The 57,671-nt window shown below is 55.5% G+C and carries 45 protein-coding genes (2 of these 45 cut by a window edge); 20 read left to right on the top strand and 25 right to left on the bottom strand.

All coding sequences use genetic code 11. The features are described from left to right. From ACZ5EH_RS21455 to ACZ5EH_RS21420, 8 genes are all read right to left on the bottom strand, one after another. Nucleotides 1–1,236, bottom strand: the 5' portion of a protein-coding gene (locus ACZ5EH_RS21455) for a GNAT family N-acetyltransferase (protein WP_464275898.1). It extends 309 nt beyond the left edge of the window; the window shows 1,236 of its 1,545 coding nt (coding positions 1–1,236); its start codon is at nucleotides 1,234–1,236; its stop codon lies beyond the left edge, outside the window. Nucleotides 1,237–1,374: 138 nt separating this feature from the next. After that, a complete protein-coding gene (locus tag ACZ5EH_RS21450; protein ID WP_464275897.1) occupies nucleotides 1,375–2,058 on the bottom strand; it encodes an HAD family hydrolase in 684 nt (227 codons plus the stop codon). Between the two features lie 130 nt (nucleotides 2,059–2,188). Further along, complete coding sequence (locus ACZ5EH_RS21445; protein WP_464275896.1) at nucleotides 2,189–2,746, bottom strand: amidohydrolase family protein; 558 nt, start codon at nucleotides 2,744–2,746, stop codon at nucleotides 2,189–2,191. Next, the gene (locus ACZ5EH_RS21440; protein WP_464275895.1) at nucleotides 2,719–3,390 is read right to left on the bottom strand and encodes an amidohydrolase family protein; all 672 of its coding nucleotides are present in this window, start codon (nucleotides 3,388–3,390) and stop codon (nucleotides 2,719–2,721) included. Before ACZ5EH_RS21440 ends, ACZ5EH_RS21445 begins: the two co-directional genes overlap by 28 nt. 145 nt (nucleotides 3,391–3,535) lie before the next feature. Next, nucleotides 3,536–4,024: a metallophosphoesterase family protein gene (locus ACZ5EH_RS21435; RefSeq protein WP_464275894.1), complete on the bottom strand. Its 489-nt coding sequence runs from the start codon at nucleotides 4,022–4,024 to the stop codon at nucleotides 3,536–3,538. Nucleotides 4,025–4,026: 2 nt separating this feature from the next. Continuing rightward, nucleotides 4,027–4,650, bottom strand: coding sequence for an HD domain-containing protein (locus ACZ5EH_RS21430; protein ID WP_464275893.1), 624 nt, complete (start codon nucleotides 4,648–4,650; stop codon nucleotides 4,027–4,029). Nucleotides 4,651–4,675: 25 nt separating this feature from the next. After that, the gene (gene argJ, locus ACZ5EH_RS21425; protein WP_464275892.1) at nucleotides 4,676–5,863 is read right to left on the bottom strand and encodes a bifunctional glutamate N-acetyltransferase/amino-acid acetyltransferase ArgJ; all 1,188 of its coding nucleotides are present in this window, start codon (nucleotides 5,861–5,863) and stop codon (nucleotides 4,676–4,678) included. 200 nt (nucleotides 5,864–6,063) lie between these two features. Next, a complete protein-coding gene (locus ACZ5EH_RS21420) occupies nucleotides 6,064–8,535 on the bottom strand; it encodes a SpoIIE family protein phosphatase (RefSeq protein WP_464275891.1) in 2,472 nt (823 codons plus the stop codon). A 418-nt stretch (nucleotides 8,536–8,953) separates the two neighbouring features. Here ACZ5EH_RS21420 and typA point away from each other — a divergent pair, with 418 nt between their 5' ends. After that, nucleotides 8,954–10,786, top strand: coding sequence for a translational GTPase TypA (gene typA, locus ACZ5EH_RS21415; RefSeq protein ID WP_464275890.1), 1,833 nt, complete (start codon nucleotides 8,954–8,956; stop codon nucleotides 10,784–10,786). 125 nt (nucleotides 10,787–10,911) lie between these two features. Here the strand turns inward: typA and pgm are convergent, their stop codons facing one another. Together pgm and ACZ5EH_RS21405 are read right to left on the bottom strand one after the other, a co-directional pair. Then, complete coding sequence (gene pgm, locus ACZ5EH_RS21410; RefSeq protein WP_464275889.1) at nucleotides 10,912–12,570, bottom strand: phosphoglucomutase (alpha-D-glucose-1,6-bisphosphate-dependent); 1,659 nt, start codon at nucleotides 12,568–12,570, stop codon at nucleotides 10,912–10,914. A 46-nt stretch (nucleotides 12,571–12,616) separates the two neighbouring features. Next, nucleotides 12,617–13,018 (bottom strand): J domain-containing protein, encoded by a 402-nt coding sequence (locus ACZ5EH_RS21405; protein ID WP_464275888.1) that lies wholly within the window; start codon nucleotides 13,016–13,018, stop codon nucleotides 12,617–12,619. Between the two features lie 169 nt (nucleotides 13,019–13,187). Here ACZ5EH_RS21405 and ACZ5EH_RS21400 point away from each other — a divergent pair, with 169 nt between their 5' ends. Together ACZ5EH_RS21400 and ACZ5EH_RS21395 are read left to right on the top strand one after the other, a co-directional pair. Continuing rightward, complete coding sequence (locus ACZ5EH_RS21400) at nucleotides 13,188–13,832, top strand: tetratricopeptide repeat protein (protein WP_464275887.1); 645 nt, start codon at nucleotides 13,188–13,190, stop codon at nucleotides 13,830–13,832. A gap of 162 nt (nucleotides 13,833–13,994) precedes the next feature. Further along, nucleotides 13,995–15,008 carry a DUF933 domain-containing protein gene (locus ACZ5EH_RS21395; RefSeq protein WP_464275886.1) on the top strand — a complete coding sequence of 338 codons (1,014 nt, stop codon included), beginning with the start codon at nucleotides 13,995–13,997 and terminating at the stop codon, nucleotides 15,006–15,008. A gap of 134 nt (nucleotides 15,009–15,142) precedes the next feature. Here the strand turns inward: ACZ5EH_RS21395 and ACZ5EH_RS21390 are convergent, their stop codons facing one another. Together ACZ5EH_RS21390 and ACZ5EH_RS21385 are read right to left on the bottom strand one after the other, a co-directional pair. Next, on the bottom strand, nucleotides 15,143–16,480 hold the full coding sequence (locus ACZ5EH_RS21390) for a DUF2079 domain-containing protein (RefSeq protein WP_464275885.1): 1,338 nt from the start codon (nucleotides 16,478–16,480) through the stop codon (nucleotides 15,143–15,145). Between the two features lie 150 nt (nucleotides 16,481–16,630). After that, nucleotides 16,631–18,022 (bottom strand): DUF2079 domain-containing protein, encoded by a 1,392-nt coding sequence (locus ACZ5EH_RS21385; RefSeq protein ID WP_464275884.1) that lies wholly within the window; start codon nucleotides 18,020–18,022, stop codon nucleotides 16,631–16,633. Between the two features lie 233 nt (nucleotides 18,023–18,255). Here ACZ5EH_RS21385 and ACZ5EH_RS21380 point away from each other — a divergent pair, with 233 nt between their 5' ends. From ACZ5EH_RS21380 to ACZ5EH_RS21355, 6 genes are all read left to right on the top strand, one after another. Beyond that, nucleotides 18,256–18,801: a hypothetical protein gene (locus ACZ5EH_RS21380; RefSeq protein ID WP_464275883.1), complete on the top strand. Its 546-nt coding sequence runs from the start codon at nucleotides 18,256–18,258 to the stop codon at nucleotides 18,799–18,801. 155 nt (nucleotides 18,802–18,956) lie between these two features. Further along, entirely contained in the window at nucleotides 18,957–19,433 is a 477-nt protein-coding gene (locus ACZ5EH_RS21375) for a Fe-S-containing protein (protein WP_464275882.1), read from the top strand. Between the two features lie 58 nt (nucleotides 19,434–19,491). Continuing rightward, nucleotides 19,492–20,640 (top strand): ABC transporter permease, encoded by a 1,149-nt coding sequence (locus ACZ5EH_RS21370; protein ID WP_464275881.1) that lies wholly within the window; start codon nucleotides 19,492–19,494, stop codon nucleotides 20,638–20,640. Nucleotides 20,641–20,762: 122 nt separating this feature from the next. Next, nucleotides 20,763–21,455, top strand: a complete 693-nt coding sequence (locus ACZ5EH_RS21365) for an ABC transporter ATP-binding protein (protein ID WP_464275880.1) — start codon at nucleotides 20,763–20,765, stop codon at nucleotides 21,453–21,455. A gap of 346 nt (nucleotides 21,456–21,801) precedes the next feature. Next, nucleotides 21,802–22,596 (top strand): SDR family NAD(P)-dependent oxidoreductase, encoded by a 795-nt coding sequence (locus ACZ5EH_RS21360; RefSeq protein WP_464275879.1) that lies wholly within the window; start codon nucleotides 21,802–21,804, stop codon nucleotides 22,594–22,596. 101 nt (nucleotides 22,597–22,697) lie between these two features. Then, nucleotides 22,698–24,155: an IS1182 family transposase gene (locus tag ACZ5EH_RS21355; protein ID WP_464274772.1), complete on the top strand. Its 1,458-nt coding sequence runs from the start codon at nucleotides 22,698–22,700 to the stop codon at nucleotides 24,153–24,155. 117 nt (nucleotides 24,156–24,272) lie between these two features. Here ACZ5EH_RS21355 and ACZ5EH_RS21350 read toward each other — a convergent pair whose 3' ends face one another. Further along, the gene (locus ACZ5EH_RS21350) at nucleotides 24,273–26,981 is read right to left on the bottom strand and encodes a M16 family metallopeptidase (protein WP_464275878.1); all 2,709 of its coding nucleotides are present in this window, start codon (nucleotides 26,979–26,981) and stop codon (nucleotides 24,273–24,275) included. A gap of 402 nt (nucleotides 26,982–27,383) precedes the next feature. Here ACZ5EH_RS21350 and ACZ5EH_RS21345 point away from each other — a divergent pair, with 402 nt between their 5' ends. The 4 genes from ACZ5EH_RS21345 (at nucleotide 27,384) to ACZ5EH_RS21330 (ending at nucleotide 33,166) form a co-directional block, all read left to right on the top strand. Next, the gene (locus ACZ5EH_RS21345) at nucleotides 27,384–28,529 is read left to right on the top strand and encodes a PP2C family protein-serine/threonine phosphatase (protein WP_464275877.1); all 1,146 of its coding nucleotides are present in this window, start codon (nucleotides 27,384–27,386) and stop codon (nucleotides 28,527–28,529) included. Further along, a complete protein-coding gene (locus ACZ5EH_RS21340) occupies nucleotides 28,526–29,254 on the top strand; it encodes an ATP-binding protein (RefSeq protein WP_464275876.1) in 729 nt (242 codons plus the stop codon). Before ACZ5EH_RS21345 ends, ACZ5EH_RS21340 begins: the two co-directional genes overlap by 4 nt. A gap of 121 nt (nucleotides 29,255–29,375) precedes the next feature. After that, on the top strand, nucleotides 29,376–30,821 hold the full coding sequence (locus ACZ5EH_RS21335; protein WP_464275875.1) for an STAS domain-containing protein: 1,446 nt from the start codon (nucleotides 29,376–29,378) through the stop codon (nucleotides 30,819–30,821). Nucleotides 30,822–30,853: 32 nt separating this feature from the next. Further along, nucleotides 30,854–33,166, top strand: a complete 2,313-nt coding sequence (locus tag ACZ5EH_RS21330; protein WP_464275874.1) for a chemotaxis protein CheA — start codon at nucleotides 30,854–30,856, stop codon at nucleotides 33,164–33,166. A 101-nt stretch (nucleotides 33,167–33,267) separates the two neighbouring features. On the opposite strand, the gene ACZ5EH_RS21325 is transcribed toward ACZ5EH_RS21330, so the two are convergent. The 6 genes from ACZ5EH_RS21325 to ACZ5EH_RS21300 form a co-directional block, all read right to left on the bottom strand. Next, nucleotides 33,268–35,586, bottom strand: coding sequence for a methyl-accepting chemotaxis protein (locus ACZ5EH_RS21325; protein WP_464275873.1), 2,319 nt, complete (start codon nucleotides 35,584–35,586; stop codon nucleotides 33,268–33,270). Nucleotides 35,587–35,887: 301 nt separating this feature from the next. Next, a complete protein-coding gene (locus ACZ5EH_RS21320) occupies nucleotides 35,888–38,566 on the bottom strand; it encodes a TIGR03960 family B12-binding radical SAM protein (RefSeq protein WP_464275872.1) in 2,679 nt (892 codons plus the stop codon). Between the two features lie 96 nt (nucleotides 38,567–38,662). After that, nucleotides 38,663–39,019, bottom strand: a complete 357-nt coding sequence (locus tag ACZ5EH_RS21315) for a hypothetical protein (protein ID WP_464275871.1) — start codon at nucleotides 39,017–39,019, stop codon at nucleotides 38,663–38,665. Nucleotides 39,020–39,190: 171 nt separating this feature from the next. Next, nucleotides 39,191–40,405, bottom strand: coding sequence for an MFS transporter (locus ACZ5EH_RS21310; protein WP_464275870.1), 1,215 nt, complete (start codon nucleotides 40,403–40,405; stop codon nucleotides 39,191–39,193). Between the two features lie 30 nt (nucleotides 40,406–40,435). Beyond that, nucleotides 40,436–41,644: an AI-2E family transporter gene (locus ACZ5EH_RS21305; RefSeq protein ID WP_464275869.1), complete on the bottom strand. Its 1,209-nt coding sequence runs from the start codon at nucleotides 41,642–41,644 to the stop codon at nucleotides 40,436–40,438. A 2-nt stretch (nucleotides 41,645–41,646) separates the two neighbouring features. After that, entirely contained in the window at nucleotides 41,647–42,069 is a 423-nt protein-coding gene (locus ACZ5EH_RS21300) for an acyl-CoA thioesterase (RefSeq protein ID WP_464275868.1), read from the bottom strand. Between the two features lie 140 nt (nucleotides 42,070–42,209). Here ACZ5EH_RS21300 and ACZ5EH_RS21295 point away from each other — a divergent pair, with 140 nt between their 5' ends. After that, the gene (locus ACZ5EH_RS21295) at nucleotides 42,210–43,235 is read left to right on the top strand and encodes a substrate-binding domain-containing protein (RefSeq protein WP_464275867.1); all 1,026 of its coding nucleotides are present in this window, start codon (nucleotides 42,210–42,212) and stop codon (nucleotides 43,233–43,235) included. 112 nt (nucleotides 43,236–43,347) lie between these two features. Here the strand turns inward: ACZ5EH_RS21295 and ACZ5EH_RS21290 are convergent, their stop codons facing one another. After that, nucleotides 43,348–44,154: a Rossmann-like domain-containing protein gene (locus ACZ5EH_RS21290; protein WP_464275866.1), complete on the bottom strand. Its 807-nt coding sequence runs from the start codon at nucleotides 44,152–44,154 to the stop codon at nucleotides 43,348–43,350. 251 nt (nucleotides 44,155–44,405) lie between these two features. Between ACZ5EH_RS21290 and dksA the strand changes: the two genes are divergently transcribed. The 5 genes from dksA (at nucleotide 44,406) to ybeY (ending at nucleotide 50,724) form a co-directional block, all read left to right on the top strand. Then, nucleotides 44,406–44,768: an RNA polymerase-binding protein DksA gene (gene dksA / locus ACZ5EH_RS21285; RefSeq protein WP_464275865.1), complete on the top strand. Its 363-nt coding sequence runs from the start codon at nucleotides 44,406–44,408 to the stop codon at nucleotides 44,766–44,768. Between the two features lie 92 nt (nucleotides 44,769–44,860). Further along, nucleotides 44,861–46,438, top strand: coding sequence for an NFACT RNA binding domain-containing protein (locus tag ACZ5EH_RS21280; RefSeq protein WP_464275864.1), 1,578 nt, complete (start codon nucleotides 44,861–44,863; stop codon nucleotides 46,436–46,438). A gap of 266 nt (nucleotides 46,439–46,704) precedes the next feature. Beyond that, nucleotides 46,705–47,715 carry a PhoH family protein gene (locus ACZ5EH_RS21275; RefSeq protein ID WP_464275863.1) on the top strand — a complete coding sequence of 337 codons (1,011 nt, stop codon included), beginning with the start codon at nucleotides 46,705–46,707 and terminating at the stop codon, nucleotides 47,713–47,715. Next, a complete protein-coding gene (locus tag ACZ5EH_RS21270; RefSeq protein ID WP_464275862.1) occupies nucleotides 47,690–50,179 on the top strand; it encodes an HD family phosphohydrolase in 2,490 nt (829 codons plus the stop codon). The genes ACZ5EH_RS21275 and ACZ5EH_RS21270 overlap by 26 nt, the downstream gene beginning before the upstream one ends. Then, nucleotides 50,176–50,724, top strand: coding sequence for an rRNA maturation RNase YbeY (gene ybeY / locus ACZ5EH_RS21265; RefSeq protein WP_464275861.1), 549 nt, complete (start codon nucleotides 50,176–50,178; stop codon nucleotides 50,722–50,724). The genes ACZ5EH_RS21270 and ybeY overlap by 4 nt, the downstream gene beginning before the upstream one ends. A gap of 1,843 nt (nucleotides 50,725–52,567) precedes the next feature. On the opposite strand, the gene ACZ5EH_RS21260 is transcribed toward ybeY, so the two are convergent. The 4 genes from ACZ5EH_RS21260 to ACZ5EH_RS21245 all read right to left on the bottom strand — a co-directional run bounded on the left by ACZ5EH_RS21260 (nucleotide 52,568) and on the right by ACZ5EH_RS21245 (nucleotide 56,821). Further along, a complete protein-coding gene (locus tag ACZ5EH_RS21260; RefSeq protein ID WP_464275860.1) occupies nucleotides 52,568–53,293 on the bottom strand; it encodes a phosphoribosylanthranilate isomerase in 726 nt (241 codons plus the stop codon). After that, nucleotides 53,290–54,891 carry an ATP-binding cassette domain-containing protein gene (locus ACZ5EH_RS21255; protein WP_464275859.1) on the bottom strand — a complete coding sequence of 534 codons (1,602 nt, stop codon included), beginning with the start codon at nucleotides 54,889–54,891 and terminating at the stop codon, nucleotides 53,290–53,292. Before ACZ5EH_RS21255 ends, ACZ5EH_RS21260 begins: the two co-directional genes overlap by 4 nt. A 101-nt stretch (nucleotides 54,892–54,992) precedes the next feature. Beyond that, the gene (locus ACZ5EH_RS21250; RefSeq protein WP_464275858.1) at nucleotides 54,993–55,478 is read right to left on the bottom strand and encodes a hypothetical protein; all 486 of its coding nucleotides are present in this window, start codon (nucleotides 55,476–55,478) and stop codon (nucleotides 54,993–54,995) included. Between the two features lie 185 nt (nucleotides 55,479–55,663). Further along, on the bottom strand, nucleotides 55,664–56,821 hold the full coding sequence (locus ACZ5EH_RS21245; RefSeq protein ID WP_464275857.1) for a pyridoxal phosphate-dependent aminotransferase: 1,158 nt from the start codon (nucleotides 56,819–56,821) through the stop codon (nucleotides 55,664–55,666). Nucleotides 56,822–56,904: 83 nt separating this feature from the next. Between ACZ5EH_RS21245 and ACZ5EH_RS21240 the strand changes: the two genes are divergently transcribed. Further along, entirely contained in the window at nucleotides 56,905–57,150 is a 246-nt protein-coding gene (locus ACZ5EH_RS21240; protein WP_464275856.1) for a hypothetical protein, read from the top strand. Between the two features lie 51 nt (nucleotides 57,151–57,201). Here the strand turns inward: ACZ5EH_RS21240 and ACZ5EH_RS21235 are convergent, their stop codons facing one another. Next, nucleotides 57,202–57,671: the 3' portion of an HD domain-containing protein gene (locus ACZ5EH_RS21235; RefSeq protein WP_464275855.1), read on the bottom strand. Its footprint extends 325 nt past the window's final position; 470 of the gene's 795 nt are visible here — the last part of the coding sequence; the start codon falls outside the window, past its right edge — the gene reads right to left on this strand; it ends in the stop codon at nucleotides 57,202–57,204.

The following is a 57,671-nucleotide window of genomic DNA, read 5'->3' as shown; positions in this document are numbered from 1 at the left end:
CCGCAGATAGCCGTTTTTGGTGTCGGTCCAGAAAGGCACCAAAAGAATCTTCATGCCTTTTTCGGCCTGGATTCTGGCCAGTTCCGGAAATTCAATGTCATAGCAGATCAAAATACCTATTTTGCCCACGTCGGTATCAAAGACCTTCAGCTCACTGCCCCCGCTGAGCCCCCAGCTTGAGAGCTCGTCCGGGGTAATATGCAGCTTGTACTGGCTGTCCCAGGTGCCGTCGCGCCGGCAGAGAAAGCACACGTTGTAAAGCTGGCCATCATCTTCGTTCAGTTCGGGAACGCTCCCGGTGACGATGTTGATGTTGTAGGTCAGCGCCATATCCTGCATTTGCTGGCGCATAGGCTCGGTGAAACCTGCCAGTGAGCGCATGGCTTCGGCCGGGCTTTGCTCCTCGAAGCGGTGGATCATGGGGGCGTTGAACAGCTCGGGAAACAGCACGATGTCTGCGCCGTAATCCGAAACCGTATCTACAAAAAATTCAACCTGCTGCATGAAGTCCTCAAAGGTGGGAAAGCGGCGCATCTGCCACTGCACCACACCCATGCGGGCGATGGATTTGACCCCGCCGATGAGTCGCGTGCGTTTTTCATAGTAAATGTTGGCCCACTCCAGGAGCACGGCATACCCCTGGGAATAGTGGTCCTGGGGCCAGTACCCCTTGATGGCGCGTTTGACGCGAAAATCGTTTGACAGTTGGAAGGAAAGCACAGGGTCGTATATTTCCTGGCGCCTGACCCGGTTTATGTATTGTTGCGGGGTGAGCTCGTCTGCGTGGGCTTCGTACCCGGGAATGCGCCCCCCCACGAGTATGCCCTTGAGATTCAGCGATTCGCAGAGTTCCTTGCGCGCGTCGTAGAGGCGGCGCCCCAGCCGCATGCCGCGGTAGTCCGGGTCTACGAACACCTCGATGCCGTAGAGGTAGTCGCCTTCGGAATCGTGGTTGCGCATTTTTCCATCGCCCACCACCTGCAGGTAGGTGTGGTTCTCCCGATAACGGGAGTAGTCGATGACCATGGTCAGGGCCACTGCGGCAATGCGCCCCTTATCTTCAATGCAGAGCTGTCCCTCAGGAAAATGCTTGATCATGGCCGCGAGTTCTTCGCGCTCCCACGGCTTGTCCACCGTGCGATATATGCGGCCGCAAATTTCTCGCACCTGTTCGTAATCTTCGATTTTCAGGGGCCTTAATTGCAGTTTATGCGTCGTCTCTTTTTCTGGTGTCATAATTCTTTTGTTTTGCTGCTACGGGTGAAAGGGCGCAAAGTAACTTGCCGCTGTCAAACCAAAATGCATACCAGACTGCGCAGCAATTGTCACATGCACGGCTGCAAGAGGCGTACAGAGCGTTGTTGCAACCAGAAACTATACGGCGAAACGTACACGCTCCAGGAGTTCCATCGGGTGGGAAATGATGATTTTTGCTCCCGTTTCCAGCAGTTCTTGTTCGTCTCTGAATCCCCACAAACAACCCACAGGCAACATGCCGGCGTTCACTGCTGTGCGCATGTCCACGCTGCTGTCGCCCATAAAGGCGCATTCTGCCGGCTCCACGCCAACGCTACGCGCGGCCTCCATGGGCATGAACGGGTTAGGTTTGGTGGGGGTGCCTTCTACGGGGCCTATGACCGCGGCAAAGGGGTTGTCCGGAAAAAAGCGCTCTGCAAACAGTGTGGCGAATTGCTGCGGCTTGTTGGTGCACACAGCCAGGGGCACTCCCTTATCAAGCAAGCTGGCGATGAGGTCCTGAACACCATCATAGACGACGGCCTTCTTGTCCCAGCGCTGCATGTATTCGGCTTTGAGCTCCTCTACACAGGCAGTGACCAGCGCCGCATCTTTTTGCTTATCCTGCGGCATGGCGCGCAGCATCAACTCGCGCACCCCACTCCCTACAAAATAGCGGAAGGGGTCAACGGGGTGTGTGGGCAGTGCGTGGGCTTCGAGCACTTTGTTGGTCGCGTCGGCAAGGTCCTGCAGGGTGTCCACAAGTGTGCCGTCCATGTCGAATATAACGGCTTTGGCCGTGGGGATATCTCTCTGAGGCATATCTCTTTTCTCCTGGGCGATTGGGTTAATTCAATTGATCGGAGTTGTAGCCTCCGGGAGAAGCCTTGTCGAGGGTGGTGGCGATGGCGGTTCGTGAGGGGCAGCAAGTGGCATGTGTAAGAAATTGCCATCATTTTGCGAGTCTGGAGAAGACAACCTTGCCGCCAAGTATGACCAGTTCAGGCGCGCGCAGCGTATGCAAATCTACCAGGGGGGCGCCATGTACCACCAGAACATCGGCCAGCAGGCCGGGGGCAAGCATGCCTCTGTCTGCAGCGCCGCAGGCCAGGGCAGCCGTGCGGGTGGCGGCTTCCAGCACTTCCTGAGGTGAGAGCCCCGCTTCGTGAAGAAGCTCCATTTCCCGAAGGGGGAAACCGTGCGCCACCCTCAAAAATGGGGCGTCCGTACCCAGGGCGATGCGCCCACCAAGTTGTTTGAATCGATTTACCATATCCAAAACCGGGGCGTTATCCCATGTGCCGCGGGTGAGTGCGTCCAGGGTCGGTACAAGGATGATTCCCTTGTCGACCATGCTTTGAAACAGTGTTTCAAGTTTCTCTCTGGCAGGCATGGGGTGCAGGGGCAGATGTTCCACGGCATCCACGCCCGCTTCCAGGGCAAACTGCAAACCTGTCGGGCTGGAAATATGCGCCCTTACGGTCATGCCCAGGTCATGGGCTGTCGCCACGGCAGCCTTTGCAGGCGCCATTTCCAACATGGGATAGGTTTTTTTTCGTCTCCAGATTCAAAGGCCAGCTTCAGGATACGTGCGCCTTGCCGGTACATGTTATGCACGGCCTGGCGAGCCTGGTCTGGCGTATTGACAGGTATGGCGAGGGATTGGCCGTATCGCCCTGCAGGATAGCCGCCTGGTGCAGTTAAGGCAGGACCGGCGAAAAGGGTACGGGGAAAAGGGCGGCCTCCAGCGTTTTCAGTGGCGAGTAACAACGGGAACGTTGCAACCGGGGCTGCCAGGTCACATAACGTGGTGACTCCCTGTTGGAGGGCGCTTCGGCGTATGTCTTCCAATTGTTGGGAGCCGATTTCATGCGCCATATGGTGCATGTGTGCGTTTACCAGCCCTGGCGTGACGGTGCGCCCCGGCAAATCCAGCACTTCGGCTCCGGGCGGGATGCTATTCTCGCCAGATGGACCGGCAAACAGTATGCGTCCGTCCTCCATGCAGAGCAGGGCGTTATGCACTATTTCGCCGGCTTTTCCTGGGGCGAGCGGTAGCAGCCGTATCCCCTGCAGACAGAGCGGCGCTGCAAATACCGTGGTGACGCAAAGCAGCAGCAATGAGCATAACACGGCGCACACGGCTGATTTCATGTGTTTTTGCTGTGAATGCCTTGTTTTCATCGAAACCGCCACGCCAGGCAGAAGCCGTAGAGATGCCCTGCACGTTTACCGTCAGGAGTAATGCAAAAGGCGCGCTTTCATGAAAGGCGCCGGGGTGCGGCTTTTCCCATGTGCATCATTCAAGGTCCACTTTTTCTATTTCGGTAATTTTACTGTCTTCGGCGTGCACGATGGCAAGGGAGCGTACGCCCCCTCTGGGAGATGTGACGGACCCGGGGTTGAGAATGCGCGTGTTCCCCACAGTGGTGTCCAGGTATTTGTGGGTATGGCCAAAGCAGATGAGGTGCTGCTCCGTGGTGAACGCCTGGGGCAGATTTTCTGCAATGGGGCTATGAATATGCGCTCCGTGTGTGATGCCAATGCGGATGTTTTCTATGATCATTTCGCGAAGCATTGGGAGGTCGCTCGTCGGGCCGGTGCGGTCCATGTTGCCGGCCACGCCATAGAAATGAGGGTGGCGTATCAGGTAGTAGAGCATGGGAGCGCCAGTAATATCACCACAGTGCAGCACGGCGTCTGCTGGCTCCAGGTACCTGGTGTAGACAGCGTCGAACCACTCATTCGCGTCCTGCATGTGGGTATCTGAGAGCACGGCGATACGCATGATTATTTTCTCCCGTTTTTCCGTTGCCACCAGGACGCGTCCGGCCCTTTGAACCACCAGTCGGAGGAATTTGTCTGACAAATGCTTTCGGCCATGGCTTTGCCCTGCTCTGTGCGCAGACGTTCCACCGCGGCCTCCATCCAGCGCTTGGCGTAGGTGCTGCCCAGGTCAAGCTGCTCCTTGAGGCAGAGTATGAAATCCAGCTGGTCTGCGTCCTGCGCCAGTTGCGCCTCCAGCGTTTCTGCGGATTCCAGCTCTTCCCACATGGGTAAAAGCAGCATTTCCAGGCCGGTGCCGGCTGTGGCGTCCTTAAGGGCCTGGGTGCGCTGGCTGGAGTTGTAGCGCCGGTTCACGTAGTTGAAGTCGCCGGTGCGCGCTTCGTGCAGATCATGGAAAAGGCAAAGCATGCTTGTCTTGGACTTGTCTGCACCGGCCATTTCCGCAAGCACGTAGCCAACAACTGCAGTACGGAAGGAATGTTCGGCAACGTTTTCCTGTCCACTGCCCAGAAACTGATATCCGGTTCTGGGGGTGCGTTTGAGCATGCCAACTTCAAAAAGGAAATCGCTCAAGCGTTTGAGCTTGTCCCTGTCTTTTAAATTAACTGTAAAATCAAAATCCTGCATTGAAAATAAGTCCTTGTTTTGCGGCTCAGGTCGTGTAGTCCGCGTTGATGGAAACATATTCGTGGGTCAGGTCGGCGGCAAACAATTCATATTCACCAGAGCCGCTTCCCAAAGTAATGGCAAGGTGCTGCTCACGTTCCCTGAGAGAAAAAGCCAGCAAGGCATCCTTATCGCCAGGGACAGGAGCGCCTTTGTCGAACAAGAGCACGTCGTTGAGCACCACTCGAACTGCATCGGGAGAAAAGGTAGCGTTGGAGCGGCCGATGGCGGCGACAATACGCCCCCAGTTTGCGTCCTTGCCGTAGAAGGCGGTTTTGACAAGCTGGGAGTGCCCCACAGTGCGTGCAACCTGCTCGGCCTGGGAGTTGTCTGCGGCGCCCTGTACTGTAATGCGGATGACTTTGGTGCCGCCTTCGCCATCCGCCACCAGCAGCTTGGCCAGCTGCAGGCAGACTTCCTCGACGCCGGCTGCCAGATCCTTCAGGCCATCGCCCTGCGGGGTGATGCCGGATGCGCCATTGGCAAGGGCGTATACCGTATCGTTGGTGCTTGTGTCGCCATCCACCGTGACGCGGTTGAATCCCTTTTCAATGGCTTGCTTGAGAATTTTGCGCCATTCGGCTTGTTCCACCTGGGCGTCGCAAAGCACCACGGATAGCATGGTTGCCATATTGGGGCAGATCATGCCGGCGCCCTTGGCTATTCCCAGAATATTGACCTGGTTGCCGTCTGGTAATGTAACGGTGCGCCAGGCAATCTTTGGGAAGGCGTCCGTGGTCATGATGGCGCGGGCAAAGGCTTCGGCGCCGTAGGGCGTCAGCTTTTCCACCAGCTTGGGCGCGGCGGCGCTCCATTTTTCCATGTCCATGTGCACGCCTATGACGCCGGTGGAGGCTGGCAGCAGCTCATTGTGAGAAATGCCCAGGCTGGCGGCGAGCAGTTCCATACTCTTGCGGCAATTTTCCAGTCCCTGCTCCCCTGTGCAGGCGTTAGCCTGTCCCGAATTGATGCAGATGCCACGCATAGGGGCGCCTGCAGCAATACGCTCCATACCCACTATCACTGGCGCAGCCTGGAAGCGGTTGGTGGTAAACGTGGCGGCTGCCGTGGCCGGGGTCTTGCTGAGAACAAGTCCAAGGTCGGCAGCGCCGGATTGCTTGAACCCTGCAGCCAGTGCCGCATATTCAAATCCTTGAGGAAGGGGAATCTGCATGACGTCCTCACGTTATAGTCGTTGATGTTTGGACGGGTACGCGCCTGGTTTTTAGGCACGTTGTCTCAGGTGTGGAAAAAGCGCTGCACCGCCGAAGATTCGCGGGAACACGCCGCGACAACAACGAAACGCTATTCATAGTGCAGGGAAGGAAGAGGCGTCAATGCGTAAAAAAAAGGGGTAGGGTAAAAAGCCAGGGATCAGAGCGCCTTGAGCAATAAAAGTGTCACGTCGTCCTGGAAGATGTTGGCGTCTCCATCCTTGACGTGTTTGCTGATCTTGCCTTCCCCCATGAAAAGCCGCAGTTCGTTGAGCACAACTTGCAGGATTTCATCAGGGGAGCTGGCGGCGTTGCGCCGCAGCAGTTCCTTGAGACGCTCCTTGCCAAACATTTCACCGGCGGGGTTGGTGGCTTCCCATACGCCGTCCGTGCCTATGCACAGCAGCTGCCCCTTGCTCAGGGTGATCTCCTGCTCCTCAAAGGTCCATTCTCTCATGGTGCCAAGGGGCAGACCTTCCCCTGCCAGTTCGGTAAAGGATTCAGTATCCGGATTAAAAAGAAGCGCCGGGTCGTGGCCTGCGCGCGCCCACCGCAGTGATCGTTTTGTTGGGTGGAGCACGGCATAGAACAGCGTCATGAAGCGGCCGGTCTGGTCCACGTCGTTATAGAGCTGACGGTTGACGTCTGCGAGCACCTCGCCAGGGCCGCCAGGCATGGAGGCCCGCTGCCGAATAAAGGCGCGGGTTGTGGTCATCAGCATGGCGGCAGGCAGACCGTGGCCGGTTACGTCACCCACAGCCAACCCCAGCGACTCGGGTTCCAGCTTTTGCGCATCCTGATCATCCGGTTCCCTTTCGCAACTGCCGGAGCTGTAAGGACAGATTACGTCAAAATAGTCACCGCCGGTGGTTTCGGAATAGACACAGGAACCGGCAAGGGCAAAGTGCTGCATTTGCGGCAGAATATGCGGCAACAGGCTGCGTTGTATTTCATGGGCCACATCAAGGGACTGGCGCAACTGAAAGCGTTCTTCCAATACGGGAACCATGGCGTTGAAGCCGCTGGCAAGCTGGCCGATTTCATCGCTGCTGGTGACGGGAACGCGCACGGTGAAATCGCCTTCCGCCATGTATTTAAAGCCCTGAGCCAGGTCTTCGATACGGTGGGTGAAGCGTCTGGCCATGATAAGAGCCAGTACGATAATGATGCAGATGACCACGCTTACGACAAGACCGGAATAGATGATGGCTTGCTGGAACTGGTCCAGAATATACTGGCGGGTGCTGTCGGCCTCGGCAGTCAGCTCCGCCTTGGGCGCGATGATAAGCAGTGATACGCCATCTGTATCTATGGGGCCGTAAGCCCACAGGCTGGGGCGCCCTTTGTAGGGCATTTCCACTACACCGGTTTTTTCGGCCAGCATTGCTGCAACCATTTTAGAGATACCCGGAGTATCACGCGAGCTTATCCACCGGGAAGTATGCGGCGCCTGCCAGCGTGGCGTGTGCATCATATGTGTATTGTTTTGTTTTTTTGCTTCTTTGGATTGCGCCTCGCCCAAGGCCCGGGCCAATACGCGTAATGCAGGCCCTTCTGGTTGCTCTTCCACCAGGCTGGCGCGGTTGTCGCCTTTTTCTCTGGGCAATTGAGCAGCGCCCTCAGAGGTTTGACTTTCCTCCTGGTCTACAGGGTAGACGACCATGGTTTCCTGCTGGGTTGCAAAGGCGGCGTCATGGCGCTGCGTGTGCAGCAGGGAATCAACCAGAACGACCAGGGCTGTCGTGCCCAGTATTTCACCGTTTTGGCTGAGGATGGGCATGGAAACAAAAATGACGAGCCTACCCGTCAGGGGATCAAGTTCTGGGAGGCTCCACACAATTTCTTTGGCCTCCACTGCACGGCGGTGCCAGGCGGGGAGCAGCTTGTCCTGCTCTTCCTCCATTCCTGGCACCCCTGGCACCCCATGGGGGGCGGAGCGTCTGTTTCTGCCCATCATACCCTGCATGCCGCCCATGGATTCCCTGCCCATCATGCCCCCCATTTGAGAGGTGGCGTTGAAACGCATCTCCCATCCACGCCCCATGCCGAAAACGTTTTGAGGTGTGGCGCGCAGGTTGGTGGCAGGATAAACGGCCAGGGGAGAACCGTCGCTGAAATAGCCGGGTAGGGCAATATATTGCCAAAGGATCAGGTCCTGGAAGCTTGCAGCCAAGTCTTGAAAAAATGGCACCAGATTCTCCAGCTCCGGCGCATGCTGCATCTGGTTGTCCATGAAAGCGAACGTTTCATAGGAGAGTGCTTCAGGGGGGCAGGTGCCATCGTTCTGCAGGCGGCAATGCCGCTGCGCTTGCTGTTCAGGATTCAACTTGGCGGTATTGGTACTGTCTTGCAGATGCTGCGGGTCTTCTCCTTCGAGAAATTCCTTCAGGGCAATGGCCTGTGTTTGCAGCGCCAGTTCCAGAAGCTGGTGCTCGCGGGACATGACGAACGCATGGTCAGCGACTCGTTGCTGCAACTGCACACTGCTGCGATGGATGATCATCGCCCGTGCGCGGCGGGCGATTTCTTCGCCCATCTCGTATACGGAATTCTGGTTCATCATGCGCAGCACAAGAAGCGGCACAAGTGATATGCCCAGAAGCAGCAGCAAAAGTTTGAAACGTAGACGCATGACCGGGAGGGTCCTCGCTTATTGGTCCGGGTGAATTACATCGTCTTGCAGCAAATATACAAAGTCTGGCTGCATAAGGGGTACAGCGAGAAAATGCAAACATTCTAAAGGGAGCAATAGCAAAGCTTGAAGAAAATGTAACGGGTTTGATAGAGAAACGTCAAAAACAAGGGGTTTTGGCTCTTGCCCACGGCAAGGATTTCGTATAGCTACCCGCTGACCGCTCTTTTTTGTATGCTTGCTACTGCACTGCGTGGTATGTTGTCGCCAGGGTAAGCAAAGGGCGTTTCTACGCATCACCCAGCCAGAGAGATCGAACCGACGCCAGAAGCGTCGTCCAAGCAATCGTTTCACATCCGGCACAAACCGCATCTGCCAGCCTTTGATACAAGGCAGCAGGCCCTATGGAGCATAGTACATGTCGCAGCAGTTGAATGAACATTTGCGCAATGTGGCAATCATCGCCCACGTCGACCATGGCAAGACCACCCTTGTTGATGCCATGTTTCGCCAAGGCGGTGTTTTTCGCGAAGGACAAGAAGTCTCCCGCGTCATGGATAACATGGAACTGGAGCGCGAGCGAGGCATCACCATCTCCGCCAAGAACTGCTCCGTGATGTGGAAGGGCGTGAAGGTCAACATTATCGACACCCCTGGCCACGCCGACTTCGGCGGCGAGGTGGAGCGTTCCTTGTCCATGGCTGACGGCGCATTGTTGCTGGTGGACGCTTCCGAGGGACCTTTGCCGCAGACGCGTTTCGTGCTCAAGAAAACCTTTGAGGCTGGCCTCAAGGTCATTGTGGTCATCAACAAGATTGACCGTAAGGACGCGCGCCCTGATGAGGTGCTGGAAGAAATCTACGACCTGTTCATCGACCTGGACGCTGACGACTCCCAGCTCGAGTTCCCTGTGTTCTATGCCATTGCCCGCGAAGGGATAGCCAAAACGAGCCTGGATGAAGAGGGAGAGAACATCGAGCCGCTCATGGACGCCATTGTGGATAATATGCCTGCGCCTGCCGCCAACGAGGGTGAGCCTTTTCAGATGCTGGTGGCCGACCTCGGCTATTCCGACTATCTGGGGCGCCTGGCCATTGGCCGCGTCAGAAGCGGCAAGGTAAAAGCCAATGAAAGCCTGGTGCGCATCGACGAAGACGGTAAGACCGCACCCTTGAAGGTGACACGGCTGCAAGGGTACGAAGGCCCGCAGCTTGTGCCCGTGGATAATACCGAAGCAGGTGACATCGTGGTGCTTTCCGGTCTGGAAAATGTTGCGATCGGTGACACCATCTGTACGGCGGAAGCTCCCAAGGCGTTGCCGCGTATCCGTGTGGACGAACCTACAGTGTCCATGCTTTTTACGGCCAATACGTCTCCTTTGGCGGGGCGCGAAGGTACCCTTGTGCAGTCCAGCAAGGTGCGAGAGCGGCTCTACAAGGAGTCCCTCAAGAACGTTTCCCTGCGTGTCGAAGAGGCAGAAGGGCGTGACGGGCTTATTGTCAAAGGTCGTGGCGAATTTCAGCTCTGCATCCTCATCGAGACCATGCGTCGTGAGGGATTTGAGTTGTGTGTTGGCCGGCCTGAGGTCATTTTCCGCGAGCAGGACGGCAAGCGTCAGGAGCCCATGGAGCACGTCTTCATCGACTGCGAAGAAGTTTTCATGGGCGTGGTCACCGAGAAGCTGGCCGTACGCAAAGGCCGCATGGTGAACATGAACAACAAGGGCTCTGGCCGTGTGCGTCTCGAGTTTTCCATCCCCTCGCGCGGGCTCATCGGCTACCGCGATGAATTCCTCACCGACACCAAGGGCACCGGCATCCTGAACTCTTCATTTGCCGGGTATGAGGATTACCGCGGTGATTTCCCCACGCGTTTCACCGGCTCTCTGGTCTCGGACCGCTCAGGCCAGGGCGTTGCCTATGCCCTGTTCAACCTCGAGCCCCGTGGTCGGCTCTTCATCACTCCGGGCGAGCAGGTTTACGAAGGCATGATCGTGGGCGAGCACAACCGCGCCAATGACCTGGACGTGAACCCGACTAAAGAGAAAAAGCTCTCCAACATGCGCGCATCCGGCAAGGATGAAAACGTCGTTCTGAGCCCTGTGCTGCCCATGACTCTGGAGCAGGCCGTTCACTTCATCCGTGAAGATGAACTGGTGGAAGCCACTCCCCAGACTATCCGCCTGCGCAAGGTTGAGCTTTCCGCCTCCAAGCGCCACATGCAGCGGGGAGCCAAAAAGAAGACCGAATAGGTTGCGCGCCCCTTCTTTGAGGGGGGAACCAGAAATACTGCGGGGGGCGCCCCCCTGCGCCGGTGTATTCTGTACCCGGCGTGGGAAAAGGCGCCCCCCGTTTTTTTGTATGTATCGTCGGTTTTTTAGACGCCGGCCGCCTGAAAGGCGTTGTTTACGATGGCTTGGGCTTCTTCCTGAATCTGGTGCAGGTGTTCCTTGCCCTTGAAGCTTTCGGTGTAGATTTTGTAAATGGCTTCTGTGCCAGAGGGACGCGCTGCGAACCACCCGTTTTCCGTGCAGACCTTGAGTCCGCCGATGGGGGCGTTGTTGCCGGGGGCTTTTGTCAGAACCTGAGTGATTGGCTCGCCCGCCATTTCCTTGTCTGTGATCATTTCAGGGGTGAGCTTCTTGAAGGCCGCTTTCTGCACATCTGACGCCGGCGCCTGCAGGCGCTCGTAGACGGGGGAGCCGAAGCGCTCCTCAAGCTCCTGGTAGAGGTGGGCAGGGTCCTTGCCTGTGCGCACCATGATTTCAGCGGCCAGCAGGTCCATGATGATGCCGTCCTTGTCAGTGGTCCAGACAGTACCGTCCTTGCGCAGGAAGGACGCCCCGGCGCTTTCTTCGCCGCCAAACCCGTAGTCTCCGGAAATGAGCCCGTCCACGAACCATTTGAAGCCCACAGGCACCTCGTTCAAGGGGCGTTGCAAGTCTTTGGCTACACGGTCCAGCATGGCGCTGGAGACAAGGGTCTTGCCCACGGCGGCTTTTTCCGGCCAGCCAGGGCGATTGCGGAACAGGTAATTCACTGCAACGGCCAGGTAGTGGTTCGGGTTCATCAGCCCGGCACGGGTCACGATGCCGTGGCGGTCATAATCCGGATCATTGCCGCAGGCGATATCGTAATGTTCCTTCAGGGAAAGCAAGCCCGCCATGGCATAGGGAGAGGAGCAGTCCATACGGATCACACCGTCCTTATCCACGGGAATGAAGGAAAACGTGGGGTCCACTCTGGTATTTACGATTTCGATATCAAGGCGGTATCGTTCCGCAATGGGGGACCAGAAACCAATGCCCGAGCCTCCCATGGGGTCGATGCCGATACAAAGACCGCCCCCGCGAATGGCGTCCATATCCAGAATGTTGGCCAGGTCGTCCACGTAGGGGGTGATGAAGTCGTATTGATGGGTGGTGCTTGCCGTCATGGCCTTGGTAAAGGGCAAGCGTTTAACGTCCTTGTTGGCATCGGCAAGAAGCTCGTTGGCCCGTTTTTCTATGGCCTTTGTCTCCTCGCTCCCTGCAGGGCCGCCGTGGGGAGGGTTGTATTTGAATCCACCGTTGTCCGGCGGATTATGCGAAGGGGTGATGACAATACCGTCGGCGCGGGCGGGATCGTCAGCCTTGCGTCCTTTGTTATGGCAAAGAATGGCGTGTGAAATAACAGGTGTAGGGGTGTAGCCGCGACCCTCTTGCATAAAGACGTCCACACCATTGGCGGCCAGCACCTCCACGGCAGTGTTCAAGGCTGCCTCGGAAAGTGCATGGGTATCCATGCCCAGGTACAGGGGGCCCTTGATGCCATTGGATACACGAAAATCGCAAACAGCCTGGGTCACAGCCAGAATGTGCGCCTCGTTAAATGTCTGTTTCGTGCTGGACCCCCGGTGTCCCGAGGTGCCAAAGGCAACACGCTGTGCTGGGACGTCGGGTTCCGGCGCAAGGCTGTAGTAGTCAGCCATCAACCGGGGGATGTTGGCGTGCATGGCGTGTGGTGCGAGTTTTCCTGCAAGAGGATGTGCGGACATGGAGGCTCCTTTCTAAACCTGAAAGTGTGTATCTGATACTGCAACCTTACCAGGACCAGATAGATTTGTTTTTAATGTCGTAAAATTGTGATGCAAGCCATTCTTCATAGGTGGGCACGCCTTCCAAAGACTCTATGGGCTTTTCGGAAAGACGGCGCACCAGTTTCTCGTCCAGCAATAAAGCAGGTGTGACAATGCGCCCCATGAGCAGCGAGTATGCTTCGTTGATGCAGGCTGCGTCCTCATGCGCGTTTTTTTCGTGGCTGGCGTCCGGATGGTGTACGAGCATGGCGCAGTGGTACCGGTACTGCAATTCCTTTTTGTCGGGTACGGGTGGTCTGCCCTCGGGAAAGGTGAAACCCAACACGTAAAGCGCTCTGGCGCGCAGCAGCATCTCCCGGGAAAGCGGTCCTGTCAGAAAAGCGTGATATTCGTCGGAAGACTGCATGGGCTTGGGTTCCCTGAAGCTTGAGGCCTCAATATACCGGTTGTTTGACCAGCTTACGTATGTACACAAAAAAGTCTTTGACTGCAAAAGGTCTGTACAATGAGCGCGGGCAGTTGCGCGTTGTTGCACAGGTGCTTGCAAGCGCATCGAGCTGTGCTATGTTGCCTGCATGATGTTACACCGTCTTGTCACCATTGCAATCTGCTGTCTGCTCCTTTTTGCCTGCCAGCCAAAACCACAGCAGGAAGCCTCCCCCACGTGGGAAAGGGATGTTCTTGCAGAGCAGGCATTGCAGGAGGGCGATAACGAGGCTGCCATCGCACGCTATGACGTGCTGCTGCGCGAGCAGCCTGACAATGCCCTTGCGCATTACTATTTGGGGTATGCGCTGGGGCAGACCGGCAGTCATGAAGCGGAATTGGCGGAATATCAAAAGGCAGAAGCCCTGGGATACGGCGACGCGATTTTTTATTTTAACATGGGCATGGCCTATGGGGAGACGGAGCAGCTGGAGGCTGCGGTGGATGCCTTTTATAAATCCGTGGATCTGGCTCCCAAGGATGCCATGTATCGCGTAGGGCTGGGCATGGCTCTGGAGAAACTCGGCAACATGGTGCAGGCCAGGGAAACCTTTGCCAAGGCCGTGGAGCTGGACCCTGGAGATGTGGAGGCGCACTGGGGGCTGGTGCGTACGCTGGTTGCGCAGCAAAAATACGCCGAGGCCCGCAAGGAGCTGCGGCAAGTGCTGGAGCTGGAACCCAACGACCCCATGGCCCTGCGGCTGTTGCGCGAGATTGACAGCGCAGGTCAGTAAAGCATACATCACCTGCGCGCCTGCGTCCCGTTTTCCTCTTGTGTCGTTGCCTTGCGTATTCCGCCAGCGTCTGTCGTTTCGCCCGCCGCAGGAAGGAAGCCGGCTTGATTACATGTGGATGCGGGCCCTCGCAACTTCCTAAAATAGCAAAACGAGGACATCATGAAGACTGCCATTACGGGATTTGCCGGCAGCGGCAAAACCGATCTTTTCGCAGCCCTGGCCGGACCACAGGCCGCAGCCGCCGGCAACCGCGCCATGGTCAAGGTGCCCGAGCCCCGTCTGGACCCCCTTATCGAACTGTACCAACCCAAAAAGATCACCTTCAGCGAAATCGAATACCTGGATATTCCCGGTGGTGGCGGCAAGGGAAGCGGTTTGGGCGACCATGTGTTGAATGAAGTGCGCCCCTATGATTGTTTGCTGGTGCTTTTGGATGGTTTTTCCGGCATGAGCGATCCGGAGGAGCAGCGCCAGGCCATTGAGACCGATTTTATTGTGGCTGATATGGCCGTGGTGGAAAAGCGTCTTGAGCGTCTGACCCAGGACAAGAAGAAGAATAAAGACCTGGTGGATCCCAAGGAAGAGCAGGCGTTGCTCAAAGCCCAGGCACAACTCGAGTCGGAAAAGCCCCTGCGCGCAGCCCCTGAGCTGGCCGTGGATCCCGCCTTGCGTGGCTTCCGGTTTCTTTCGGCAAAGCCGCTGCTGTATGCCTGGAACCTGCCAGAAGGTGATGTGGGCGCATTCAAGGCTCCCGAGGACGTTCCCGGTGAGGCGCATATAGCCGTTTCTGCGCGGCTGGAGCGGGAGCTGGCCGAACTTACCGATGAAGAAGAGCGCGCGGTATTCATGGAAGACCTGGGACTTGAAGACTCCGCCCTGGACCGGGTTATCAAGAAGACCTACTCGCTGCTCGGGCTTATTTCGTTTTTGACCGCGGGCGACAAGGAAGTGCGCGCCTGGGCCGTACGCAAGGGCGCTCCTGCCCCTGAAGCGGCGGGGGTGATCCATTCTGACATCCAAAAGGGATTCATCCGGGCCGAGGTTATCGGCTATGACGATTTTCTTGCCGTAGGGAACATGAAAAAGGCCAAAGAAAAAGGCCTGTTCCGCCTTGAAGGCAAAGAATATGTCATCAAGGATGGAGACATCGTCGAATTTCGTTTCAACGTATAAGGCAGAAAAGCCGGTATCGCCTGCGCTTCGCTGCTTTTCTTTGCTCTTTTGCCACTATTGAGCGCCCCATCTGTTTGGTTGGGGCGCTTTTTTTCTGCGTGCGGCGTTGGTTGCGATGTTGTGCGAAGGCGCGTCTACTTCTTGGCTACTTTGTAAACTTCAAGCACGTCGCTTACATGCGTTGGAGTAATACCAGGGATGGAAAGGATTCTTTTGCGGTAGGCAGCCAGGTCATCAATGGCCACGTGCTGCCTCATGGGGGTGATAAACACCCAGTCCCCAGGGCGCAGCCATTTTTCCAATGCGAGTTGATCGGCAAGCAATGTATAGCGATACCGCATGCATAATCGCGTGCCGAGGCTTTCTTGAGCTGCAACTCCGGCATCAGGGGAAACCAGTTTCATGGTTTGCGCCAGTTCTGTGCGCAACTGCTCTGTGGCTGCAGTTGGCCAAAAGCGGGGGATGAACTTGAGCGGAGAGCTCCAAAGCGGTGAATGCCCTTTATTGCACAGGGCAAATAGTAGCAGTGCGATGATAATGAGGGCTTTCCGCGAGGTGTCCATATTACGTATCCAGGATGCCCCCCTGTGTGCGCCATGAGTCGCTGCAATGAGCAAAAATACGCTTGCCATATCATCGTAGTGGTAATTCGAGGAAAATTGCGGCTTGTACGCAACTGACAGGTTCAATGCTATGGCGGGGAGGGCGGCTGCCAGTGCGCGCCAGTGCAGCAGGGGCAAAAAGCCAAGGGGCAACACCAGCAGTAAAAGATAGCGGGATTTTTCCGTCCAGTGATCGAAGAGCCCCAGGCGGGAATAGTGCCCCCATTCTTCTATCCTGAAATATGGAATGATTACTTTGAAGATGATGATTGCTGCGATGCCGCCCAAAGCAAACAGGGCAAGGGCCAGTCGCCTGCGCTTGCACACCAGCCAGGCATAGAGGCCAAGTCCTATGAAGGCCAGGATGGCCGATTCCTTGGTGGTGAGAAGCGCAACAAGCAACAGGCAAAGCAGGACGTTTTTATTTTCATGTACGGCAAGAATCGCCAGCGCAATAAGGGGCATTGCCAATGTTGAAGGATGAAATTCAAAGCACAGTGCGCTGACCAGCGGCGTATACATGAATGACAACAGTAAAATGCACAGGGCTATGACAGCGCTCGCGCGTTGCTGTTCTTTCCCGCCAATAACGAAGCAGAGCCGTACCAGCACTATAAAGAATACGCCTACGGCAAGTCCCTGAGCAAACATCAGCCAATAGGCTGTAGGGTGCATACGCATGAAAGGGGCGAATACTGCTGTGATGGGGGAAAAATGCTCTCCCAGGTGGCTGTGTTGGCTTGAAGAACTGTAAAAGCCGTTTCCATTTGCAATGTTCCAGGCCACATTTGCGTAAATGCCTGTGTCTGAATCATTTGTTCCAAAAGAATAGTGCTGCAAAAGCTTGACGGATATGCAGATGCACAGCATGAGGACTGCGAGTGCATAGACAAGAAAGACTAGCTGTTTGGATGATGCGCGTTTCATTGCATTTTGAGGAAAGTTCATTCACGAGTCTGAAAGGGCACGATAGGATGCCCCTGCGCCCCTTATTTTGTCTGTAGGGGAAAACGCTGCTGGTTATTCCGCCTTGTACACTTCCAGCAGGTTACTGGCATGCACCTGATGCACTCCATCTACTGCCAACAGGCGCTCCCGGAACCTCGGCTGCTTTTGCAGAATATCACCTCTACAGGTTGGGGCGATGAACACATAATCGCCTGGCTGCAGCCAATTACTGCTGAAGCTTTCATTCAGTATTGAATAGCGTGTCCTGAAATTCAGATGCGGTCCCAGGCATAGGCTTGCGACAATGCCGTCTTCGGGCTGCAGGCCTATTGCTTTGCGAGAGGCCTCCAGTTCATAGTGCATGCGATTTGTATCGCTGGTGGGCCAGCAGCGCGGCAAAAAGCTGGCGGGAGAGACATTTGCCAGGGAAGTTCCCCCGTTCAATACGCCTACGAGCATGAGACAAACAATCAAACCGGTTCTGAGATATCCGTCTGATTTTCTTGTGTATCTTTCGATTTTGAAGGCTCCGTGCATGGCTGCCACAAGAAGAAATACACCGCCTATGGCGTCAAATTGGTATTGCGTGGAGAATTGCTCTGTATCAGCAGCCAACAGGTTCAATGCAATGCAAGGCAATGCAGGGAGCAGGGCCCGCCAACTGAACAATGGTAGAAACCCCAAGGGCAGAAAAAGCTTGAGCAGATACTGCCACTTCACATCCCAATGCTGCCAGGGGCTGATAAGGGAGGAGAACGCCCATCGTTCTTCTCGGAATTCTGGAATGAATACCTTGAAGATGATGACAGCCATAATGCCGGAGAGGGCAAAGAGCAGCAGCGCCAGCCGAAAGCGTTTGCACCCCAGCCATGCGTAAAGCCCCAGACCGACAAGCGCCAATAGCGCTGATTCCTTGGTCAGCAGCAGTACGGCGACCGTCCCCCAGAGCATGAAATCGCGCCTCTGGTGCAAGGCCAGAATCGCCAGACCAATGAGTGGCATGGCTAGCGTGGAAGGATTGAATTCGAAATAAAGGGCACCCGCCAACGGCCAGTACATGAAGGCCAGTAGCAACATGCCCAGGGCTATGGCGGATGTCGTTGTCTGGTCTCTTTTCCTGCCGATGTACGTGCAGAGCCGGATAAGGACAAAAAAGAACGCTCCCACGGCGAATCCCTGGGCGAACAGCAGCCAGTTCGCCGTTGGGTAGAGCTTCATGAGGGGGGCAAAAAAGGCTGTTATGGGGGAAAAGTGTTCGCTCAGGAGGTCGCGGTCCAGCACGGAACTGTAGAAGCCGTTGCCGTTGGCAACGTTCCAGGCTGCGTTGGCGTATATTCCGGTATCAAAATCACTGGTTTTGAAGGAATAATGTTGCAGCAACTTCACAGAGACACAAACGCACAGCATGACGCCGGCCAGGGCATACGCCGTGAAAATAAGCTGTTTTGATGAGAAGCGTTTCATGTATAGTGGTATGTTTTATACGCAAGTATTGGATTGAACGAAAAAAACGTGCCCCAAAAGCCGTATCTCGTCAATCAACAGCAGCCGCACATTTGTGAGCGTCAGATGTACGTATCCTCGTTTTTCATACATTTCCAGCAGTATAGGGGGTGTGCAGAGGCGTTGTTAAAAAGATTGGATATGCAAGAAAAGGATGATTGACTTTTCATAGTGCGACGGTATAGATTACGCACATGGGCATCAGGAAAAAGGACAGAAGAATTTCATTGCCGGGGCAAAAGGTGCGGGCTGTTGTTTGTCTGCTGTTGTGTCTTTTGTGGACGGCAGGGGCGACGGCCGCTCCTCTTTCTTCCGTGCAGGCGCATGTCACATGCGGGCATTGTTTTCCAGCAGCAAGCCATGCTGCAGCAAACGCCCAGGATGTTGCCCAGGTTCCTGATGCAGGTGGTTGCGGCCAACACGGACAGCAGGCAGCACATGCCATGGCGGCAGATGCAGGCTGCTGTTCTTCCAATACATTGCAACGCATTGCTGTTTCTTCACTCGTAGATGATGGCGCGCAATGCAAATGTTCGTTGCAGGCGCCATTGGCTCCGGGGGCCCATGCCCGCGCCTGGAGTGCGGCCGCCATCGACGCCCCGCAAGTTATCACAGGGGGCCTTGTCGTGGCGCCTTTCTTGCCCGATGGCGCCGCCTATGTTGCCACTTCCTTTCTGAACCGCGCCCCACCTCTGGCGAAAGCGCCCCGCTTTCTCCTTTTACAATCCTTTCGTTGCTAGCAGGTTCGCCGCTGCCCAGCGTCACCAGATTCAGATGACGTATGGCGGCAGGGTCTGACGTTGCGTCTGTGCGTATGCCTTGCATACGAGCCACAACGCGAGTTGCGCCTTTATTTTTGCGAACCATAATAGCATTTTACCATAAGGATTGGATCATGAAAATCAAGATTACCGAAGCCAGGTTGGTCATTGGGGCTGTATTCGTAACAGCTCTTTTCATCTTTGCGCCCTTTGTGCATTTCGCCTCGGCGTTCAGCCTTTTTGATAAATACGAAACCGTAAGCGCAACGGACGGGCAAATTGTCATTCCCACGGATGATGTTTCCGACGGCAAGGCGCACTATTACGTCTACAAGGATGGCGGAAAGGAAATCCGTTTCTTCGTTATCATGGACGATACCGGCGTGCTGCGCGCCGCTTTTGACGCCTGCGATGTCTGCTACCCCGAAAAAAAAGGGTATGACCAGAACGGGGAGTACATGGTGTGCAACAACTGCGGACAGCATTTTCACATCAAGCGCATCAATGTGGTAAAAGGCGGATGCAATCCCGCGCCCTTGCAACGCGACTATGACGCCAATTCCCTGCGCATAAATGTGGCCGACGTCATGGCCGGCACTGCCTACTTTTAAAGGGCAGGGCGGTATGAACATACTCACCATCCCACTGCGTTGCGCACGGCGAAAACCCATGCGCACACTCGTACTGCTGCTGGTTTTCACGTTGGGCGTCACAGCCATTGTTGCGCTGCAAAACGTTTCCAAAGTGGTGGGCGAAAGCCTGGAACGAAAACTGACGGCCTTTGGCGCGAACATTCTCATTACACCTAAAAGCGAAAGCCTGAGCGTGAGTTACGGCGGGTTGCAGTTGGGCGACCTGTTGATGGAACGTCGTCCTCTGGATTTGCAGGAATTGCAGCAGCGTGTTCATGGCATTGCCCTTGCCGAGCGGCTGAGTGCTGTAGCGCCGAAACTGGCTGCAGTGGAGCAGCTTACTGCGCATGATGGTGAGGGCGAGGCCGTGGGGCTCATTGGCGTTGACTGGCCCAATGAATTGCAGCTCAAAAGCTACTGGGCAATAGATGGTGATTTGCCTGAAGCGCCCGGAGACATCATTGCCGGCAGCGCTGCGGCAAAGCGTTTGGCCCTGAAAAAGGGGGACAGCGTGGAACTGCACGGTGAGCCTTTTACCGTGGCCGGAATCCTTTCTCCCACAGGCGGCGACGACGACAAGGTTCTGTTCCTGGATATCGCAGCCTTGCAACGTATTACCGACCGACCCGGCCAGGCGGACTTTGTAGAGGTGGCCGCGCTCTGTGCGGGGTGCCCCATAGAAGATATCGTCAGCCAACTGGGCAAGGCGCTTCCCGGTGCGGAGGTAAAGGCCCTGCGGAGCGTGGTGCAGCAGCGGATGTACTCTGTGAACTATGTGCAGCGCCTGGTCATGACGGTCAGTATCGTCATCCTGCTCACCGGGTGTTGCATGGTAGGGCTCTCCATGCTCTCGGCCGTGAACGAGCGGCGCAAGGAAATCGGCATCCTGCGCTCCCTGGGGTATTCCAAAGGGCGCGTCTTCGGCATCTTCTGCGTGGAGGCCCTGCTGCTTGGCCTTCTGGCTGGAGCTCTTGGATATGGATTGGGGCTCTTTGCCGGCTTTGAGGTCGTGCGTGCACTGGATATCGCAGATGCCGCCGCCGCAAGCGTCAAAGGGATAGCCTTCTCGGCCTCTCAGCTCGCCGCCACCTGCGCTGGCGTGGCCCTGGTTTCTGTCCTGGCTGCAGCCTTTCCTGCGCTCAAGGCTGCCAAAGTCGATCCCTCGGAAGCGCTTACCGCGTTGTAGGGCAAGATCATGAGTGAGTGTGAGTTTGCAATATCTCTCGCGTTTGCCCGTTGTATACAGGGATTCGGTAATAGGCCGGCCTTGCTGCAAGGTGAAAACACACCGCTTACAGGAGAAATGCAATGTTGCATGCACAGAACATAGTCAAAAAATACGCCACCAACGGCGCAGCCGGTAAAACCGTGTTGCATGAGGTGGATTTCCATATGCAGGAGGGCGAATTCGTGGCCGTGACAGGACGCTCCGGCTCCGGCAAGACCACACTCATGCACGTGCTCTCCACGTTATTACGGCCGGATCAAGGCAGCATCAGCTTCAGAGGGCAGGACATAACCGCCATGGACGAAGCTGCCTGCAATGCATTGCGCCGTCATGACTTTGCCGTGATCTTCCAATTCCACCACCTGCTCCCGTATCTGACGGCGCTGGAAAACACCGTGCTTCCCTTCATGCAGGGCATGCGCCCGGTTTCCGGCGAGATATTGGACAGGGGGCGGGAGTGCCTGGCCCGTGTCGGGCTCAAGGGCAAGGAAGACAGCCTCCCCGGCAATCTGTCTGGCGGTGAACAGCAGCGGGTGGCCATTGCCCGCGCTTTGGTGAAGCAGGCGTCGCTACTCTTTGCCGATGAACCCACCGGAAGTCTGGACAAGGCTACAGGGCAACAGATTCTGCACCTCCTCCAGGATTTGAACGCCGAAGGCCTTGGCATTGTCATGGTTACCCATGACCCGGAGTATGCGGCCTGCGCATCACGCATTGTGGCAATGGAAGATGGCCGTATATTGGATCAGGGGATTTCCGCGCCGGAGCAGTAGAGCAGTTTGGGAAATCCCTTTTGGTGGATGTCTATACATCCAGTTTGAATTGATGGGGGCGGAAGGGGGCAGGTATTGCCCGGCCTCCTTCCGCCAAAGATTTTTCATGGTTTAATGCCCCAAAAAAGGGAGCGCATCGATGCTCCCTGCAGTACACCTCCTCCTTGAGAACGGGGCCCCACGCGGGGCCCCGTTTTTTATGCTGCTCTGCCGATCGGGTATTTTTCCCCCGCTGTTTTCCACTCTTCGTCGACCCTCTTTCATCACCCGGCGCAGCGTGCTACGCTGTTCTGTCTTTTTTGGATGATTGTGTTTCCAAGTGTCTGCAATAATATTAAAAGGAGGAATGATGCATATAGACTTGAGCGGCAAGCGCGCCATAGTCACCGGGTCTACAGCTGGTATCGGTCTCGCCATAGTCAAAGGTCTCGCCGCATGTGGAGCCAGTGTCGTCCTTAACGGACGCTCTCAGGATTCCGTGGAGGCGGCGCTCAAAGGAGTAAGCGAAGAGCTGCCCCAATGCGATGTGACGGGCTTTTCAGGTGATCTTTCCACGGCGGATGGCTGTGCAGCAATGGTGAAAGAATATCCTGAATGCGATATTTTGGTTAATAATTTGGGCATTTACGGCCCGCAGGATTTTTTTGACACCAACGACGAGGACTGGAGCCGTTACATAGACATCAACGTCATGTCCGGCGTTCGCCTTGCACGGGCCTATCTGCCCGGCATGAAACAGAAAAGCTGGGGGCGTGTGGTCTTCATCTCTTCTGAATCAGGTGAGAACATCCCACCGGATATGCTTGCCTACGGCTTTTGCAAGGCCGGCGTCATGGCCATAGCCCGCGGTCTGGCGAAATTGATGTCCGGTACAGGCGTCAATGTAAATTCCGTGCTGCCCGGTCCTACGCTTTCCAAAGGGGTGCGGCAGATGATTGATGAGAATTTCCGCAAGGAGGGGCAGACGCTAGAACAGGCGGCTGTGGATTTTGTGAAGGAAAACCGCCCTTCGTCTGTGCTGCAGCGGCCAACATCTGTGGAGGAAGTCGCCAACATGGTGGTGTATGCCTGCTCAAAGGAAGCCTCTGGCACAACGGGGGCCGCCCTGCGCGTGGACGGGGGCGTGGTGGATTGTCTGTAGCGGGTGCGCCGCAATCAGAATGAAAAAAAGGCCCCTCGCGAAGGGCCTCAGAATGCTGACAAACCCTCGCCAATCGGCGAGGGTTTTCTTATACTATCTTCATGCTAAAGCCGCCCAAAAATCAGCAGGTGAAAATGGAGTTTGTTTCGATCAACGAACTTGTCCCCATGAATCATCTGCTTCGCAAAATTGCCAAGGTTATTGATTTCTCCTTTATTCATGAGCTCACCAAGGATTTGTATTGCGAGGGCAATGGCCGTCCGGCCATTGAACCGGTGGTGCTCTTCAAAATGCTATTCATCGGCTATCTGTTTGGCATCCGCAGCGAGCGTCAGCTTGTCAAGGAAATCCAGGTCAATGTTGCCTATCGCTGGTTCCTTGGCCTGGGATTGCAGGACAAAGTGCCCGATGCCAGCACCATCAGCCAAAACCGGCGGCGCAGATTTAACGACACCAGCGTTGCCCAGGACATTTTTGACGGTATAGTGTTCCAGGCCATGAAAAAGAGGCTTGTCGGCGGACACACGCTTTACACCGATTCCACCCACCTGAAAGCCAACGCCAACAAGCATAAATTTACGGAAAAGCTCGTTGCCCAAAGCACGAAGTCATACTTGGGCGAACTTGAAGACGCCGTGGAGGAAGACAGGCGCAGGCATGGAAAGAAACCGCTGAAGCAGGACAACCGCGAAGCGGGGTCCAAGCGGATCAAGCAGAGCACAACCGATCCGGACAGCGGGTACATGGTACGCGAGGGCAAGCCTAAGGGCTTCTTTTACTTGGATCATCGCACTGTGGACAGCCGACACAACATTATCACCGACAGTTACGTAACTCCGGCCTCGGTGCATGACAGCATGCCCTATCTCGATCGGCTGGACCGACAAATCAACCGCTTCGGCTTTGCTGTGAAGCACGTCGGCCTCGATGCAGGATATTTCACCTCACACATTTGCAAGACGCTGGAAGAAAAGCATATTTATGGTGTCATTGGCTATCGTCGTCCCACTCGTCGCAAAGGGATGCTCCCCAAACGCGCCTTTGAATACCTGCCGGACAAGGACTGCTATCTTTGCCCCGAAGGCCAGGAGCTTCACTACTCCACCACCAACCGCGAAGGATATCGTCTCTATGACTCGTTACCAAAGGTTTGCCGCCGCTGTCCGTTACTGAAAGAGTGCACAACAAACCGGAATTGCAAGAAAACAGTGACACGCCATGTGTGGCGGGAATACGTGGATACGGTGGATGCGCACCGGCTCACGGAATTCGGAAAAAGAATCTATGCTCGCCGGAAAGAGACCGTAGAGCGCAGCTTTGCCGACGCCAAACAACTGCACGGGCATCGCTATGCTCGGTTCTGCGGCCTGGCTAAGGTCCAGGTTCAAAGCCTGCTTTCCGCCACATGTCAAAACATGAAGAAAATGGCCTTGCTGCTGGCCCCTTTGGAGCTGTCATACAAATATTTGCAGCCCAAATGCCTGTACTTTCTACCTCAGTCTCTCTGTCTCGTTCGATTGGGGCCGATCGAGCCAACATCCCAGCTGGCAGCGGCCTGAAAAGAAATCGGTTCATAAAAACAAACCCCACTTTGCAAAAAGCGGGGTTTGTCAATGAGCTGAGGCCCCTCGCGAGGGGCCTTTTTTCATCCATGGTGCAGCGTCCGCGTATTCGCCTTAGGGCGATACGGAGAGCAGGTAGCTCTTTCCGGGGTTCAGATACTTCCGGGCCAGAGCCTGCAATTCTTCGGCGGTGATGGTCTTTGCCTTCTGGATGTCCTTTTCATTGATGTCCAGGGGCAGCCCTTGTATCAGCAACGACGATGCTTCACGGCTGCGGCTGTCCAGGCTCTGGTGTTCGCGGTAGTAGTCGCCCTGCAGAAGATTGCGCCCTCTTTGAATGGCGGCTTCGTCCAGGGGCTTGTCGCGCAGTTCGGCAAGCACCTCGTCAAATCCTTCGAGTGCTTGTTCTTTCTTGTCCGGAGAGGTGCCGATGTAGAAGGCCATGAAGCCGGCTGCCGGGCTTTGCCAGTTGAAGGCCGTAACGGAATAGCCGAGACCTTGTTCGTCGCGCAGCCTGTTGAAGAGCAGCCCGCTTTGTCCGGCCAGGACTTCGCGGAGCAGTTTGAGACCTGCGGTATCTTCATTCGCCACAGGCGGAATCTCCCAAATCTCGAGGAGATGCGTCTGGTTGCGGTCTTCCAGGTGAAGGTTCAGGCTCTTGGTGTCGGACCATTTGGGCGTGGCAAACGCTTTGGCGTCATCCTTTTGCGGTCCGATTTCGGCTGCCAGCGATTTGGCCAGCTCGATGATGGCGTCGCGGTCGAAATCGCCGCAGACTGCCAAGACCCATCCGTTGCCCTTTTGATTTTGCCAATATGTTTTCACGTCTTCCGGGGTGAAGGCTTCCACGCCTTCAATGGTGCCCAGGTGGAAGTAGCTGTAGTTCGTATCGGTGAACAGAAAGGGAAACACGTTGCGGAAAGCCAGACCAAGTGGCTGGTCCTCGCGCCCTTTTATGCCCGCGATCTGGTTCTGCTTCTCACGCGCCACCTCTGTGTCGGCAAATCCAGGCTGGGTCAGTACTTCCTTGAAAAGGGGCAGTATTTCATTGCTGAACCGGGAAGGAAACTTGGCGTTTACGGTAAGGGCTTCACGCATTGCGCTTGCGTCGAGAGAAGCGGCCCTGTCGGAGAGGTAGTCCTGCAATTCACTGGCGGAGCGCTTTGTGGTCCCCTTGGTCAGTGTTCTGGCGCTTAGAGCGGCCAGGCCTTGCTGCTTTGGGGTGAGCAGGGAATCGCCCCCTCTGATGGCAAGGGACACGGACGTGTAGGGCAGCGTCGTATCCGGCATGAGCACGAGTTTACGGCCTGGTGCGATATCGAGAACTTCTGTGTTGCTTGCTGCGCCGGCGTCGGCTTTGGCGGTGTGTTCTTGCGTTTTGGCAGGCCAGGCTTTTGCGATTTTGTCGGTCAGGTCCTTTTCCAGTGTGGCGGCCTGGTTTTCAGGTGCAAGCACCACGGAGGAGAAAGCGCCAGGCTGTATGTACTTTTCAAAAGCGTCTTTCAGACTCGCCTTGTCCACCTGACTGAGTTCGAAAAGGTAATTCTGTTCTGAAATGGCGCCGTTTTCAAAAAACTGGAAAAAACCGATCTTGGATGCGAGTCCGGCAAGGGTTTCCTTGGCCTGGTACATGGAGTCTTCAAGGTTGAGCTTGGCGCGTTCGACTTCTTCATCCGTAAAGGCGGCAGGGTCGAGTTTGGAAAGATAGGCGGCAAACTCGGTCCAGAACTGGTCCAGCTTGTCAGCGTCAAGGGTCACATTGATGTACATCGCCCCGCTACGTTGCAGGGTCATGGCTGCGGTGGAGATGTCATCCACAAGTTGCTTGTCGTACTTGAAGGTGCGGTAAAAGCGTGACGTCTTGTCACCACCGAGAATTTGCCCCAGGGTCTCCAGCGCGGCGGTGCCGGCTGTGGGGAACCCGGGCAGGGGAAAGGTGATGTTCAAATAGACCTTGTTGTACTCGCCGCCGATGACTTTTACGCGGGGAGTTGCGCCCTGCTTTTCACGGATGGCGGCCACGTCCACCAGCTCGGCAGGGTGGAGCTGACGGTCGTTGGACAGGTTGCCAAACAGTTTGGAAGCCTCGGCCTGAACCTGGGCCGGGTCCACGTTGCCGCATACAACCAGCAACATGGACTGGGGCTGATAGTGGTCGTGGATATAATCAAGGATGTCCTGGCGAGAGATGTTCGAGACCGTATCCCGAAATCCAATGATTGGCGCTTCGTAGGGAGTGCCGGGCCAGGTCAGGGGCTGCATGCTTTTGAAGAGCATGTTGCCTGGGGTGTCTTCATTACGGGCGAGCTCCGAGAGCACGACCTTTTTTTCCCGCTCCAGTTCGTCAGGGTCGATGGTGGCGTTGAAGATCATGTCATGCAGCACGTCCATGCCCAGTTGCCATTTGTCAGCAGGCATGTCGGTCAGGAACACCGTGTAATCGAAGCTGGTGGCTGCGTTGAGAGATCCGCCCGCGCTTTCCACTTCCTTGGCGGTTTCGCCCATGGCGCGGTTGTGGGTGCCTTTGAAAACCATGTGCTCAAGCAGGTGGCTTATGCCTTCCTGCCCCTTGGTTTCATAGGCCGAACCGGCCCTGACGTATAATCTGAGCGAGGCCAGGGGAAAGCGTTCGTCCTGCTGTACGAGAATGGTAAAGCCATTGGGCAGGGTGGTGATGCTCGGTTCCGCTGCATGCAGGGGGGAAGCAGGTATAGCCAGATACATGGAGAAGGCTCCTAGCAGGATTGCGAGCAACGCAGTCGAGATGCTGGGTTGTCGTTTGTTGTAAGCCGGACGGCTATGGTTGATGATGTCAGCCTGCATCGTGATTCCTTCCTGTTAAGTGATTTATGATGTTATCAGGGGTATGCTACGAGAGATAATCATCGAAAGACGGCTGACCAGCTGGTAGGGAGGAAACTACCAGATTTATCATTGAGGACAAGTTGACAAAATTGAGTCCTGAGAGCCTGCAGCACAGGTGAATCAAGGCTTTGTCTTGCTCAAAACACCAGGGTCCTGTATCATTACGATTATGAAATGATTAGGAGAGTTGCCGCGTTGCGGACAGGAGGACACTCCCTGAAAGCCTTTGGCGGATGACTGGAGGGGATGGTGCTTTTGCAGGCTCATCCGTAAAAAGTGCTCCCAATGGCTTGAGAAGGCCCTGTTGCTGCAAATGAACCATTCAAGCTGTAGATATAGCCCACAAGCAAGGAGAGGTCATTGCAAGAAAATGGCGGGGTGACCCACAGGGGCAATGACCCCCGGGTGCTTATCATCGACGATGAGTCAATAAACCTTATGGTGCTCAAGGGGATGCTCAAGGCCGCAGGGTTTGTCACCCTCGTCGCTACTGACGGTCCATCTGGCAGAACCTTGGCCGCGCAGGAGTCGCCGGATATCATTCTCCTGGACATCATGATGCCCAGAGAAAACGGCTTTGAAACCCTCCGCAAATTGAAACAGGATCCCGCCAGTACGGATATTCCTGTCATTTTCATATCGGCGCTTACGGATGTGGATAATAAAGTCCACGGTTTGGAAACAGGGGCAGTTGATTACATCACCAAGCCTTTTGAAAAAGCTGAAGTGATTGCCCGCATCCGGCTGCACCTGAAGCTCAAACTGGCGCACAGGGCGGTTATCGAGGAACAGGCCGCACGGCTGCGGCAGATATCCGAGGCGCAACAATCTATTCTTGTCAGGCCGGAGGATCTCCCCGAGGCAAAGTACGCTATCCGTTATGTTCCCATCCTTGAAGCAGGGGGGGACTTCTACGATGTTTTTCCTGTTGGCAGCAAGAGCTTTTGCTATTTTATGGCGGACATAAGTGGCCATGATCTGGGCGCCTCTTTTGTCACGTCCTCGCTCAAGGCCCTGGTCAGGCAGAATTCCGGCCCCCTTTATACGCCGCCCGAGACATTGAAGAACATCAATTCAGTGTTGAAGACCATATTGCAGGATGGCAAGTATATCACTGCACAAAGTTGTTTTTTGAACAGGGGGTTTAACCAGCTTACAGTCGTCAATGCAGGGCACCCGCCTGCAATATTCGTTTCCAGAGAAGGTGCGGCAAAATTTCTTGATGCAGAAGGGGATATTATTGGCGCCTTTGAGTCGATTTGTCTGGAGCCGCTGCAACTGCAAGTGGAAAAGGGCGACAGAATCTACATGTACACTGACGGGCTTACCGAGCGATTCGATAAGAACCGGCAAAGCCGGGAGCATGGTGAAAATGCGCTTTTGGAACTGTGCAAAGAATGTCATGGCCTGCCCCTTGCTCAAGCTGTACACGAAATTGTAGACAAACTGGTGCCTGACCCTGCTGCACAGGAAGATGATCTCGTGTTGCTGGGGGTGGAAGTATGACTCGATTCAAGTCAATGCATGATGCCGACGGGTTGCGGATAGAAATGGCCGCCGCGCTGGATAACATCGATACCGCAAGTGAGGAGACGAAAGCCTTCTTGTTCTCCCATGGATTGAGCGATTATGCCTTTTCCGTGCTGCTTGCCATGCGAGAGGCTCTTGCTAACGCTGTTATCCATGGCAGCAAGGAAGACGCGGCTAAATTGGTGACGTACGATTTGCACTACGACGGAAGCGAGCTGGAAATGCGCGTGGAAGACCAGGGCCCCGGTTTTATCTGGAAACGATCAGCAGAGCTGTCGCCACCGGATACGCCGGGAGGACGTGGTCTGGCCATATTGCAGCATTATTTCGATACTGTGACTTTCAACGAGCGCGGGAACGCCATCGTGCTCAAAAAGCACTGCCCAAAGGGAGTATGTATGAGCGATATACAGCAGAACGGCGACACGGCCATCGTCAAGCCAGGTCGGGATATAGTTTCCTCCATGGCGCAGGACTTCAAGCTCGAGCTCAAAAGCATGGTCGAGCAAGGTGTCAAGCAACTCACCATAGACCTTGAAGATGTCGAAATGATCGATTCCATCGGCATGGGGCTCTTGATTGCAGCCCATAATTCTCTTGCCAAAAACGGGGGTTCTTTGCGGGTTATCAACCCGAGCGAAGACATCCTCCGGCTGCTCAGAACCATGCGTCTGGACAAGCATTTTATTGTCGAAGCATAGATGCTGTTTGTTTAGAGCATAATTTCCCTAAAATAATTGCGCATTGTTTTAGGGAGTAGCATTAAGAATATAGCTTCTCACAAAAGAGAAGCGCTTTATCCTGCAAGCAAGGGAGCTGGAAATGGAAGACAATATCCTGGAAATGTTTCTCGAGGATACAAGGGAACATCTCGCGGGGATTGAAACCGACCTGCTGGACATCGAGGAAGCCAATCCTGATTTCGATCCCGAACTCGTGAACAAGGTCTTCCGTACTGCACACTCCATAAAGGGCAGTGCCGGGTTTCTGGCCTTGGATAACATACGCGACCTTGCACACAAGATTGAAAACGTGCTGGACCTGATGCGTTGCCGTGAGTTGCAGCCTACTTCCGACGTTATCGGTATCGTGTTGCGGTGTTTCGACAGATTGCAGGATCTTGTGGACAATGTGCAAGAAAGCGACAGCATGGATATTTCTGATCAGGTGGCGATGCTGACTGCCCTTGTCCAGAGTGGATTGCCTGAAGAATCGAAGGCGGACGTGACAAAACCCGCAAACATTGATTTGCCTGTAGGACGCGATCTTTTTACCCTTTCGGAATACGATCTGAAACAGGCCAGGAAAGGGGGCAATTTCATCTATATGGTCGAATACGACCTTATTCACGATGTGCATAGACTGGACAAGACGCCTTTTGATCTGCTGCGCAATCTGGAAAAGAGCGGTCTGATTCTGGATTGTCGTATGGATTTGCGGGCCGTGGGTGATCTGGAGGGGGAATTTTCCAACCGTCTTCCGTTTTATGTGCTGTATGCAACAATCCTGGAACCAGAATTGTGCAAAGCGATTTTTCAGGTGGATGAAAAATACATCCACCACATTGAAGAGGGAAGTGAGCCTCAGCCGCAGGAAACTTCTTCTCAGACTTCAAACGAACGCAAGCCTGTAAGCGCCGATGACCTTGATGCGCTTGAGCGGGAACTTGACCTGGCGATGTCGAGCCGCACTGCTTCCGGCGGCAATGTGGAGCCGCTTACGCCACATCCTTCCTTGATGAGTGGATTTGATACGCCTGAAAATCCCCAGGCTCCTGAACTTGAAGATAATCCGGCATCACCCCCGGAAGAAGCTGCAGAGCTGACTGTGGCGCCTGCCCCGGAAGAGTCCCCGGACGAGGCTCCGGCTGAGGTTTTGGATGGCGAAGATGCTGCTGCACCGGCTATGGGTGCTTCCGATGCCGCCCCTTTTGAAGTGAGTGGAGAATTCTACTCCCTTTCAGGCGCGGGCAAGAGCGGCACGCTTTTCCTGCATGGCAAGGCCACCATAGAGAACGGCGCCGCTTTGAAAAACGCTTTGTTACAGGGCTTGGATCGCTGCGAAGAACTGACCCTGGACCTTGCGCAGGTGGAAGAGGCGGACATTGCACTGCTGCAGCTGCTTTTTGCTGCAAGGCATTCTGCAAAAAGCAGGGGGCGCTCTTTCATAGTGGCCGATCAGGTACCCGAGCCTGTTTTGGATGTCGCCAACAGGGCGGGACTCAGCCACAGAATGCAGGACGGTTTCCAAGGTATCTTCAAATCCTGATGTATTGCGATAGTTGAGAGGCCATTGGAAACATGATTCGCAAACTCGATCCGGAAATAAGCAGCCAGATACGGGAAGAAGCTTCTGAGCTATTGACCGAAATGGAAACGGCGCTGCTTGAGCTTGAAGAATCTCCCGACGATATAGGCTTGGTGAACCGCGTCTTTCGCGCCATGCACACGGTGAAAGGCGCTGCCAATATGTTCGGCCTGGATAAAGTTGCGAATCTTACCCACGAAGTGGAAACAGCCTTTGATCTGGTGCGTAACGGCAAGTTGGCCGTCAGCCGGGATCTGCTGGACCTGGGGCTGGAGGCGCGTGACCATATTTGGTTGTTGATCGACGCGCCGGAAGATGCTGACGAGCATGCGTCACATGAAGTGATGCGCCGCATCAAGAATCTCGTCACAGGGGTGGAAAAGGCCGCGACCCTGACAGAAAGGGAAGACGCCCCATCGCAAGCCTCTGTAAAAGAGGACTCCTCAGCAAATGTACACAACGCTGGTCGCCCGACGCCAATACCGGAAGACGATGGCAGGGCAGCGGCGGTTCTCACAACATACTCCATTCGCTTCCGCCCCAGTGGTGAGGGGCTCTTGGTACATGCCGATCCATTGGCCATCCTCGATGAGCTCCGTGATTTGAACGAAGCGGGTGAATGTGTCGTCGTGGTCCGGGATGATGCTGTGCCCCCTCTTGAAAGTATGGAGCCGGAATCCTGTGTTTTGTGGTGGGAGGTCTTGCTCACAACAAGCCAGGATAAGAACGCCATTCGTGACGCCTTCATTTTTGTTGAGGACATGAGTGACATTGCATTCAAGGAAGTGAGCGACGCAGCCGCCTGGCTTGAAGAGCACCATATTTCGCCAGTGCAGGGAATCGCAGAATCTTCGTCCCATCCTTTTGAGGAACGTTCAAAAAATAAAGACGCCTCTTCTGAAGCGTTTGCTTCTCATGACATTACACCCCCTCCACCGCTTCAGGATTCCATGACGGTTGTGTCCGAAAGCGAGGAATTGCCGTCGCCTTCTTTTGAGCCGGCGTCCGTTGTCTCTCCTGTGGCGGTTCCGGTTCCGCCGGATGCGGCACAGGAAGAAGGGAGCATGGAGGAGGCCGCTGACGATCCCTCATGTGAGAAAACTGAACGTTCCCAAACACCTCGTAAAGAAGTCGCAACAAGTATTCGCGTGGACGCCTATAAACTGGACGACATGGTCGCGCTTGTGGGTGAGCTGGTTATTGCCCAGGCCAGATTGATGCAGCTTTCCGCCCAGAGCCACAATCCGCAACTGCAAGGTGTTGCAGAGGAACTTGAATTGCTTTCGAGTTCGTTGCGGGACAGAACCCTGAGCATGCGCATGCTGCCCATTGGCACCACCTTTGACCGTTTCCGTCGGTTGGTTCGCGACCTTTCCCACGAATTGGGCAAAGAGGTGGAGTTGCACACGCATGGGGCTGATACCGAACTGGATAAGACGGTTATCGAACAGCTTGGCGATCCCTTGGTGCATCTGCTGCGTAACAGCATTGACCATGGGCTGGAGAGCCCCGAGCAGCGGATTGCCGCGGGCAAGCCTTCCAAAGGCACCATAGTGCTTTCGGCAGAACATTCAGGGGGGCACGTTCTGATAAGGATTTTTGATGACGGCCGCGGCATGAGCAGGGAGCGCATCGCAGCCAAGGGCGTTGAAAGAAATCTGATTTCTGACCCTGCAGCACTCAGTGACAAGGAAATTTATAAACTTGTCTTTCATCCGGGCTTTTCCACGGCAGCGAAAGTCAGCAGCGTTTCAGGCCGTGGGGTAGGGATGGATGTGGTCAAACGTGGTATAGAGGCATTGCGTGGGAGCGTGGACATAGAAAGCGAAGAAGGCGCAGGCACAACCGTGACTGTGAAGCTCCCCCTTACCCTCGCCATCATCGAGGGGCTGCAAGTCCGTGTTGGCGATGAGTATTTCGTAATTCCCCTTGCGGCTGTGCAGGAATGTGTGGAGTTGACCGGTGCTGACAGAGGCTCGGATGCGGGCGGCAACGGCAAAAGACTCATCAACCTTCGCGATGCCATCGTCCCTTACATCCGTTTGCGGGAGTGGTTCGAGATTCACGGTGAACAGCCCGACATAGAGCAGATAATCATCGTTGGGGATGAGAACACGGTTACCGGTATCGTGGTTGACGAAGTGATAGGGCAGCAACAGACCGTCATAAAAAGCCTGGGCCGCATGTTCCGTGATGTGGAGGAATTTTCTGGCGCTACCATAAAAGGTGACGGCACCATGGCCCTTATTCTGGATGTGCCGCAACTGGTGCGCAAGGTCATGATTGAAGCGGCGGCGAGCGCCTGAAAGCAGAAGAGTAGTGACTAATCAGACCGGCGCGGCATTGTGAACGCTAAAAAGCCCCTGGTGGTAGTGAACCGCCGGGGGGCTTTGTTATTCATCCTTAATCAGGAGTTTTCACGCTGCATGCGTAAAATCAGCTCCTGAAGGTCGCCAGCCTGCTCGGAGAGTGTTTGCAGGGCGAGGGTCGATTCTCCCATGCTTTCGGCAGTGATGGTGGCAATGCCATTGACCTCTTCAATAGCATTGTTGATTTCTTCCGAAGCTGCGCTTTGCTCCTCTGACGCCGTGGCAATGGACCGCACCTTGTCTGCCGTGGATTCGGAAAGCCGCAGTATCTGCTGCAAGGACTCCCCTGATTTCCCGGCAAGGTCTGTAGCCTGGATAACAACTTCCACGGCGCGCTCCACACTTTCTGTATTGTTACGGGTGGCGTTTTGGATGGCAGAGATGGAATTGCCGACTTCCTTGGTGGCGGCCATGGTCTTTTCAGCCAATTTGCGCACTTCATCCGCGACTACGGCAAAGCCTCTTCCGGCCTCGCCCGCCCGTGCAGCCTCAATGGCGGCATTCAGGGCCAGCAGGTTGGTCTGGTCGGCGATGTCGTTGATGACATTCATAATCTGGCCGATCGCTTCTGCCTGTTGTCCAAGTTCGTCCATGTCTGTTTTCAGGGTCATGGCTAAATCATGCACACTGGAAATGGCCTTTATGGAGCGTTCTACTACCTCCGCGCCATTATGTGCTTCCTGCATGGTGGCGTCGGCGTTTTCCGCAGAATCTGCCGCGTTGCGCGCCACTTCCAGCACAGTTGCGGTCATCTGCTCCATGGCGGTGGCGGTTTCGCTGATGCGTTGTTTCTGCGTCTCCGTACCGCGATTTATTTCCTCAACCTGGATGGAAAGCTCTTCTGAAGAAGAGGAGAGCCTGGAAATAATATCCTGCAGGGTGCCGGCTGCTTCCAGCATGCCTTCACGCTTTGCCTTTTCCGCCTGCTGGCGCGCTTCGTCTGCTTCCGCAGTGGCTTTGCGAGCAAGCTCTGCTTCCGCAGCCGCCTCGCGGCTTTTGTCGTCGGCCTCCTGCATTTTCGCCTGCAAACTGGCCACCATGGATTGAAGTGATTCCTTGAGTCGCAGGATTTCACCTTTGAAGCGCCCCTGTATGGCAACGTCCAGATTCCCGGAAGCAATATCCCCGGAGTACGCCACCAGAGAGCGCAGGGGAGTATTCAAATCGCGCCGTATGAATACGACCAGAATGCCGATCACAACGAGTACGAATACGCCCATGGCCAGCAGCGCCCTTTGTAACAGACTATTGATAGAGTCCATGAAGTCCTGCTGGTTGTTCGCAACTATTGCGTCGACTTCATCCATATACAAGCCCATGCCGATGACCCAGCCCCAGGGCTTGAAAAGTTTGACATAGGAGCGTTTGGGGAAATCGCCTTGTTCGCCGGGCTTGCCCCAGTAATAGTCAACCACGCCTTCGCCTTCTTTTTTGGCGATTTCGGCCATTTCAACAAAAAGGGCTGTTCCGCGGGGATCTTTGATTGCTGAGAGGTCTTTTCCGTCGAGTTGGGGATTGGTTGGGTGCATTACCATGGTGGGGGAAACATCGGTGACCCAAAAGTAATTGCCATCCTCAAGGCGCATTTCGGAAAGTTGCTCCAGCGCCTTTGCTTTCATTTCATTGGTAAGGTCTGCAACCCAAGATCCTGTTCCCAAAATCCAGCCTAGTTCTGGCAGCAGCTTGACGTAAGAGACCTTGGCGGTTGGTTCAGTGGCCCCTGGCTTGGGCCAGAGGTAAGCCACCATGCCTTCGCCCTTTTCCTTGCTGACCTTGACCATTTCCGCAAAAAGTCTGGTTCCTTGCGGATCTGCAAAGTCTGTAAGGTCCTGACCGTTTAGCTTGGGATTGATGGGGTGCATCACCATTTTTGACGTGGTGTCGTTTATCCAAATGTAGTTCCCCCCGTCATAGCGTACCGCAGCAACAAGGTTTTTGATGTCTTCGAGCAATTGCTCTCTGGGCATTTCGTCCTTGTGCTCCCGGTAGTATTCCTGGGCAAGCGTGTATACGGAATCAATAATTTTTTTGAGCTTTTCCGCTTCAGTTGCCTTAAGATGCTCAATATCCTGGGTTTGTTGATAATACGATTCCACGACACTGTACGCCATGGTTACCAGGTCTTGCAGTTTTGTTTTTTCTTCCTGGTAGATAAATTCTTTTGACTGTGTCGCCTGCTCTTTTGAAAAGGAGGAAAGATCAATTTGTATGTAAAAATAGAAAAAGGTTGCTTCCAGCAACAATCCCAAAATTACGAGGATGATAATCTTTAAGAGTACAGACTTGCGGGGTGGAATGGAAACATTTTCATTACTTGAGAGCACTGCTTGCACTTGCCCATTGGTATGGCTTTTCATAGTTCCCCCCTGCTTTCGTGCTGTGCTAAGGTAATACTTCTGGATGCCCAATCGTTAAGAGCACTCTAAGTATCAACACAGCTTAATAAAAGTATAATTAGAATATAATACACAGCGAGATTGATGGCAATGAATTCCTCTCAAAATTAGGAAAAGAAGGTGCTTGGCTTAGATAAGGAAACGTTTTAGGAGGAAATCAAGTCGGAAAGCCATACGTCTGGGGCGGTGAAGAGGGGGGGAGGCGCTTTATGAAAGAAGAGGGCGAAATGCAGCATGCATCCGCCCCCTGTTGGTTGTCTCGTTAGCTAAGCCCACAGGCAGCTATTGCATCAGGGAAAATCTGCTTCAGTTTGGAAAGTTTCAAGGCATGTGTGGGCGTGCTGCCCTCCAGAATGGCCTTGGCCATTGCCAGGGGGTTAATGTAGACCTCACGCCAGTCCATTAGCAGGTGCACGGCGCACCCGAGTTTGCCAGACTGTGGCGGCGTGGGCGTTATCCTGGCAAACAAAGGGCGGATGTCACGGGTGCGTAACCCTTTTTTTGTTTCACGGCTCCAGGCAAAATGTTCTAGCGCCGCAAACGACTCCCATGCCTGATAAAAGCGTTCACATACCTCTTGTGGTGCATCCAGCTCCAGCAGATATTCTTCAGCAACGGATTGCGGCTGCTTGCCCGTCATGGGCAATGATTCAGCCCGCTCACAAATGAGCCCTGCAGGGAGGGCGGGGGCGAGCAGATCGCAAACAGCATCAACTGCTACTTCTTCGCGTAAAAACAGGTCGAGATATTCACAGTCGCTTTCCACCGCCACAGGCAGGGCTCTGGAAAAGGAGAGAAGCGGCAACGGGTGGTACCCCTGGGAAAAGCTCAACGCCAAGCGCCCTCGTCGCATGGCCCGCTCGAAAACACTCTGCAATTCCAGTTGGCTCAGATACGCAGCGCCACCATGTTTGGAATACCACAGTCGCAAATGCTGCGCTTTGTTGTGCAGGTTGCGTTGCCCGATTTCTGGTAAGTCGGGCTTGTTTGTCGCAGTGGCTTCGCTTGTTTCTTCCGGCTTCACCGGAGCGTTTTCCTGATCTCTGGCCGCCAGGTTGGTAACGGGGTAAATTTCCATATCCGCTGCCTGGCGTTGCAAGGTGGAGGTGCGCCCCTTGAAGGTGCATACGCCACAGGAGCGGCAGTCGCCAAAGCGGCAGTCGGGTGATAACTTGCCGCCGGTTGCTCCTGGACCATCGCCAAGGGCGCGTTGGCGCTCCGTCAGCAAAAAGCGCTTTTCCACACCTGTGAGCAGATGGTCCCATGGCAAGGGCGCATCCAACGGGCGCGCGCCTTGCAGGGCCGCCTGGTCTTCCGGAGTGAAACCACATTCGGCAAGCGCCTCGCGCCACATATCTATGTTCAGATGGTCGTTCCAGGAACTGAACAGGGCGCCCTTTTCCCAGGCTCGTTCCACAACGGGAGCCAAAGAGCGTCCTGCACGGGAAAAGATGCCTTCCAGCCAGCTCATTTCCGGAGTATGCCAGCGCATTTTGAGTCGCTTGTGGCGGCGGAAGCGCTCCCGCAGCCAGCCGATACGTTCACGGATTTCCTCTAGCGAAAGCTGGCGCTCCCATTGAAAAGGGGTGTGCGGCTTGGGCACAAAAGGTGAAATGGCTGCTGTGACCTGCATGCGATGTTTTGCGCCTTCTCCAGCGGCAGCCATGGCGGCTTTCTCCACCTTGAGGCAAAGGTCTACGATGGCTTCCAGGTCTTGTTGGGTCTCACTGGGCAGGCCGATCATGAAATAGAGCTTTACAGAGCGCCATCCGTGGCGAAAGAGCATGGCGGCATGCTCCAGAAGCTGTTCTTCCGTAACGCCCTTGTTGATGACATCGCGCAACCGCTGGCTGCCGGCTTCAGGGGCAAGGGTCGCGCCCGTGCGGCGAATGCCGGCAATCTGCTCCATAAGGTCTTCATTGACAGACCCCACGCGCAGCGAGGGCAGGGAGATGCTTACCTGCTCCGCCCGGCAACGCTCTATGCTCTGGTTGAACAATCCACCCAGCGCGGAAAAATCACCTGTGGAAAGGGAAAGAAAAGACATTTCCCCATAGCCGCTTGCAGCAAGCCCTTGAGCCATGATCTCCTGCAAGCGCTCAAGGCTGCGCTCCCGGACGGGGCGATAGACGATGCCCGCATGACAAAAGCGGCACCCCCTGGTGCAACCGCGTGCGATTTCTATGGTCAGACGGTCGTGCACTGCGCCAAAGGGCTGTGGCCCCTGGGAAGGATAGGGCAGCGCGTCCAGGTCCATGGCCAGACGCTTCTCCACCTGTTCGTATCCTTCAAGAAGTGGCGTTACCGCGCCGTCTTTTTCCTGGAAAAATGCGGGAACGTATACGCCAGGCGTGCCTGCCAGGTCGCGCAGGAATTCTTCCATGGTGCAGCCTCGTTCCTTGGCAGCGGCGAGGGCTTCCAGGATTTCCGGCAGTATCACTTCGCCATCGCCCAAAACAAGCATGTCCAGAAAAGGCGCAACTGGTTCAGCGTTAAAGGCGCATCCGCCACCTGCCAGAACAAGGGGCAGCTCCCCCAAAGGGCGCGATAAGCGATCTGTGCTGTGCAGGGGTATGCCAGCCAGGTCCAGCATGAAGAGCACATTGGTGTAGCAAAGCTCATGGGTCAGGTGGAAACCGATGGCGTCCACCTCTGCAAGGGGCGTATCAGACTCCAAAGTGCACAGGGGCGCGCCATGTTCCTTGAGGACTTGGGCCGCTTCCACAGTGGGGGCGTAAGCGCGTTCCGCCCACAGGTGGGGTATGCGGTTGACGGCGTTGTAGAGCAGCGCCTGCCCCGTATAGGACATGCCGACTTCATAAAGATCGGGGAAAGCCAGGGCAACGCGTGCGCTGACCGTTGCCGGATCTTTGCGCACACTGCCTGGCTCGCAGCCAAGGTAGTGGCTGGGCCTGGGAAATAGCTGGAGCAGTTCTTTCATAGAGATAAAAAGGCCGCCTGCAGCGCGGGGCGCAAGCGGCCGGTAACAGGCGTAGTAAAGCCTCGTAAGGCTCGTTTCCCTGGTGCTGTTATGTGACTATTTTTTGAACAGATCGCCTACGGAGCCGCCGAGGTTGCCTCCGCCGCCCATGGCGTTGAGGTTCTTGAGGTCGGCAGCAGTCGACAGGGTCAGGTTGCTGACGGCTTCAAGATACTTGTTCTTCAATTCGTCGGGGAATTTCTTGTATTCGTAAATCACGTGATCCAGGGAAATTTCACCGTCGATTTCCTGCTCAAAAGGGTAGCCAAAAGGCAGCAACATCATTTGGGCGCCTTGCTGGGTGGGAACGGTCTGCAGCAAAGCAACGTCTTTGAGCTTGTTTTCGTCTTCAGCGTATTTTCCGATCACCATTTCGCCGTTAATCAATTTAAGCAGACGTACGTCATAGGCCATGGGTGATGGTCTCCTTGGTCTTTGGGTTGGCGGGTAAATATGGTCGAAAGGATCCAGGCTGGATTGTTCCGACCGGGCCGCACCCCTGGGTTAAAAGGGGCTTTGCCCGCAAGATTTCGTAGTGTTCGCCTCGTAATGCTGGAAATGAAGTAGGTGCTCGTTCCTGGTCTGTCAAGCTGGGCAGGCCGGCGTGCGTATTGCTTTACTGAGAAAGAAGAGCAGCGGCATGGCTGCCATAAGCAACAGGCCGAGCAGTATGAATCCCGTTGCAAAGCTGCCCATGTCTCCGGCAACGCCCAGCATTGTGGGGATAAAACCCATACCTCCCAATATGCCTAAGGGCACAATGAGTGATATGGCGACACTGCGTTCTTCCGGAGGGAAGGCCATGGAGATGGCGGCGAAACCGGCAGGGAAGAACAAGGCTGAGAATATGGGCTGAATAAGCACCACAGCATACAACCACCCACCTGCTGGCAGGGCGAGAAGGGTTGTGGAGATGCCTGTAAGCGCCAGATAAAGCGCAATGGTCCGCGCAGGGCCCAGCCTGTCAGAGGCTATGCCGGCAATGATAACGGTGACCGGCGTGAGCGCACGGGAAAAAGCAAGCAACGTATTGGCAAAGTCTGCTGTCTGCCCCCGTTCGTTTACCAGGAACAATGGCAGCATACTGTAGGGGCCGATGCTCGCGCCGACACCCATGCAGAACATGACGCCCATGATCCAGAAAGCAGGCATGCGGATGATGGCGGTCATTCTGGAGAGGTTCAGGGCTTTGCCTTTGAACCGGCCGCCTTTGCCTATGAAAAAGAAAATAACCGCCATGGCCAGGCATGCGTAGCCAAGGAGATTCATGACGCCGCGCCAGTCCGTGAAACGCAGGAAGGCTTCTGCAATGAGCGGCGCCAAAAAAAGGCTCAGGTTCGGCGCCAGTTCGTGTACGGATATGGCCTTGCCATAGTCCTTTTCACGCACAAGGCTGGTTATGGCTGCAATACCCGAGGGCAGGTAGACACCACCACTGCAACCAAAGAAAAACAGCGCGGCCTGCAGCAAAATCGGCGAGCGTGCATGCCCCACGGCCAAAAGCCCAGCGCCCATCCAGATGGCGGCCAGGATGACGCAGTTTCTGTGTGTGAGCCGGCTTGAAAGAAAGCTCGATCCTGCCAGGGCCACGCTGTACCCCAGGGACACCATAAGGAAAAACCCCCCGGCCTGAGCGTGGTTGATTCCAAGGTCCTGCTCAATGGAGAGCATAAGGGGTGAAAAAATAGCCCTGGACACGAAGTTCAGGAAAAAAATAGTCATTACCAGCAAAAGCCACGGCAGGGCGCGACGAAAAGGCATGACCACCCGTTGGGGCTCTGCAGTTTGCATTGTCTTCATTATACTTGGTGAAAGCGTGAAGGTTTTTGGTCAGCGCCGCCTTGTGCGTCGCAGGGCAAAGCGATGAGAGGACTGCCGTACAGGAGGGGCTGACTTCAAAGGCGCATGGGGCGCTTCAATGCCAGGGGGCGGTACGGTGGCTTTATCCTTTTCCTCAAGAAACACACGGAATTCTTCTTCGTAAATCAGCAGCATGATCATGGCGAAGCCTATGATGAGCGGCCCATAAAGGAGCCCGGCCAGGCCAAATATCTGCACGCCCCCGAGAATCGCCAAAAAGATGTAAAACGGGCTCATGCCAGCCTGCCCCCGCATAAACATGGGGCGCAAAAAGTTGTCTATGGAGCCCACCACCACAGCACACCACAGCCCGAAGAAGATGGCGGATTTCCAACTGCCGATGAGCAGCAGATAGCCAGTGGCCGGAATCCAGATAAGGGCTGTTCCCACTACGGGAACCAGGGAGGCAAAGGCCAGCATTGTGCCCCAGAACAGAGCCGGAATACCTACAATGGCCATACCAATGCCCGCCGCAACCCCTTGCAGACATGCCGTCAGCAGACTGCCCATGAAGACGGAGCGCGATACCGCTGAAATTTTGGCGAAAATCCGGTTTTCCTGTTCTTCTCGCAAGGGGGAGAGATGTTTGATGCGTTTGACCATTTCTTCGCCATCGCGCAGCAGGTAAAAGACGATGAACATCATGACGAAAAAGTAGGTCAGCAGCGTGGCCAGATTGCCGGCGATGCCTGCACTGTGCCGTAAAAACGCCTCGCTCAGGAATTTGGCTCCTTGAAGCGCATAGGCCTGGATATCAATGTCCTCAAATTTGATGAACGGGAGTTTGGCCTGCACCCAGTTCATTGCATCGACCACGTACTTATTTTGTTCAAGATGCTGCAATTCTCCGGACTGCATCCAGTCTTTTACCTGGGCGCTGACCTGGATGGCCTGGTCCACCAGCGCCGTAAGAAATACGAGCAGCGGCAGCATGATGACAACGGAAATGAGCACCACCATCAAGAGCGCGCACAGGTTCTTGGAATCAGGTAGATATTTGCGGATGCGGCGTTGCAGGGGGTTGAACAGGGCTGCCAGAACCACGGCCAGAATGATCGGGTTCAAAAATGGTTGGAGAATGCGGAAGGCAAGAAGTAGCGAAACAACAAGAATCAACAGCAAAAAAGGGCGGACTGCCACCATGTTGGGCAGTCGCTTGCTTGTTTTGTTGCGCTTCATTTTTATTGCCCGTGGTTAAAAAAATCTATGAACCATTGGGGAAACCGGGTTGGCTTGCCCTCCTTACCTACGCAGGCGTGCTCGGTAAAACCTTTGGCCAGCAACGTTTTCTTATCAGCGTCCCATAGTTCGTAAACAAAAATAAGGGATGCCTTGCGCCAGCGGCTTATGCCGGTGCGTATCCATATCTTGTCATCGTACCGTGCGCTGGAGCGGTAGCGGCAGCCTGCTTCGCGTACAGGGAGCAGCACGCCCTTTCTCTCCACTTCGGCGTAACTCATTCCCAGTTCGCGAATGTAGTGACCCCTGGCGCGCTCGAAAAAATGAAAATATTCACCGTAATAGGCAAGCCCCATGGCATCCGTCTCGCCATAGGACACCCGGTGCTCATACCATATCTCTGGAGTGGGAAATATTTCAGGCATATCCATAGTTCTGGTGTGTAGCGCATGCTGCTTACAGGGGCAAGACAGGGGCAGCCGTTGTGAGCAGGAAAAATTGCCATGCATTGACCTTGTCACCCCAGTGATTGCTTTTCGCAAGAGGCTGTGCCATTGGAAAAGGCATGAAAGTGTTTGCCAAACTCGTCATTGTGCTTGTTTGCCTGCTGTTCGCAACGCCTTCTTGGGCATTGCGCATCGGCGTGGTTGTTCCTGACTCGCAGAGCATGTTCTGGGTGACCTATCTTTCGTTTATCGAGAGAGGCGCAGAGGATTTGGGCATTGATCTCGAAGAGCGGGATGCCCGTAGTGAATCTCTGGGCATGATCGGCCATACCCAGGCCCTCATAGATATGGGCGTGGACGGACTCATCGTCACCGCTGGTTACGGGGTGGGCGCTGAAATGATCAAGCGCGCCAACGATGCGGGCATTCCCGTTGTGGCGACCCTGGAACCTGTCGGCGGCGTAGAGCCGGGGCGCCAGCCTTATTATCTGGCCTGGGTAGGGCCGGACTGGGAAGATGCCGCCGCCAGGGCTGCGGATGCTGCATTGGATTCCGCCCCCCGTACGGCAGACGGACGGGTGCAATTGTTGGCGGTTGAGCCTGATAAAGACAGCATGGGGCGTATTGAACGTTTGCAGGGATTGCGGCGGGCAGTGGACGGATATCCGAATGCAGAGCTCGTTTGCGTGTGCAGCGCCAGGGAACTGCCCGCAAGGCTTCCTGAAATCTTCAAAAAGTGGCCGGGCCTTGGCGCAATTTGGGGGGGCGATGCCAAAGGCGCGCGCATGGCCGTGGAATCGTTAGTATCCCTTGGGGTGAATCCAGGTCGCAAAGTGGCCGTAACAGCCATGGGACTGGCGCCTGGCAATGTATTTGGCCTGCGCAACGGTGAAATCACCTTTGATATCGGCGGCGAATGGATGGCAGGGGGGTACGCCCTGGTGCTGCTGCATGATTTTCTGCGCTATGGAAGTATTGTTTCAGACCAATCGCGCCCCTTTACACTTCTCCCTGTGGATCGCGACACCCTGTCGGCCTACGAAAACTATTACCCGCAGGGGCTTCCCTCCTACGATTTCAAAAGCCGCTCACGTGCGCATCAGAACGGGGAGCGCGTGGTGCAGGACCTCATTCTCGAATACTGATGCCTGCAATTCTCGCCGAGAAATGTGGCGAAAGAGCATCCGTCGCAATCACCTGATTCCGGTTTTTTCACCAAAAACCGTGGGCAGTCTGTTTGCCGGGGATGCTGTTTTGCTAATCCCGCAGCCACATAAGTGATTGGACTCCATCCAGCCCTTTGAAGGGGCGGCCATCCAGTATGCCGTCCAGTACCTTGCTCTGGGCTGTGACGGTGGCCCCTGCGAGGGCGTCTACACCCAGGTCGAACAACCCCGGCGCAAATGGTGTGCTGGGACCCAAAAGCACCACAAAGCAGTCTTTGCGGCAAAGGGTCAGCAGGCCGGCCAAGGTACCGTTGCTGATGGTTGTGGAGGTAATTGCCGCCACATCGGCCAGGGGCATGATGCGCTCGGCTTCAGCAGCAGGAAGGTCTCCCGGCTTCGGGTTGCGTTCCAATACGTCGAAGCTGGCAAATTCACCGGCAAGGCGCTCTACAAAGGGAAAATGCCCCACCACCACGACGCGCTTGCCTTGGCCCTTCTCAAGAATCAAATCCTGCCCCTTTTTTGGGGCGGCTGCAGGCGGTGTTGGCAGTAGCGCGTTGACAGCAGCCAGGGCAAGGGAGCTGGTGAGCAGCGGATCGTTGGCTTCCAGACCGAGTGCGGGCACATTTTCAGGAGGATCGGTCAGAAGGTGTGCAAGTTCGCCCAGGGTGATCGGGGTGTTGGGAAGTTTTGTGTCTCCAGCCACCGCGTTGTTGTGGTGCCCAAGATGGTCTACCCGGGATGCCATGCCGATATGGCTGGCGGCTGCACCCCCGTCTGCAGTACCGCGTACGGCCAGCAAATGCGACCCGATGGTTACATCGGAAAGGGGAGTGTCTCCATTAAAGATGGCGGAGAGCACGGCCGCGGCAATGTCAGTGCGATATATCTGGCTCATGACCAGGGTTGTACGACTCTGTGCAAAAGGAGGCAAGCATATTGAGATTTTACGGAGAAGGCGCTGGGCATGTTTCATGGGCTGAGCGTGATTGATATAACTGTTCGATATTCAAAATAAGATTCATCAGCTTTACTTTCTTGTTAGATTTGTACTATACGCAGACGCTTTGATGAGACATGGAGCTGAGGATGGACCATGTCGCATCAGTAGGGGGTGCGGTTGTCGCGCTCCCGTTTCAGGAGGAGTATATGGATCAGAAAGACCTTGATTTCTTTCGTGAGCACCTGACGGGGATGTTGCAGGACGTGTTGGAGAAGAGCGACGCAACCATCGAGGATATGACCGATACGATGGAAGTTTTCGCTGATCCCGCCGACCGGGCTACTATGGAGTCTGATCGGGCCTTCGTGCTGCGCCTGCGTGACCGCGAACGCCGTCTGATCAAAAAGATCCAGAGCGCCCTGCAGCGTCTTGAGGACGGTTCCTACGGCATTTGCGATGAATGTGGCGAAGATATCAGTATCCCTCGCCTCAAGGCCCGCCCTGTGACCAAGCTCTGCATCAAATGCAAGAGCAAGCAAGAAGAGGAAGAAACCCTGCGAGGGGAGTAACGGACCCATTGTCTGTTGCTTACTGCGGCCGGTTCATGGCTGCATTTTTTCCCGGGTGGCTGCGTCATTTTTGCCCAAGGCTGTGAACGCGCATGGATTCTCATCTATTTCGCCATTTTGCCCGGGAGCTGGAGCCCGAATTCTGTGGCAGGCGCCTGCAGAAGATATATAGCCCCTGTCCCGGCGTTCACACCATCGATATCGGTAACGGCCCCATGGGCCGTTACCTTCTTTTGCGGCACGGCAACAAGGACCCCTGGCTCTTTACCAGCGCGGAAAAACCGCGGAATCCCGACTCTCCAGAGGCCGGCGTCATGTGGCTGCGCAAACGGCTGCAGGGACGCAGGCTCAGGGACCAGCATTGCGACTGGCCGGGCCGGCGTCTTGCCTGGGAGCTCTCAGGGCTGGAGCGCGGTTTCCTGGTTTTGGATTTGCGCGAAGGAATGCGTCTGGAGCCGGAACTCCCCGCAGGTTTTGACAACGAGCCGTCTTGGCCGGATATGGATACGGTGCTTGAGGCGTCGCATCTCTGGCGCGAACACCCCCACGTCTCTCCCGCCTTGCGTAAAACCCTGACTGCTTTGCCTGCAGATGCAGCCCTTTCTCTCTACAATGCGCTTAAGGACGGCAACTCCTCAGGCTATCACGTATATATTTACGAAGATGCCCCGGATGGCGATGGCCCTCGCGTCGAGGCGCTTCCCTGGGCGCTGCCTGCCTCCCTTGCCAAAAATGCATTGCACCGTGAGTTCCCGACTGCCTGGCAGGCTGCTGCCCACGCCGGTGCTGTCGCTGTTTTCTCCAGATTTTCCCAACTGGAGGATGCCGGCGATCGCCAGGAGCGCAAAAAAGCGCTCAAAAAGCGCAAGCGAGCTCTGGCAAAGCTGGCTCAGGAAGAGGAACGCATGCGCGGTCTCGTGGCCTTGCGCAAAAAAGGGCAGGCGTTGCAAGCGTCTCTCTGGCAACTCGAACAGGGGCGCAAACTCCATTCTATAGAAGTGCAGGACGTGGAACCTGATGCGTCCGGCACATTGCCAAACATAACCATCGATCTGGACCCCTCGCTGACTATTGCCGAGAATATGGCCCGTTTTTTCCGGCTGGCTGCAAAGGGTGAACGGGGGCTGCCCCTTGTTGCCGCAAGGCATAGACTGATGCAGGAAGAGCTGGAAGCCCTGCGCTCCGGCAAGACGCCTGCATCGTTGGAATCGTCGCCCCCTCCAAGACAGCCGGCGCCAGAGCAGAAGGGTGGTAAGAAGCGAAAGGATGCTGGCAAGGATGACAAAGGCGTGCAACGTTTCAGGACCTCGGATGGTTTTTTACTCATACGAGGGCGGAACAAGGCCGCCAATCACAAATTGCTCAGCCAGGCCGCCAGCCAGTATGACCTGTGGTTTCACGCCCAGGACGGACCAGGGGCGCATTTGATATTGAAGCGCGATCACCCCCGGCAAGAACCGCCGCAGCAGAGCATGGAGGAAGCCGCTGTCCTGGCAGGACTCAAGGGGTGGCAGTCCCAGGATGAAAAGGCCAGAGTGATTTGCGCCATGGTCAAGGACGTACGCAAGAGAAAAGGCGCTGACCTGGGCCAGGTTGCAGTGGACAAAGTGCTTGCGGCGTTCAATGTGCGGTTGGACCAGACCCTGGAGGAGCGTTTGCGCGTGGAGTGAGGGGGGCTTGATTGCCTTCTGCCCCGGATATGGGCCAAATAAAGAATATATTGGCGGTTAGGGGGTATTGGTGGGGGAGAGTGTGCACCATTCACGCGCCATCTGTCATAATTCTTTTACTTTTTTTCCAAGGCCAGCTGTTCGTAGTCTTTCCAGGGCGGATTTTCGGTTTATTTCATTGTCTCTCAATGCTTTGACATAGCTTTTATCTGTATTACAGTTCGCACGAGCCAGAGGCAGGCCGCTTCTGAAACGATGGAAGGTTTATGGTAAAGCTCGCAACATATGAGCGCAGCCTGGAGTTTGATGACGCCATGCTGGCGCGAGATCTTTTTGGGCCGGACAATATTCATCTTGCTTTGGTTTCTGAAAAAAGCGGGGTGGATATACAAACCCGCGGGGCGGTGCTCACGCTGCGTAGCGATGACGAAGATCGCGTGCAGCTCGTGGCGAATCTGCTGGTGCAGCTTTACGGCATCATTAAAGATGGCCACCCCATATATAAAGGTGATGTCGTACAAGCCCTGAACACGCTTTCCCGTCGTCCCGGCACCCAACTCAGACACTTTTTTGAAGACGCCGTCTTTGTCACCTCGCCGCGCAGGACAATCTGCCCAAAGACCCTGAGCCAGCGAGAGTACGTAGAGGCAATGCGCAGCAATGATATGACCTTTGGCATCGGTCCCGCCGGTACGGGTAAAACGTATCTGGCCGTAGCCATGGCCTTGTCCTGTCTCCTTTCGAAACAAGTAAAGCGCATTGTGCTGGTGCGCCCTGCAGTGGAAGCCGGGGAGCATCTGGGTTTTTTGCCTGGAGATCTGGAGGAAAAGGTATCGCCGTATCTGCGCCCGATGTATGATGCGCTGCACGAGATGATGGACATGCGCAAGGTGCAGGAATTGCGGGATACAGGCGTTATCGAGATAGCTCCCCTGGCATACATGCGGGGGCGCACGCTGAATGAAGCCTTCATCATCATGGACGAAGCCCAGAACACCACACCGGAGCAAATGAAGATGTTGCTTACCCGGTTGGGATTTGGTTCCAAGGCTGTTATCACAGGTGATGTGACGCAAATAGATTTGCCCGTGCGCCCGTACAGGGGGCAGGGGCCCCGGCAGATGCCGGAACAGCGTTCCGGCCTTGTTCAGGCTGAGCGCATTCTTTCGGGAGTGGAGGGCATAGCCTTTGTCCATTTCCATGACCAGGACGTGATCCGCCACCCTCTGGTACAGCGGATTGTGCAGGCGTATGAGCAAAACCCAGAAGACATCTAAAAGCACGACCGCAAAGTCCAAAGGCGGCTATCGCGGCGCAGCCGGGGGGCGCTCTTGGCGTGTTCTCGGCGTGCAGCCTTTTTCGCGGCGGACTCGTGGCGGCACCATTTTTCTCTTGGCGGTGCTTGTTCTGCTGAGTTTTCTGGCTGGGTTGCGGCTGGAGCCTGCAGTCAGGGTCTTTGATGTTGGCCAGGTTGCCACCCAGGATGTGACGGCTACCCGGGATCTTTTGGTGGAGGAGCGCGCATCCACTGAAGCTAAGCGGGAGGAAGCCGCCCGCAATCAGCCCCCCATTTTCGACTTGGTGCTCGGCAAGGGCTCCCGGATCGAACGCATGGCAAGCAGAGTCTTCAGCATGCTGGACAAGGCCCGCATGAGCCAACTGGATCAGCTGCGTTGGGACGTAGCCGAATACCTGAACGCTGACATCTCCCGCCCAACACTGAATATTCTTCGTAATTCAGAGATTCAGAATCTTGTCTTTATCCGCATCATTCCCTGGCTGGAAGAACATTTACGCCAAGGGGTGGTATTGGATGCCCGACTTCTGCAACGCTTTGACAGAGGGATCATTGTTCGCGAAACAGGGCAGACACCACCCAGTGACAAGAACAACCCGCAAAAGGCTGCGGTTGGGGAGGCGCCACCGCCTTCAAATGAAACCCTGCGTGTGGACATCTATCAGATTCCTGACATGCCGGCTCTGGAACGCCGCCTCGAAGAGTTTCTGCATGATGATTTGAACCTGTCCTGGCGCACGCGCAAATCTCTTTTGGAATTTCTGGTGCCCATGCTGGAACCCAGCCTGGCCCTGAACAGTGAGGCGACAAGCCAACGCCGCATCCAGGCCATGGAATCAGTGGACCCTGTCTATTACAATATCAAGCGCGGTGAGATGGTGGTGCGTGCAGGGCAGCGTGTGGACGCCCAGACCCATCTGAAATTGCAGGCTCTTTCCAACAAGGAGCAAGGCAGCTTCGACTGGTTCGGCTCGCTTGGTATATTGTTGCTGGGTATTCTTTTTACGGTGGGACTGACATTGCGCCCTACGGGCCAGTTGTTCAAACCCCTGGCCAACCGGGATGCGTTGCTGGTGGGGACGCTGGTGCTCATTTTTGCCAGCACGGCCAGGTTGCTTTCGGCCATCGATACCGTGGTGGCGGACAAGATCATCTATGTCACCCCGGATATGTTTCCCTTTTCCTATCCCATTGCCGGGGCGGCAGGGCTTCTGGCCCTTTTTCTCTCCCCCCGCTTATGCATTTTTTCCTATCTGCTCATCAGCTTTCTTACGTGTCAGATGATCGGTGCGGATTTGAATGTGTTTTTGTTTTTCTTCCTGGGCAGCATGCTGCAAATGGTGCTGATAAAGCGCTCCGAGACGCGTCTGGAGGTCTTCAAAAGCGTACTCCCCCTTATCGGCGGATTGATGCTTGTTTGGCTGGCCGTCAATTTTCTGCAATTTCATGGGTATACCAGTATGGGGGCAGAGGCCCTCATGGTCATTGTCAATGGCCTCTTGAGCCTGCTGGTGGTCTTTGCCCTGAGCCCCATCGTGGAGATGGTCTTCGGCTATACCTCGCGCTTTCGCCTCATGGAGCTGATGAACCTGGAGCAACCGTTGCTGCAGGAGCTGATGGTTTCGGTCCCTGGCACGTATCATCACTCTTTGATTGTGGCCAACATGTCTGAAGCAGGGGCTCGCGCCATTGGCGCAAATCCGCTGCTATGCAAAGTGGCTGCCCTGTATCATGATATTGGAAAAATTAAGAATCCCACTTACTTCATAGAAAACCAATACGGCAAGAAAAATCCCCACGACAAGCTTTCACCTTCCATGAGCGCGCTTATCCTGACCGCCCATGTGAAAAAGGGAATCGAACTGGCGGAGCAACACAAGCTGGGGCCAGAGATTACCGACCTGCTGCAGCAGCATCATGGAACCTCGCTCATAGCTTTTTTCCATAACAAGGCACTGGAGCAGGCCAAGAGTCGCGGTGCAGAAACGGTGAGAGAAGAAGATTACCGTTATCCCGGCCCCAATCCGCAGACAAAGGAAGCCGGCATATTGATGCTGGCGGACGCCATAGAAGCCTCGAGCCGTACCCTTATCGACCCCACGCCCAGCCGCATCAAAGGGCATATTCAGAGCATCACCCGCAAGATTTTCACTGAAGGGCAATTGGATGAATCTCAGTTGACCCTTAAGGATCTGCATCTCTTGGGGGATGCCTTCCACCGGATTCTTACGGGAATCTTCCACCAGCGAATCGAATACCCCTCGCAGCAGCGGCAGGGCAAGCAAGCCAAGCCGCCCAGTGTACCCACGCCGCCAACGCCGGGTACTCCGGAGGAGGAAGCCGAGCAACGCGCGCCTGAAATCGGCCCGCCCGAGCCTGCGCGAGAATCACGCAGGGATTCGGGGGATGAGGACCTCCCTCCTCTCAGAGAACCGCTGCAATGATTACTGTACGCGCATCACGCGGCATGTCGCACCTTCTTCCGCTTTCCAGGGGCGAGTTGCGGCTTGCTCTTTCCTGCATGCTGGAAACTCTCGGGTTCCCGGAATACGATCTTGAGCTGGCATTGGTTTCTGATGCCGCTATGGCTGCACTCAATGAGGATTTTCTTGGATGTCATGGCCCTACGAACGTGCTGAGCTTTCCAGCCATGCCTACGGTGGATGAAACTGCGTGGGAGGGGGAAGAAGCTTCCCTTGAAAATGAATTTTTTGATAGGGAAACGGTGGATGACGTAGACGGAGACGAGGACGCCGTTTTCCCCACCATCTTGGGTGAACTCGCTCTGGCGCCGCAAACCGTGCGCCGCGAGGCCTTTCTTTACGGTCAGCCTCTTTGCCGCCACACCTTGTGGCTGCTTGCCCATGGCATGACTCACTTGGCAGGGCACGACCACGGACCGGTCATGGACGCCCTGGCCGAAGAAGCCATGCAACACGCCACGGCATGTCTCCTTGAAAAAGGTATCTGCAACGAAGACGCCTTGTAACGCCTTTTTCGTTCTTCTGTTTTTGACTCCAAAACGTGCAACAGGCGTATATCGTATGCGCTATGCAAAGCGGCTTGTCATTCTCGCGTAGTCGGGAATCCAGGTTGACGGCTTGCAGTTGATTGCTGGTGTTTTGCGCACAAGCAGAACAACGTCTTCTGGATCCCCGATTTCTCGGGGATGACAGTGCGTTGCTGTTGCCCCCGCAGAATAGGGCGGATTGCCCGCGTTATACTAGAGGGGGCAGGGAAGCGGGCAGGCAGGTAAGAGAGTTCTGCCCCCGGCACCATGTCATTCCCGCGCAGGCGGAAATCCATTTTTACAGCTTGCAGTTGATTGCTGGTATTTTGCGCACAAGCAGAACAACGTCTTCTGGATCCCCGATTTCTCGGGGATGACAATACGTTACTGCTACACTCGCAGAAGAGGCCAAGCTGTCCCCGTTACCCTTGAGGGGGCAGGGAAGCGGGCAGGCAGGTGAGAGAGTTCTGCCCCCGTCACCATGTCCTTCCCGCGCAGGCGGGAATCCAGATTAACGGCTTGCAGTTGATTGCTGGTGTTGTGCGCACAAGCAGGACAACGTCTTCTGGATCCCCGATTTCTCGGGGATGACAGTGCGTTGTTGTTGCACCCGCAGAAGAGGGCGGATTGCCCGCGTTATACTAGAGGGGCAGGGAAGCGGGCAGGCAGGTAGAGAGTCTTGCCCCCGTCACCATGTCCTTCCCGCGCAGGCGGGAATCCAGATTAACGGCTTGCAGTTGATTGCTGGTATTTTGCGCACAAGCAGGACAACGTCTTCTGGATCCCCGATTTCTCGGGGATGACAGTGCATTGCTGCTGCATCCGCAGAAGAGGGCAGGCAGTCCCCGTTATATTTGAGGGCGCAGGGAAGCGGCAGGCATGTGAGAAAGCTCTGCCCCCGGCACCATGTCATTCCCGCGCAGGCGGGAATCCATTTTTACAGCTTGCAGTTCATTTCGGGTATTTTTCGCACAGGCGGAACGACGTCTTCTGGATCCCCGATTTCTCGGGGATGACAGTGCATTGCTGCTGCATCCGCAGAAGAGGGCAGGCAGTCCCCGTTATATTTGAGGGCGCAGGGAAGCGGCAGGCATGTGAGAGAGTCTTGCCCCCGGCACCATGTCATTCCCGCGCAGGCGGGAATCCATTTTTACAGCTTGCAGTTCATTTCGGGTATTTTTCACACAGGCGGAACGACGTCTTCTGGATCCCCGATTTCTCGGGGATGACAGTGCGTTGCTGTTGCACCCGCAGAAGAGGGCGGATTGCCCGCGTTATACTAGAGGGGGCAGGGAAGCGGGCAGGCAGGTGAGAGAGTCTTGCCCCCGGCACCATGTCATTCCCGCGCAGGCGGGAATCCATTTTTACAGCTTGCAGTTCATTTCGGGTATTTTTCGCACAGGCGGAACGACGTCTTCTGGATCCCCGATTTCTCGGGGATGACAGTGCATTGCTGCTGCATCCGCAGAAGAGGGCAGGCAGTCCCCGTTATATTTGAGGGCGCAGGGAAGCGGCAGGCATGTGAGAGAGTCTTGCCCCCGGCACCATGTCATTCCCGCGCAGGCGGGAATCCATTTTTACAGCTTGCAGTTCATTTCGGGTATTTTTCACACAGGCGGAACGACGTCTTCTGGATCCCCGATTTCTCGGTGATGACAGTGCATTGCTGCTGCATCCGCAGAAGAGGGCAGGCAGTCCCCGTTATATTTGAGGGCGCAGGGAAGCGGCAGGCATGTGAGAAAGCTCTGCCCCCGCCACTATGTCATTCCTGCGTAGGCGGGAATCCAGGTTGACAACAATTTTTCGCGTCAGCCGTAGTGTTTCACTTTGCGGCAAACGCCTGCTCAGCCTCCTGCACAAAATCCTGCACGAGCTTTTTGTCCTTGCGCCCGTCGGTGCCTTCCAGACCGGTATGGGCATCCACACCGGCAGGCTGCACGGCCTTGATAGCACCCCCCACATTGCCAGGATGCAGCCCGCCAGCCAGAATTACAGGGCGGGGCGAAATCGCCACCAGGCGTCGGCTGAGCGCCCAGTCATGCATTTTGCCCGTAGCGCCGCTCGCGCCTGTAGCAGGGTCGAAGGTGTCGGTTATGAATGCGTCAGCAAATGGCGCACAACGCTGCACGACATCCTCCAACGCGCTCATGCTTGCATGGCCGCGGATGACAAGACTCTTGATGATGAAAATGTGCGGTGCAATGCGTCGTAATTTTGTCAGCAATGCAGCGTCCTGGAGCGCTCCCTGGGTAGCGTGCAGTTGCACATGGGAGACGCCCAGAAATTTCATGAAGGCCAAAAGCGCGTCAGGGTCGGTCTCATAGGTAATCAACACGGGGGTGATCCCCTGAGGAAGTGCGGCAATGAGTGCTGCGGCCTCGCCCTCGCTCATATCCGGTGTGTTGACGGGCAAGCGCAAGGGAATGCCAAGGGCGTGGACACCACATTGGGCCAGCATGCGTGCTTCAGCCAGATCATGGACGCCAGCCACCTGCACCAGTCCGGAAAAAGGCTGCCCCGGCAACAATTCAGGAGCGCTTCTGATCATGCGCTATCACCTGTGTCCTGCTCTCGGGGGCCGGAGAAGAGTATATTGCCTTCCTGCAGTCTGAGCAGATGTGTAATGCCGGGGATCAATTCATCTTTATGGTGGGTCGCCAGCAAAAGGGGAACGCCGGCAGCGGCCAAGGCGTCCATCATGGCCAGAAAACTCTGTCTGGAGCCTGTATCCAGCCCTGAACAAGGCTCATCCAACAAAAGCAGAGCAGGACCGCGGCCGTTTCCGGCTAGCATGGCGCGGGCCAGAAAGGCGCGACGTCGCTGCCCGTTGGAAAGCTGTGAAATGTCACGCGCTGCAAGGGCGTCCAGTTCTACGGCTTCCAGCCATTGCCGCGCCATGAGCAATTGTTCTTCCGTAGGGGGCAGACCATAGGGGCCGATGTGGGCATCCACGCCGCTTACCACCAGCTCTTCCACCGTGGTGTCGTAGGGCCAGGTGGCCTGCAGTCTGGGGGATACAATGCCTATGCGAGTCCGCAGTTCGGCCATGTGCTCCTGATCAAAACAGCGGTCTATTGCCCCAGCAGGACGTCGCACACAGGAGGGGTGCAGCAGCCCGGAAATAAGCTCGAGAAATGTACTTTTGCCTGCGCCGTTTGAGCCTATGAGCCCCCACTGCTGCCCCTGGGTGAAAGTGAAGTTGACGTCGGTCAGTACGCGGCGCCCCTCACGATAAATATCAACGTCGCGCAGGGAAAGGATGGTTTCTCCTTCCTTGTGCGGGGGGGCGTAGCCCTGAAGAACCTTTTCAAGTGCTTGGGGCGTGGTGATCTGAGGCGTGCATTTTTCCGGAGTTTTATCAGGGGTAAGAACCTCACAGATGTCGCCTTGCCTGATGATGCGCCCCTGTTGGAGGATGGCGGCGTGGGACATTCCGGAGGGAAGTTCTTCTCGCCTGTGTGTGGCGAGAACGAGTTGCACCTTGCCATAGCGCTCAGATTCCTGACCACAGGCAATGCGCCCCAAGCCTTCCAGCAGGCGGCTTCTGGATTCTGGATCCAGCCCGTCGCAAACTTCATCGAGCAGGAGCAGCGAGGGGGTTGTCGCATCTGCTCTTGCCAGTGGCGCAAGGGCCCGTGCCACCAGAATCCTGCGCAATTCGCCTTGCGAAAGCGTGGGAAGCTGCCGCGATGCGAGATGCCTTGCATTGAGAAGGTCCAGCGCCGCCCAGGCTTGATCTTCCTGAAATTTTGTTGGGCGCTGCTGGTAGAGTACGGGCGCGTTGAAAAAGCCGGAAAGTACGGCTTCCATGCCTGTAATCCGCCATTCGCGGCGTTGGTAGCGCTCCTGATCTTCGCTGGAAACACGGCGAATGCGTTCCTTTGCACTCAGGGGGGCAGTCGTGGGCGTGACATTGAAACCATAAAGCCGTGGTTCGGGGGGTGTGTTGGCGCCAAGTGGCCAGATGTCTCCAGCCAGAATGCCAAACAGCGTGCTTTTGCCGGCGCCGTTTTCGCCCATGATGACCCAGTGCTCACCTTCCTTGATGCTAAAGGCGTCCACGGAGAGAACTGTATGGCCTCCAAGGGCGAATGCTGCATTGCGAAGGGAAATAAGAAACGGTGAAGAAGATGCGTTATTATTCATTGTTCTGGAAAGGCATGAAAAACCGGGGCGGAGGCGCCTGCCGCAAGGGCCGGCCTGCCGCCCCGGATAGTGCCGGGAAGGTTGGGTGCTGTATGGAAGAGTTATTCTTCCGGAAAAAAAGACAACGTGCGGATGGATTCGGAAGGCACATTGTATTCAACGTCTCTGCCAGTGTCATCATCCTTGGCGATGAAATGAAAATCCTTCATGCGTGAAATAGCCCAGATGAACGAGTTGTTCACTTGCACTTCTCTGACTTTATTGCCCGGGAAGGTGATGAGAATAGGATTGTTGTCGCCCTGAAGTTCGAACTTGTCAGCTTCGTCAACCCGCATGACCACTGTCTTGTCGTCTGAGCCATAGCTGAAATACCCGGCTTTTTGCTGGTGGTATTTTTCCGTCGTGGGCACGAAGTTGCTCTTGTTCGTCAGCCATTTTGAAAACGACACGGTAGTGATGCTTCCATTGTCGCCGTCAAAAACGATGCGGCCAGGAATATCGACCCACGTTTCCGCCAGACATACCGGCGCCAAGGCAAGTGTGAGCATGGCTGCAACCATGACCGACAGGCAGGTTTTGCGCAACATGACCGTTATCCTCCATTGGTGGACGCTCTGGGCGTGTGTGGACAATTGCGACGCAACGGGTTTGGATTGGCAACGCCACGTCGGTACAACGCCGATGCGTTATTCTAGCCTTCCTCGCATGAAATTGGCAAGTGCGCCCCGTGAATTGCCCGTTACATGGAAAAACCGGGCGGCTATGCCCGGCGTCAGCTCGCGCGCTCCCGGACATATCGTTCCAAGCGCTCCATGGCGCGTTCAATGTTTTCCAGTGAGTTGGCGTAGGAAAAGCGGATAAAACCTTCGCCTCCCGGACCGAAATCCGTACCGGGGGTAACACCCACAGCCGCATGCTCCAGAATGTCGAAGGCCAGACCGTAGCTGTCGAGTCCAAGATTTTTACAAAATGTCTTGGCATTGCCCAGGACGTAAAATGCGCCTGTGGGCTCTACGGTTACACTGAAGCCGATGCGCTTGAGGTGGGAAAGCATTGCCTTGCGGCGTTCATCGTAGACCATGCGCATGTGCTCCAGGTGCTCGCCGCAATGCTCCAGTGCTGCAACACCGCCCCATTGCGCGACTGAGTTGGCAGAAATGAAAAGATTTTGTGAGAGCTTTTGCAGCGCGCGCATGTAGTTTTCCGGCGCTATGCAATAGCCCAGCCGGATTCCCGTCATGGCGTAGCACTTGGAAAAACCGTTCAAAACAAAGGCGTTATCCGTATACTCAAGGATGCTGTGTTCCTGCCCTTCGTAGACAAGACCGTGATAGATCTCATCTGCAATCACGGGCAGCCCCAAGTCTGCAATGCGTTGCATGCGCTCTGGCGAAAGCAACGTGCCCGTGGGGTTGGCTGGCGAATTGATAAACACGCCTTTGGTTTTTTCGGTGAGGGCGTTTTTGATGGAGCTTGCCCGGTATTGGAAGCCGTCTTCTTCGGCAACGGGGACAAATACCGGCTCGCCCCCTGCAAGCCTGATGAAGGTGGGGTAGCAGGCATAATGGGGGTCGGAGACGATGATTTCTTCTCCCTGTTCCAGCAGCGCCATGAACAGCATCAGCATGGCTGGAGACGTGCCGTTGGTGACGACCACACGCTCTGGCCCAACAGAAACGCCGTAACGGTGCTCGTAGTGTTTGCAAATGGCCTCGCGTAGTTCGGGGATGCCCAGGCTGTGCGTGTAATGGGTATGGCCGGCGTGCATGGCCTTGTTCATGGCCTCCAGAATCGGAGCAGGAACGTCGAAATCGGGCTCGCCCACCTCCAGGTGGATCACGTCGATGCCTGCCCGCTCCATGGCATGGGCTTTTTCCAGAACGTCCATTACATAGAAAGGTTTGATCTGTTCAGCTCTTGAGGATACCATTGTCTTGTCATCCGTATTTCGTTTATACTTGGTTCAAAAAAAGAGCGCCCCTTGATTGAAAAAAACTTGTTGCGGAGGCGGATATGTCTGACGACAGTGTACGCGCGCATGCCTGGAGTGTAACGCTGCAGGGCTTACAGTTCTCGCGGGACGCAACCGCCGATACGCTGCGCGTTCAGTATGGTGGCTTTGCTGCAACACGGAGCATGGGACCTTCCTGGCCCATGGCGCTGAGGCCGGGCGAAGCGCCTATCCAGCCGATCATTTTTCTCTCCCCTGGTGACTGGGTGGAGCGGGGCATGGGCAATCTGGTGTTCCTGAAGGGATGAGTCCTTTGCCGCTCCAACGTTTCTATGTCCGTCCTTTCTGCGTTCCCTGCCTTACTCCAGAGTAAGATCGCGTTGTATGCGTTCCCGCAGCAACTCTTCAAGCGCATCCATGGCTGGGATATCCGGCAGCATGTCGAAGAGTCGATCCAGGACGCCGCGCTCGTGCAACAACCGTCTGCTGCCAGGAAAATTCAGGTCGTGCACCCACCCCAACAGCATCAATTTAAAATCGTTTGTCCAGCGTAAAGAGCGGTAATCGCCGCGTCTTGCATGAAGTACATCGTCGTATACCTGTTGCGTATATTCAGTCGGGTGCTCTTTAACATGGAGCGTCACCCCCGGGTCAGAAGCGCAGGCTTCAAAATGTTCGATCATGACACGCATTATGTCCAACTTGTCCGCATCGCGTACGATGCGCGTCATATTGCGTAATTTTTCCGGAATATGGCTGGGAAGAAAGCGTTTGTTGTGCAGGGCCACCATACCGCGCACAAGGCGGCGTTCATTCCCCGTCAGCCCTT

The sequence above is a fragment of the Desulfovibrio biadhensis genome (genome assembly GCF_055388615.1).
The sequence above is the reverse complement of the archived record's forward strand: the minus strand, read 5'-3'. Positions and strand labels throughout refer to the sequence as shown.

Coding starts and splice junctions, on each gene's coding strand:
- ACZ5EH_RS21435 (WP_464275894.1), bottom strand. CDS start 4,024: ATGCGTATCGCCGTGCTCTCAGATACCCACATGCAGGACGCGAATGAG.
- ACZ5EH_RS21400 (WP_464275887.1), top strand. CDS start 13,188: ATGATGTTACACCGTCTTGTCACCATTGCAATCTGCTGTCTGCTCCTT.
- argJ (WP_464275892.1), bottom strand. CDS start 5,863: ATGCAGATTCCCCTTCCTCAAGGATTTGAATATGCGGCACTGGCTGCA.
- typA (WP_464275890.1), top strand. CDS start 8,954: ATGTCGCAGCAGTTGAATGAACATTTGCGCAATGTGGCAATCATCGCC.
- ACZ5EH_RS21350 (WP_464275878.1), bottom strand. CDS start 26,981: ATGCAGGCTGACATCATCAACCATAGCCGTCCGGCTTACAACAAACGA.
- ACZ5EH_RS21280 (WP_464275864.1), top strand. CDS start 44,861: ATGGATTCTCATCTATTTCGCCATTTTGCCCGGGAGCTGGAGCCCGAA.
- ACZ5EH_RS21305 (WP_464275869.1), bottom strand. CDS start 41,644: ATGAAGCGCAACAAAACAAGCAAGCGACTGCCCAACATGGTGGCAGTC.
- ACZ5EH_RS21300 (WP_464275868.1), bottom strand. CDS start 42,069: ATGCCTGAAATATTTCCCACTCCAGAGATATGGTATGAGCACCGGGTG.
- ACZ5EH_RS21325 (WP_464275873.1), bottom strand. CDS start 35,586: ATGAAAAGCCATACCAATGGGCAAGTGCAAGCAGTGCTCTCAAGTAAT.
- ACZ5EH_RS21390 (WP_464275885.1), bottom strand. CDS start 16,480: ATGCTGTGCATCTGCATATCCGTCAAGCTTTTGCAGCACTATTCTTTT.
- ACZ5EH_RS21315 (WP_464275871.1), bottom strand. CDS start 39,019: ATGGCCTATGACGTACGTCTGCTTAAATTGATTAACGGCGAAATGGTG.
- ACZ5EH_RS21330 (WP_464275874.1), top strand. CDS start 30,854: ATGATTCGCAAACTCGATCCGGAAATAAGCAGCCAGATACGGGAAGAA.
- ACZ5EH_RS21240 (WP_464275856.1), top strand. CDS start 56,905: ATGTCTGACGACAGTGTACGCGCGCATGCCTGGAGTGTAACGCTGCAG.
- ACZ5EH_RS21320 (WP_464275872.1), bottom strand. CDS start 38,566: ATGAAAGAACTGCTCCAGCTATTTCCCAGGCCCAGCCACTACCTTGGC.
- ACZ5EH_RS21365 (WP_464275880.1), top strand. CDS start 20,763: ATGTTGCATGCACAGAACATAGTCAAAAAATACGCCACCAACGGCGCA.
- ACZ5EH_RS21250 (WP_464275858.1), bottom strand. CDS start 55,478: ATGTTGCGCAAAACCTGCCTGTCGGTCATGGTTGCAGCCATGCTCACA.
- ACZ5EH_RS21360 (WP_464275879.1), top strand. CDS start 21,802: ATGATGCATATAGACTTGAGCGGCAAGCGCGCCATAGTCACCGGGTCT.
- ACZ5EH_RS21420 (WP_464275891.1), bottom strand. CDS start 8,535: ATGCGTCTACGTTTCAAACTTTTGCTGCTGCTTCTGGGCATATCACTT.
- ACZ5EH_RS21260 (WP_464275860.1), bottom strand. CDS start 53,293: ATGATCAGAAGCGCTCCTGAATTGTTGCCGGGGCAGCCTTTTTCCGGA.
- ACZ5EH_RS21430 (WP_464275893.1), bottom strand. CDS start 4,650: ATGCAGGATTTTGATTTTACAGTTAATTTAAAAGACAGGGACAAGCTC.
- ACZ5EH_RS21245 (WP_464275857.1), bottom strand. CDS start 56,821: ATGGTATCCTCAAGAGCTGAACAGATCAAACCTTTCTATGTAATGGAC.
- ACZ5EH_RS21405 (WP_464275888.1), bottom strand. CDS start 13,018: ATGCAGTCTTCCGACGAATATCACGCTTTTCTGACAGGACCGCTTTCC.
- ACZ5EH_RS21440 (WP_464275895.1), bottom strand. CDS start 3,390: ATGAAATCAGCCGTGTGCGCCGTGTTATGCTCATTGCTGCTGCTTTGC.
- ACZ5EH_RS21295 (WP_464275867.1), top strand. CDS start 42,210: ATGAAAGTGTTTGCCAAACTCGTCATTGTGCTTGTTTGCCTGCTGTTC.
- ACZ5EH_RS21255 (WP_464275859.1), bottom strand. CDS start 54,891: ATGAATAATAACGCATCTTCTTCACCGTTTCTTATTTCCCTTCGCAAT.
- ACZ5EH_RS21275 (WP_464275863.1), top strand. CDS start 46,705: ATGGTAAAGCTCGCAACATATGAGCGCAGCCTGGAGTTTGATGACGCC.
- ACZ5EH_RS21310 (WP_464275870.1), bottom strand. CDS start 40,405: ATGAAGACAATGCAAACTGCAGAGCCCCAACGGGTGGTCATGCCTTTT.
- pgm (WP_464275889.1), bottom strand. CDS start 12,570: ATGTCCGCACATCCTCTTGCAGGAAAACTCGCACCACACGCCATGCAC.
- ACZ5EH_RS21355 (WP_464274772.1), top strand. CDS start 22,698: ATGCTAAAGCCGCCCAAAAATCAGCAGGTGAAAATGGAGTTTGTTTCG.
- ACZ5EH_RS21385 (WP_464275884.1), bottom strand. CDS start 18,022: ATGAAACGCTTCTCATCAAAACAGCTTATTTTCACGGCGTATGCCCTG.
- ACZ5EH_RS21395 (WP_464275886.1), top strand. CDS start 13,995: ATGAAGACTGCCATTACGGGATTTGCCGGCAGCGGCAAAACCGATCTT.
- ybeY (WP_464275861.1), top strand. CDS start 50,176: ATGATTACTGTACGCGCATCACGCGGCATGTCGCACCTTCTTCCGCTT.
- ACZ5EH_RS21450 (WP_464275897.1), bottom strand. CDS start 2,058: ATGCCTCAGAGAGATATCCCCACGGCCAAAGCCGTTATATTCGACATG.
- ACZ5EH_RS21375 (WP_464275882.1), top strand. CDS start 18,957: ATGAAAATCAAGATTACCGAAGCCAGGTTGGTCATTGGGGCTGTATTC.
- dksA (WP_464275865.1), top strand. CDS start 44,406: ATGGATCAGAAAGACCTTGATTTCTTTCGTGAGCACCTGACGGGGATG.
- ACZ5EH_RS21370 (WP_464275881.1), top strand. CDS start 19,492: ATGCGCACACTCGTACTGCTGCTGGTTTTCACGTTGGGCGTCACAGCC.
- ACZ5EH_RS21340 (WP_464275876.1), top strand. CDS start 28,526: ATGACTCGATTCAAGTCAATGCATGATGCCGACGGGTTGCGGATAGAA.
- ACZ5EH_RS21270 (WP_464275862.1), top strand. CDS start 47,690: ATGAGCAAAACCCAGAAGACATCTAAAAGCACGACCGCAAAGTCCAAA.
- ACZ5EH_RS21290 (WP_464275866.1), bottom strand. CDS start 44,154: ATGAGCCAGATATATCGCACTGACATTGCCGCGGCCGTGCTCTCCGCC.
- ACZ5EH_RS21380 (WP_464275883.1), top strand. CDS start 18,256: ATGGGCATCAGGAAAAAGGACAGAAGAATTTCATTGCCGGGGCAAAAG.
- ACZ5EH_RS21335 (WP_464275875.1), top strand. CDS start 29,376: ATGGAAGACAATATCCTGGAAATGTTTCTCGAGGATACAAGGGAACAT.